This is a genomic window from Mycobacterium sp. E3247 (assembly GCF_001667785.1).
GTDB lineage: Bacteria > Actinomycetota > Actinomycetes > Mycobacteriales > Mycobacteriaceae > Mycobacterium.
In genome coordinates this window covers 1-57,671 of record NZ_LZJG01000266.1, presented here as the reverse complement: position 1 = coordinate 57,671, position 57,671 = coordinate 1, and the positions used below count along the sequence as shown (strand labels likewise).

Sequence of the window (57,671 nt, the reverse complement as noted above, 5' to 3'; positions counted from 1 at the left end):
TGCTGGACATGCACATCGCCACGCCCATACCGCAGGCCATGTCGAGGTTGGCGTCGGGCAGGACGATGTTCGCGGACTTGCCCCCGAGTTCCAGGACGGTGTGGCGGATACCGTTGGCGGCCCGCTCAGCGATGCGCTGGCCGACCGCGGCCGAGCCGGTGAAGTGGTACAGGTCGATACGCTGATCGGCCGTCATCGCATCCCCGACGAGGCTCTTGTCCGCGCCGCTGAGCGTGTTGATCACGCCGGCCGGGATGTCGGTGGTCTCTGCCGCGACCTTGGCGAGCAGCGCTGCGGTGAGTGGCGTGTCGGGCGCGCTCTTCAGGACGACCGTGTTACCCGTGGCCAATGCGTGGTGCATCTTCCAGATGCCGGTCATGAACGGTGCGTTCCACGGCGTGATGGCGCCGACGACTCCGTACGGCTCGTACCGCACCCGGTGGGCGCTGGGCATGCCCATCACCTCATAAGGCGGTAGATCCTCTTCCCACGGAAAGGACGTGCAGAGGTCGTTGAAGTAATCCATGCCGTCGATCCAGAAGTCGACGTGCGTGTAGATCACCGAGCTCACCACGCCGGCCTCGGCGGTCACGACGTCGCGGAGTTCCTGACTCTCCTTGCGCAGGCCGAGTTGCAGCTGCTCGAGGCAGCGCCGCCGGAACTCGTGGTTGGTCCCCCAGTCGGTTTCGTCGGCGGCTCGGCGCGCCGCGGTGATCGCGTCGTCCACGTCGTCTGCCGACGCGTCGGCAGCCGTACCGACGACGGACTCGTCGGCCGGGTTAAAGACGTCATAGCGCTCTCCCGAGCGGGCTTCCCTGAACTCTCCGTCGATGAAGAGTCGGCCCTCGTAGTCATCGGGCATCTGAGCAGTCCTTTCTATTCGGATCTACGCGGAGATCGCGTTCCACGCGGCGGAACGGATGGTCGCGCGCGTCAAGGTTCGCCGCGCTCAGGGTTACGCCTTCGGCAACTAAATCTTACGCTGTAACGTGATGTCAAGCACAGCCGTTGCAGGTCGTTTTGTCAGATAGATTGTTTAGATCAATAACGCTCCCGGCCCGGCCATGCGAGACTTCGCAGAGCCAACACGTAACCCGGAGACCAGGGAGTGCGAATATGCCAAAGACCGCAACCACGAACGCGATCCGGCATGATCTCGCCGTGGATGTGTCCGGCAGTTGCGAGATCGACCGTCGGCTGACGGTGGCGGCCACCGTGTACCTACCGCCGGCGGATTCGGTCGCCGATGGCGCCGCAGTCCTGTTCGCACTGCCGGGCGGCGGATACAGCCGCGGCTACTACGACATGCACTTTCCGGGACATCGCGGCTACTCCCAGGCCGAGCACCACGCGTCGCGTGGGCTGGTCCTGGTCGCGATCGACCACCTCGGGGTGGGGCAGAGCACCCCAGCGGTGTGTGGCGATCTGCGTGCCGAGGACATTGCCGCGGCGAACCACGCCGCGGTGAAGCGGATTGCGGAGCTACTCGAATCCGGGCACGCCGTCGCGGGATATCCGCCGTTTCGCATCGCGCGGCGCATCGGAGTCGGCCAGTCGATGGGTGGCGCAATCACGATCATCATGGCCGCTCGCCACCGCGCTTACGACGCCATAGCTGTGCTCGGCTTCAGCGCGGTACACACCGTCCTACCCTTCCCGGAGCAGTCGGTATCCGCCGAGGTCGCTGAACGGGTCGGCGACAGCCGACGCGATGCCGATCCTCACACGCAGTCCGTGGCCGACACGGCTGCGCGCATCCCGGACTTCCTCTATCCGTTCTTCTGGTCGGACATTCCCGCCGACATCTTGGAGGCCGACACCCGCCATGGCTATCCATTGCGGACCGAGGCGCCGCCGTTCGGGAGTGCCACGCTACCCAGTTGTGCTATCGCGATGCTGTCGCCGGGCTACGTCGCCGAGGATGCAGCGGTAATCGAGTGCCCTGTGTTCGTAGGCGCCGGCGAACGCGATGTCCTCCCGGCGCCGCACCAAGAGCCCGCCGCCTACGGCAACTCTTCTGATGTCACGATCTTCGTCACCCCCCGGATGGCCCACATGCACAACTTCGCGTCCACGCGGAAGATGCTGTGGGATCGGCTTGCCGCATGGAGTTTGGTCCTGGCATGACGGGACCGCCGGGCGGTTGACGCCGGGTTGACGTCTGCCGACATCCGTAGCTAAATTATTTAGATAATAAACTTGGCGCTTCGTTGCGCTTCGGGCGCGGTGAAGCGGTAATGATGGGAGCAACGTTGGGTGCGAATCAACAGCCGGTCGCGGAGGGCCTGTTCACATGGCCATCGGATGAGCCGCAGCTGATCGCCTCTGAACACGACGGCCGTTTGACATTCCCGGCCAAGCCCGGGGAGGCGCAGGTTCTGCTCAAGCGCCGTGGCACGTTATGGGGGTTCACCACCCAGCAGTTCCGGCCTCCGGCTCCCCCGTACGACGGCAACGACACGGCGGAGACATTTCAGCCTTATGCACTCGGGTACGTCGAACTGCCCGGACAGCTGCTCATCCAGGCTCGGTTCACCGAGTCCGACCCGGCGAAACTGTCCATCGGCCAGCCGATGGAACTGGTAGTCGTCCCATACACCACGCGGCCCGACGGGACCGAAGTACTGACTTACGCATTCGCTCCCGTGGAAGGGGAATGACCGTGACGGACGTGGCAATCGTCGGTGTGGGCTTACATCCGTTCGGCCGCTACGGCGACAAGCTCGCATTGGAGATGGGCGCGGAAGCGGCTAAGCTGGCCCTCGAAGATGCGGGCACCGACTGGACTCGTGTCCGAGCGGCGTACGCAGGAAGCTACGAGGTGTCCAACCCCGATGCCATCGTGAGTTGGCTTGGCCTGACGGGCATTCCCGTGCGTGGAGTGTTCAACGGGTGCGCGACCGGCGGGACGTCGCTGCAGATGGCGGAGCAGGCGATCCGGCACGGCGAGGCCGATGTCGCGATGGCGATCGGCTTCGACAAGCATCCGCGCGGAGCGTTCGCCGCCGATCCGTCGGTGGTGGGACTGCCCAGCTGGTATGGCCAGACGGGCCTGTTCCTCACCACGCACTTCTTCGGTACCAAGATCAACAAGTACATGCACGACCATGGGATCTCCGTTGAGTCGCTTGCGCGTATCGCGGCTAAGAACCTCTCCAACGGGGCGATCAATCCCCAGGCATGGCGGCGCAAGGCGATCTCCGTGGAGGAGATCCTGAATTCCCCGGTGGTGAATTACCCACTGACGCAGTACATGTATTGCAACCCCGACGAAGGTGCCGCGGCGCTGGTCCTGTGCCGTGCCGATATCGCACACGAGTTCACCCCTACCCCGGTGTACGTGCGTGCCGCGGAACTCCGTACCCGTCGCGAGGGTGCCTTCGAATTGCAGAGCCCGTCACTGCCGCTCGACTCAGTCCCGAGCCCCACGGTGGATGCGTCGCGCGCAGCATACGAGCGGGCCGGAATCGGCCCCGAGGACGTCGACGTTGCGCAGCTGCAGGACACCGACGCCGGATCGGAGCTGATTCACATGGCCGAGAACGGCTTTTGCGCCGACGGTGAGCAGGAGAAGTGGATCTCCGAGGGTGACACCGAGATCGGCGGTCGCCTGCCCGTCAACACGGATGGGGGGCTGATCGCCAACGGCGAGCCCATCGGCGCATCGGGCCTTCGCCAGGTCTACGAGATCGTGCTTCAACTCCAGGGCCGGGCCGGCCAGCGTCAGGTGCCCAACGATCCGCGGGTGGGCTACACCCACCTCTACGGCGCACCGGGCGCGTCGGCGGTGTCGATCCTGTCACGCTGATCACAACCACAGGTACATGCCGGACAAGACCAGCCACAGGACGACGCAATAGCCCTCGAACATCACACGCAGGATGAGCGGCGCTTCCCGCAGCTCCATAAAGTCGAGTCCGATGAACCGAACCTTGACTATGGCGAGGCCGAGAACCAAAATTGCAATGGCCGAGCCGGTCTCGTGTTTGGCACCGAGCATCCACGACAGAATCGTAACGAGGATGAGGGCCAGCCACACTGGCGTGGAACGGGCGCGCAGGAGTGAAAGCGGCATCGTCAGCTCACCAGGTAGAGAAGCGGGAACAGCACTATCCACAGCAGGTCGACGAGATGCCAGAAGCACGCGCCGCCTTCAACCATGGCCATTCTCTTTGTGCCGAAATCGGTCCGGCCCGCTTGCGCCAGCAAGAGCAGCAGAACGGTGATGCCGATCAAAACGTGGAACAGGTGCAATCCGGTCAGGATGAAGTAGTAAAGGTAAAAGTCGTTTTGGCCCGGTGTGTGCCCCTCGCTGACCTTCATGGTGTATTCGACCGCTTTGAGCCCGACGAACGCCAGTCCGCACATAGTCGCCCCGACCAACAGCAACCTGGCGGTGAATCTCTCCGATGAGCGGATCGCCCGGATCGCCGTCACGACGAACAGTGAGCTCGTCAACAGGACAAGCGTGTTGATCAGGCCGATGGTGGTGCTCAGGGTCTGGCGTGATTGGTCGAACGTTTCCGGCGCTCGGCTGCGTTCGTACATAAAGCTCGCGAAAGATACTCCGAACACGAGCATGTCGCCGAACAGGAAGACCCAAGTGCCTTCTTCACCCGGGATGCGACGATCACGCTTTCGGGCCGCAAGCGGCGCGACCCCGCCCGCCGTGGCGCCGGGGCCAATTGCCGTCTGGCTCACGCGGCGGGTTCCCGGGCCCGCTCTGCGGTGCGCGCCGTGCGTTCGGCGGCTTCGACATCCACTGCTTTGACGAGCATCACCGTCAAGACGACCATCCAGATAGAGAACACCGTCAACGGGATCCAGAACGCGAATATCCCGTTCCAAGCCAGCGGTCCGTTCTTGAACAGAAAGATGGCGCAGCTAGGTATCCCGAGCACCGCATACCAGATGTTGAAGTATCCGAACCAACGCGGAAAGCTTGGCACGTCGCGTTTGTCGATGAACACGGCGAAGGCAAGAATCACCACCTGGGTGATGAGCGGACCAACGAGTCCGACGAACATGAACCAGAAGATGTCATTGAGCGCCTGGGTAACGTCGGGATGGCGTCCGGGGCGGTATGCGGCGGCGACGGCAAAGATCGAACAAAGCGCGAACCCGAAAGGGAACGTCGCGCTGAGCAAGATCTGAGTGAGCGACATGACGCCCCAGTAGCCCTCGATGCGTCGAACCTGCCTTGACAGCAGCGCAAAGAAGGGCGCGAAGAGAAACGCCAGGAGGATCATCATTGTCAGGCCGATGCTGAGGCGAAGGTGGTGCTCGGAGTAGACCTTGGCGATTTGTTCGGCGCTCGCGCCGGGGTCCATTGGCGGTATCAGCCCGGCGATGCCCCAGAAAATTACGAAGAATGCTCCAAGCATGGCCAGTCCCAGCCAGGCGGCACCCTTCTCAACCTTGACATGCATCGTGATTCCTACCATGCGTGCGGGATGGGATGTTCCTCACGTTAACCGAGGCTTCGGAAACTAGTCAATCATTTAGAGATTTATGTACTGGACGTGCGGAGCCAACGGCTGCCGATCAAACCGAATGCGAAACTCACTAATCCCGTTAGCTATCCGCGGGGGCTCCGACCACATCAGGCGCGCGATTAGTGACGATCCCGCGCCCAGGTAGTGGATGTTCAGGCTCTTCTGCCAAATCGGCCGGACCGGTAACTGCGGCGTATCCACCGCTCAACGTCTAGTTGATTTAGCGATTTTAAGACCTGCATCCATTGACAGCCGCTTACCCCAACTGCGGAGCCGTGTTCATGCGGGCAGTCGGCCGCGGGGCAGCTGACCGCTTCCTCAATCCGGCTTCCCCTGCATCACGTAGCAGTGCCGCCTTACCCGCGCGCGCCGACTCTGGGGTCGTCCCCTTGGTTGTACTGCGCCAGCATCTCGACCAGCCGCCGCAGATGCTGCTGGGCTTCTTCGGCGTCTCCGCGGTCCAGTGCATTGACCAGAGCGACGTCCACCGCCCGCATTCGGGCGGCCGCGGGCGCGGGCATGCGCCGCGCGCCCGCATCGGTTGCGATCGCGAAAAGTGTTGCCAGACAGAGCTCAAGCATCGGGTTGCCCGTCATCCGGGCGATTTCGACGTGTACGTTTGGACGTCCTGCGGTCAGCGCTCCAGTCTGTTCATCCCACTGTCGGGTGCGTGTGATGACGTCCCGTAGTCCGTCGAGCGGCCGCCGGTCCATCTGCGCCACCGTCGTCAAGGCGAGTGACTCCAGTGCGATCCACGTGTCGTACAGGTGACTGAGCCGGGTGTGCCGATAGTTCAAAAACATTCGTGCCGATTCGACGACCCCCTCCGCGTCTGGCGCCACGACGACCAAGCCGCCACCCGGACCTTGGCGGCGCCGCGCCACCCCGTGGGTCTCCAAGATCCGCATCGCTTCACGCAACACATTGCGCCCGACGCCATAGTGCGCCAGCAGCTGTTCCTCGGAGCCGATCACTTCACCGACGGGCCAGCCGCGCGCGACGATGCCGTCTTCGATCGCCCTGGCCAGCCTCGCCGCTGTCAACCTCACTTAGCTGTTCTACCAGGGTGGCCGGACACAGTCCGAGTGACCGGCCGCACGCTTGACGACTGAAAAAAGGTACCTTATTGTCCTCTTTAGTGAGTGGTGCTCATCACAAACCAGGGTGCACCTGGTCCTGCGCCACAGTCTCTCTGCGACGAATTCAGCCGTCCGCCGACCATACGGAGTGAGGCATGGCCGTTCCCGAGAAGTTCACCGAAGCCTTCGAACCGCTGCATCAAGCGGCAGCGGCGGCCACTGGGCTCGATGATTTCGGCCCTCCGACCTACCACGAAGGCTTGCATCAGCTGCTGACCGCGCTCGATCAGGACGGACGTGTGGCAGGCCCCCGCCGAGAAGCTCTGTTCGGAATGCTCACCGGGGTCCTGGTCCGTCGCCTCTACACCCAGGAAGGTTGGCGCCGCAACCCCGGGTACCGAGACGTGCGGATCGAACGTCCGCTGGTGATCACTGGGATTCCACGCACCGGCACCACCGCGCTGCACAAGCTGCTGGCACTCGACCCGCAATTCCAAGGCGTCGAACGCTGGTTGGCCATTACTCCAATGCCTCGACCACCGCGCCAAAACTGGTCGCAGAAAGCCGAATTCAACGCTTGCGTTGCCGGGCTGGAGGAATTTTTGGCGGCCATGCCCGGCTTTGCCGACGCTCACGAGATGACCGCCGACAGCGTCGATGAGTGCCTCGAGGTGTTGCAGCAGGACTTTGTCAGCAACACCTTTCCCTCGCAGCTTGCGGTTCCTGCCTACCTGCACTGGTGGCGCGAAGAAAGCGAGACCACGTCCTACCAGCGCTACGCAGACGTCTTGCGACTGATCGGCCTCGACGATCAGGACCGCCGCTGGCTGCTTAAGAACCCCGGCCACATCTGGGGCATCGACGACCTGTTGGCGCTCTTCCCAGATGCGCTCGTGGTCCAGACCCACCGCGATCCGGCCAAAGCGATGCCCTCGGTGTGCCGAGTGCTGGAGATGCCGCAGTCGATGTACCTCGGCGAGAACGTCCGCCCCGAGGAGATCGGCCCCCCCGAGGTCGACAAGTGGCGGTCGGCGGTCGATCGCACCGAGCGGGCTCGGCGGCGTCACCCAGGCAACTTCCACGACGTGCGGCACGCTGACTTCCGGGCTGATCCAATCGCCACCATCGACAGCGTCTATTCCAAGCTCGGCCTGAGTTTGCCTGCAGATGTCGAGACCACTATGCGCACGTGGCTCTACGAGCAGCCGGAGGAACGTCGCCGGGGCGCCGACGCAGATCCCGCACGTTACGGACTGTCCGCTGCCGCGCTGCGTGAGCGGTTCGCCGACTACATCACCACCTACGCGCTGTAAGGAGAAACGATGAAGGCTCCCGTCTTCAATGGCGTTGGTAAACCGCTGACCATCGAAACGATGCCGGATCCGGTACCCGAGGCCGGCCGACTGGTCCTCGAGATCGGCCGGTGCGGAATCTGCGGAACGGACCTGCACATGACGTCGGGTGAGGGTGAGACGTTTCCCGAGGGCATGGTTCTCGGTCACGAGTTCGCCGGCGAAGTTGTCGCCAAAGGAGCCGACACCGACGGCTTCAACGAAGGCGATATCGTCGCGGCCCTGCCAGTGACAGGCTGCGGCAACTGCGCGAGCTGCAAGGCCGGTGACCCGGCGGTGTGTAGCGCCGGATTTATTGGATCGGCGGGCGGCTACGGTCAGTATGCGATTGCCAAGGCCACTGCCGCCATTAGGCTGCCCGCCTCGATGTCGCTGGAGGACGGTGCGCTGGTGGAGCCAATGGCCGTGGGCTTGCACGGCGCGACACTGGCGCAGCTGAGCCCGGGAGCCAAGGTGCTAGTGATCGGCGCGGGTCCGATCGGGATCGCTTCGACATACTGGGCCAAGCGCCTGGGCGCCGGCAAAATCGTGGTCGCCGCCCGGTCCAGGCGAGGCGAACCGTACGCCATCGAGATGGGCGCCGACACGTTCGCGCTGACCGACGAGAACCTCGACGCGGCTGTCACCGAAGGTCTCGGCGGCCCGCCCGACGTGATCTTCGAATGCGCAGGCGTGCCAGGAGTATTGGCCATGGCGATCAATATCGTGCGCCCCCGAGGCACTGTCATCGTGCTGGGCAACTGCATGGTGCCCGATACCATCTTCCCGGCGCAGGCCATGTTCAAGCAGGTGCGCATCCAGGGATCGAACATTTACTCCGTGGGCGAATTCCAGGTTGTCGCCGACTCGTTCGATGCGGGACACGTCGAACCACGGTCGATGATCAGTGACACCTGGAACTACGACGAGCTGCCCACCCGCTTCGAGGAGCTGCGCAGCGGCAGTGACCAGTGCAAGGTCATGGTGAATCCGTGGGCCTAGCCGACTGGGACGAGTATCTCGACCTCGCCAAGGACGCGGTGGAGGTGGAATCACAGCTGTGGGACAGTGGCGACGAGCAGCTGCGGGCGGCGCTATATCGCCAGTTCGCCATGAGCCTGTCCCAGGGGTACTTCTTATACTTCGTCGCCGATCCGAACTACCCGGATTTTGTGCCGTTCGAGAACTCGGCGTTCTTAGCCCAGCCCAATCCTGACGCTGTATACCACTATTCGGCGATTGACGGCGCTGGCGTTTACCGCATCACCGGCCGCCGCGGAACGGTACCTGTGATGGGCTTCGCCACCGGGGCGAACCTCTTCGGTATGTCCGAGCCACCCGGACCGGGCTATGACAACTACGACGCCGATGCCTTGGCCCTCGATGCCGATGGAAACTTCGAGGTGATCCTGAGCGCCGAGCGTCCGGAGGGTTACGGGGGCGACTGGCGGTACCTCAACCCGTCGACGCAATTGGTGATCGTGCGGCAATTCTCGTACGACTGGGTCAATGAGGTGGATGGTCGACTGGCCATTGAACGCCTCGACATCGACTACCTGCGACCGCCGATGAGCGCCGTCGAAGTCGATAATCGACTGCGTGCGTTGTTCGGCCAGTATGTGCGTGGGTTGTCCCGGGTATGCCTGGGCTATATGAGCGCGTTACGCGCACGCCAGGACGCAGAACACGTCCATCTGCAGTCATTCGACGGACTTGGCAACGGCGAAGACTGGCCGCAGGCGTATTGGGAATGCCTCTACGACCTGGAGCCCGGTGAGGCGCTGGTACTCGAGACGGACCTGCCCGACGAGCACACCTACTGGAATGTCCAGGTGATCGACGCTTTGTGGAACCAGGTCGATATCCTGCACCGGCACAGCAGCATCAACGGATTTCAGGCACAGCTCAGCTCCGACGGCAAGTTCCGCGCGGTGCTCTGCCCGCAGGACCCAGGCGTCCCGAACTGGCTGGACACCGGCGGTGGTTTGCGGGGCATGATGATCGGCCGGTGGTACCGGTGCAGTTCCCACCCGGTACCGACGGTCAAAAAGGTCGCGCTCTCGGAACTCTCGACCCACCTACCGGCAGACACCCCCAAAGTCACCCACGCAGCGCGTGCAGAAGCATTGCAGCTTCGTCGAACCGGAGCGCAACTGCGCCGCCGCTGGTGAAGATTACTCATCGACCGAGATATGAGGTAAAGGGCAATGACCGAATCGTCACCAGCAGCGACGTTCCCAACGTTCGCACCCTTTCGGAGATTCTTGCAAATAGCCTATGTGACAACGGATTTAGATGAAGCCATGCGCCGTTTCGGCGCTGACTACGGTGTCGCGAACTGGATGCCCATGCCCGGGATGGAAGTGGAAACCGCACCGGGACGCAGCTGTCACAACAACATCGCGCTTGCATACGTAGGCCCGATGCAACTGGAACTCATCGAACCGCTGAGCGGAGACGATGCCATCTACCGAGCAGCGCTACCCGATGACGGCTCCGGAGTCCGGTTTCACCATGTCGCCCAATTGTTCGGTGATGCCGACGAACTGGAGTCTGCTGAGGGCGATGCGCGACGGCTTGGCATTCCGATCGCCATGGCGGGCTCGTCTGCAGGCGGTTTGGTTCGCTACTTCTACACCGACCACCGAAACACATTGGGCCACTACATAGAACACATCTGGTACGCACCGGAGATGATGGCTTTCCTCGAGCAGATCCCACGTAACTGATTGGGCGATCCGGCGGTGGGGGTCCAGCACCGGTCGGATCACCGGCCTGGCGTTTGGGCTCCCGCCGCTGATCAAAGGTCGAACTCGACCACCGTGCCCAAGTCGACCCGTTTACCCGCGCGCCCACGGAACGTCGATCTCCACCTCGACAAATCGTGCCCGACGTTCGGCTGCGGTCGACACCACGAACTGCTTCCGTCGACGGTCTCGACGTTCCACTCGGCAGAATTAACCACCGCGCCAACCCGGGGCACCCCGATGGCCAGGGCGCCAGCCGGTTTCGAAGTCGTGGATCTCAGTGCCTACCTTGCACGACCCGATGCCGTACAGGTCGGATCGAGGTGGCGCCGCGGACGCCGTGGCCATTGTCGCTCTGCTCATCGCTGACCTCTCATGCCTTCACCGTGCGCGGGAACTTCGCGACACTCGACGATGTCTTCAGGATGGCGTCAACCGTCATGAGTTCGACGACGGACTTCACGCCCAGTTCTTCCTCCAGAATGACGGTCGCGCGGGACTGCAGCTCAGCGAGATCGGCGGTCTTCTCCGGTGTGTAGCCGATCCTGATCCGCAACTCGTCCATTTCGGGCGCGTACTTGATGATCTGGAACAGCGCGTCGCCGCACTCGGGCAGGGATTCCACGAGACCCCAGATGTCATTGACCACGAACGACTTCCCACCGATTCGAATCTCGTCGCCGGCCCGGCCGAGCACCCAGATTCGGGTGTGGGTGCGGCCGCTGTCCGCGGGCCGGCGCGTGACTCTCACCAGATCTTCGGAGCGGAATCGGACGTAGGGCGCCGCGTTGTTGTCCAGGTCGGTCGCAACGAGCTCACCGGCTTCACCGTCGCAGACCGGCCCGCCGGTCACCGGGTCGACGACCTCGGACAGGATAGTGTCCTCCTGCAGGAAGTAACCGTCGCATTCGATATCTTGCCAAGCGGCTCCGGTGTCGCCCGCACTCGTCCAGATGAACAGCTTGACGCCCCACTCCTCGTGCACTTTGCGTGCCAACGTCGCGCTCATCGGCTGGCCGGCGAACGCGGCACCTTTCAACGACGAGAGCATGTCTCGTATGTCGTACTTGGCCTCGAGCGCCTCGAACTCCATCAACGTGGACATGATCATCTGGAAGTAGTGGACTTGGTGGCGCTTGATGGCGTTGAGAATGCGCTCGCCCTCGCCGATCCAACCGTCGATATAGACCGGCGTGATTCCCAGCAAGTGGTAGTACTGGTCCCAGTACCCGCGGAAGGACCCAGCGGCAACCAATGCGCGGTCTCCGGGTCGCAATCCCATCTCCCACAGCGCCTTCGCCGAGGAGATGGGCATGGGCCAAGTCGCATCCCAGATTTCGGGAAGAAAATTCAGGCAGCGAGGTGGTGCCCGAGGTCGAGCCAATCGATGTCAGCTCAGTGGGGTCCACGCAAAGGACGTCTGCGAAGGGATCGCCTGTGCGCTCCCGGTAGCCTTGAGATCGGCCTTGCGGAACATCGGAATTTTGGCATAGAAGTCATCGAGCGAGGTGATGTCGTCCGGAGTGACGCCCGCCGTGGACCACAGGTCACGATAAAAGCCGGACCGCTCCCACAGGTAGGGGATCAGCTCGAGTACGCGACGGTCCTGCCAGTCGCTGATCTCGCCTCGGCTTGCGGTCTCGATCTCGGGCTCGTAGAAGTACCGGTCCGCGCTCTCGGTTCGAGATTCCGCGCTATCGGACGCGGTAGGGCTCACGAGTTGTCTGGCCACCGTTCTCCTCTTCGTCGTCGTCGACGTTGCGGATGCGCAGAAATCGGGCAAGGCTCATACCTGGCGGTCGGTGCGAACTGGGACACACGGTATTCTGGTAGATAATTTGCTTGATCGCAAGGTTGTTGGCGGTCTAAGCCGCTGGCTTGTCCAGGGGCTTAGACAGCTGCACGGAGGTGGATCGCATTGATAGGGTTCGGCAATCTCGGTCCAGGAACCAAGCTGCTCGAGGAGTGGCTGCGTGAATGCCCGACTGACCGGCGATTCTGGTTGGCCGACCTGCGGGCGGGACTTCGCATCCATCCGCCCAGGACGATCTATCAACCACTGGTGGATCTTTCTCGGGACGCATCAGTCCTGATTGCTGTGCACGAAGAAGCCGATGCGGGGCTGCGGGTGATCTTGATCAAGCGCGCCGACGACATCGGAACGCACCGTGGAGATATCGCGTTTCCCGGCGGCAGTGTGGATCCCGGGGAAGGGCGTCGGGCCGCGGCGCTTCGCGAAGCGGCAGAGGAGACCGGCATCGCACCCGACACGGTGATGATCGTGGCAGCGCTTAGCAACCATCCCACCATCGACGGGATGAACATCTGGCCCTACGTCGGGACGTTGAGTCGACTGCCCGATCCGGCGCATCGCTGCCGGGAGGTCCAGTATGTGTTGGTCAAGCCGGTGTCAGAGCTTATTGCCGAGGGAGCATGGTCGCGAAGGCCCTGGCGGGGCAGTCCGCAGTTCGTGATGGATTACTTCGAGGTTGACGGCACGCACGCGTGGGGCACCACCGGCATGTTGCTGCGCGAGCTGCTGGAGATCTGCGCGTCCGGACGGATGACACGACAGAAGGAGACGCGATGACGCAGGGCCAGTACGACGAGTTCGCACTGCTAGCCGAGAATGCGGCCGAAGCGGGCGTGTCCGGGCCTCTGCCAAATTGCATGCGCGTGAGCTGCACCCTGGCGGACAAGACGTCGCTTAGTGCCATCAAGTGGGGTGACGATCCGCAGATCGTGTTCCTGCACGGCGGCGGGCAGAATGCGCATACCTGGGACACGGTTGTCGTCGCGCTGGGGATATCCGCGTTGGCGATCGATCTGCCCGGTCACGGCCATTCCGATTGGCGCGCCGACCACGATTATTGGCCGGTGCGTAACGCCGAAGCCGCGGCGCACGCAATACGGATCCATGCCCCCAATTCCGCTGGCGTGGTGGGTATGTCGCTCGGCGGACTGACGACCATCAGACTGGCCGCGGCGCACCCGGAACTGGTTCGGCGTGCTGTCGTGATCGACGTGACCCCGTCGGTATTCGAGCGGCAAACATCGATGACCCGCGAGCAGCGCGGAACCACTGCGCTGATATCCGGGCCGCGAGTCTACGACACCGCTGAGGACATGATCGCCGCCACCGCGGCCAGCGCACCGCATCGGAGCGTGTCAAGCATCCGCCGCGGTGTTCTGCACAATGCCAAGGCCCTAGTTGACGGCAAGTGGACCTGGCGCTACGACGACCTCGATCCCGAAGGTACTGGATCACCAGACTTTTCCGCCCTATGGCGGGATGTGTCGGCGGCGATTCCGCCTATCGCGCTAGTCGTTGGCGGAAATTCTGTGTTCGTAGCCGATGCCGATCGTGATGAGTTCCGGCGCCGACGACCCGAAGCCGTCATTACCACCATTCCCGCAGCGGGACATTCGGTGCAGAGTGACCAACCCGTCGCGCTTGCCCGGTTTCTGCGGTCCTTCATCTTCGCCGACGAGCTTCTCGAATAGTCAGCCCAGGGTCGAGGCGGGTTGGGTTCATCGTCGGCTCGTGCGGCATGAAGGGCACGATCGACCTTGGTTTCGCATTTCTGTTGGGACGGTACCGATTTTCACGACGGCACGATTACCCGGCGCACCGCGGCACGGGCCAGATTCCGCTATTTACTACGGCTGCGCATCACGTCACGGTGTAAGGTCAGACTGGCAGCTCGCGCTCGGCCAGCCTGAAGGAGAGGGGCCGATGGACCAAGCCACGAAGTTCGATCAGCGACTGTCCCCCTTGACACAGCACGTCAAGGCGATGTCGAGTCCGCAAGCGTTGTACGGCGAGAAGGCTGGCAGAGTGCGCGCGGAACGGTCCAACGGGGTTTGGAACTTGTACCGGCACGATGACATCATCAAGATCAACCGTCACCCCTCGATCCTCGGCAATGGCGGCCAGGGTGGCAGCTTCGGCGAAGACAAAAAGTTGATCCCGCTCGAGATCGACGGCGAGGACCACAAGAAGTGGCGGCGGTTGCTCGACCCGATTTTCGGGCCCAAGCAGATGGCCCCTCTAGAGAAACAGATCCGGCAGCTCTCGGGCGAACTGATTGACAAGTTCGCCTCCCGCGGCGAAGCCGAATTGCACGATGAATACTGTGTGCCCCTTCCGTCGCTGACCTTTCTGCGACTGGTCGGGGCACCCGTCGAGCACCTCGACTTCTTCTGGAGTTCAAACAGGGTGTGATCCATCCCGAGGGCGATACCGTCGAAGAGATTGAAGCCAATGTCGCTGTGGCAGGCGGCAAGCTGATCGAGTACTTCCTCAAGTTCCTCGCCAAGCGCCGTAATGAGACCGATCGGAAGGATGACGTCATCGCGGTGCTGTTGCGGTCGGAGGTCGACGGCAAACCGATCGAGGAACCGACCTGCTGAACATCGTCTTCCTGCTGATGTTCGCCGGCCTGGACACCGTCACGGCGTCGATGTCTTGCATCTTCGCGTGGCTGGGACAGCATCCGGGGGAGCGAGACCGGTTGGCCCACGACCGCTCGCTGATCCCCGCTGCCGTGGAGGAGCTTCTGCGCTATGAGTCACCGGTGCCTTCGGGTCAGAGGTTCGCGACCGCGGACATCGATCTAGGCGACGGCCTGGTGATCGAGGCCGGCGATGCCATCCAGGCGTGGTGGGCGGCGGCCAACGTCGACCCCACCTACCACGACGATCCACTGACGGTGAACTTCGCACGCGGCCGGAACGCTCACATGGTCTTCGCCAGCGGGACGCATCGTTGCCTGGGCTCGCATCTCGCACGAATGGAACTGAGGATCACGGTCGACGAAATACTCAACCGCATAACGGATTTCGAAGTATCGGCCTCTGACGAATTGGCTTTCGACAACGTGTCGGTTCGCTGCGTTAAGCGTCTGCCTGTCACCTTTACGCCCAGCTAGCTTCGGCAGGGAGCCCTAGTCGACGTCAACCGACACTTGCCGCCCAGGCAATGCTCGAACGGCAGGTGGTGGTGTTCGCCCTGCCATAGCCGAGCCTGCGGGGGAGTTCTTCAACTGGAGTGTCGACGTCATTATTGAAGGCCTCCGCGCCAAGCTCGCAGCCAAGCCGGCTTCGCGACGTATCACGAAGGCCGTCACCGCGAGCCGTCGAGGGCTGACGCGGCACCTCGCCTAGTCACAGCGCGGTCGCTGCGCAAACGCGGCAACTGCGTCAGCAGATGGCCGAGCCGCCGAGCCGCTGCGCGGGTGGGTCATCGGGTGCCTCGCCACACGCGCCGGCATGTGAAGAGCGACTCGTCACGAGTCCGGTCCGCGACAAGGCGGCAGTGACGCGATAGTGATTCATTGCGGAAGCGCGCTGCTATGAAGCGGCAGGCTCATCGCCAGGTTTCCCGGGACCGCTCATATGCTACAGCCGTACTTGGGCGCGCGATTGAAGCCGTTGCCACCGACGCTATTTCGTAAGCGGAGCGCTACTCCAAGCCAGCCGACGGAGTCGGGCGGTGTGCAAATGAGGTCTGTTCGGCCTCGCCACTACTTGGGTTGGAACCGCTGGGCCCCGTCGAGTCGCAGAACTTCTCCGTTGACGTAATGGTTGGTCAACAGGAACAGTGCCGCGTCGGCGAACTCCGCCGGCGCCCCGAGGCGCTTGGGGAACGGAACAGACGCCGAGAACTTGGCCAGCGCCTCGTCGCCCACCGATTCCATCATCGGGGTGCGCATGGTCCCTGGCGCGATACTGTTGATGCGGATACCAACCGAGCTGAGATCACGCGCGATCGCAAGGGTCAGGCCGATGATCGCCGCCTTGGCCGCGGAGTACGGAGCCTGACCGATCTGACCCTCGTAGCCGGCGATCGACGCGGTCATCACCAGTGCTCCGCGTTCGGCGTCGGCACCCGGCTCGGCCCCGGGCGATGGCTGCAGCGACCAGGCGCACCACGTTGTAGGTGCCTGTCAGGTAGATGTCGATCATGCTCTTGAAGCTGTCCAGGCTGGCTGGGCTGCCGTTGCGGTTGACCGTCCGTTCGGGACGGCCGCCGAAACCGCCATGGGCGACAACACAATAACGCAACGTTCCCAACGACTTGGCCTGCTCGATCGCGCCACCAACGCTGTCGGAATCGGTGACGTCGGTGTGGACGAACACCGCGCGCGGACCAAGCTCGTCGGCCAGCGACTTGCCCCAGTCGTCGGCTACGTCGGCGACGATCACGCGGAGCCCTTCGGCGTGCAGGCGGCGAACGGTTGCTTCGCCCAGCCCGCCAGTGCCGCCAGTGACGATCCCGACATCATTGCTGCCGAAGCCTTGGTCGGCCATTGACAATCTCCTCCGGTTATCGAATTGTTCTATGGTGCAGATAGTTCCAGTCGAGCGCTAAGACGGATTCGGCCCACCCGCGGGTGGGTCCCAGCTCGCGCTCCCATTCGAACGACGTCGTCGGATCGTTCCAGAAGTCCATCCCGTCGATCATGAAGTCGGCGACGTCTCGTCGAATGCCCGCCGCGCGGCGGTGACCGCGTCGTGGACATCCACCGTAGCCGCGTCTGCGGCTAGGGCGCGGCCACCGTGTCGTCGGCGGGGTTAAGTATCTCATACCGCTTGCTGGACTTGGCGTCTCGGAACTCGCCGTCGATGAAGAGTCGGCCTTCGTGTTCAGTCGTTGGCATCGTTGCCGTCTCTCGCTTCTTGATGCGATTTCTGCCGGGATCGTCGCCGTCTTAGCGTGTGGGAAACGCACGTTTACACCGTAACGTGACCGATTTAATAGTACAATAATCTTACTGATTGTCGATTCTAACGGTCGGCAAGGATTAGGTCAGCCGCACGCCATCGCCATCGCCATCGCCATCGCCGGCGCGTTGAGGTTGCCCGACACCATCGTCGGCATCACCGAGCAGTCCATCACCCGCAGGTTGTGTACGCCACGAACCCGCAAGCGCGAGTCCACCACATCGGATTCGTTCGGTCCCATCGCACAGGTGCCCATGGCGTGGTATCCGCAGTAGCCTTGGTCGAGGGCCGCGTCGATGATCGCGTCGTCGCTGGCGACCTGGGTTCCTGGTCTGGTCTCGCTGACGACCTCGTCGGCGATCGGCGACTGTTCGAAGATGCGCCGCAGGGTCCGGAACAACTCCGCGGCGACCCGCTGATCATGTTCGGTTGCAAAGAAATTGGGGTCGATGTCGAGTTCGGCATTCGGGTCGGACGAGATGATGTTGACGAAGCCCTCGCTATCGGGTCGCAGGACGAAGCCGATGGCCTGGATTCCGGGTTCACGCTCGACGCCGACGTCCCGCCCGGCGTTAGCGGCTTGGCCGAGAACGGCGCCATCAGCAGTTGGGCGTCCGGCCGCAGTTGATCGGGTGATGCCTTGAAAAAGCCGAGCACGTCGTAGGCCGAGGTGGCCATCGGACCCTTGTGGGTGGCTAGGTAGCGGACACCGCTGGCGGCCTGCGCCATCGGGGTCGCGAGATGCCGGTTGTAGCCGACGTTGCGCTTGAGTCGGTATTGGAGTGCCACGCATCTGTGTTCACGCATGCGCTGTCCGACGTTGGGGCTGTCGACGACAGTTTCGATACCCAGGCTGCGCAGGTGCGAACGCGGGCCTATTCCGGACAGCTGGAGCAGCTTCGGTGTCGCGATGCTTCCCAGGGACAGAATTACCTCGCGATTGGCCCGAAACGTGACTGTGCCCGATGATGTCCGTGCCTGCACCCCAACGGCCTTGTCGCCTTCGAGAAGCACCCGGTCGACGGCCGTGTTGACCTGAATCTGAAGGTTGGGCCGGTGCCGGATCGGGCGAAGGAAAGCCCCTCGGTCAGGTTGGGTGTCTTGCCGCGGCGAGGGCGGGGCTCCGGCGGCCTCGGAAGCGGAGATTTGGCGAATCCGTCCTTCTAGTCGAATTATTCGCCGGATGCTGGATGAATGACTTGTCGCACAGGCCCTCCTTAAGTGCCGATGTCGACGCCGCCGCGGCCGAACATCTCGTCGAAGACCTCGTGGCCGGTCTGACCGGCTTCTCGCTGCAAAGCATCAAGAAACTCCACGGACTCGGGTTTCGTGTAGGAGGCCATGTGGGTGCGACGGCGTAGACATGTCGTCAGCCTCGATCGGCGGTACCCGCTCACCGGGGATTCTCCGGCAAACGAGTTGGCAAGTACCGGGCCTGCGGACCCAGCACCGACGATGATGTAGTCGAAATCACTCACTTCGTAGGACTGGCAATGGTTTTGATTCGCAGATACTCGCGGAACCCGGCGACGCCATGCTCGGAGCCCACGCCGCTGATGCCCCATCCACTAAACGGCGCATCGGGACTCAGGTAGAAGGAGTTGTTAATGTTCACCGTTCCGGCCCGTAGCCGATGAGCTACGCGCCAGGCACGCTCCTCGTCACGCGATTGCACGTATGCCGACAAGCCGTAACGCGTGTTGTTCGCGATGCGTACCGCCTCGTCGTCGTTGCCGTCGTAGCGGATCACGATCAGCACCGGTCCGAATACCTCGTTCTGAGCGATCTCGGCGTTCTCGTCGACGTCGGCGAGGAGAGTCGGCTCGTACCAGAAGCCTTTGCCGCCAAAGTCCGCTCGCTTGCCGCCGCACACCACCCGCGCTCCGGCGTCCCTGGCGCGGTTCACGAGCCCTTCAATACGTTCCAGTTGTTCGGCGCGGATGATCGGGCCGACGACGGTGGTCGGCTCGGTGGGGTCGCCGAACGGAAGCACGCCAATCGTCGCCTCCAGGCGCTGCAACACCTCGTCATAGATGTCGGCGTGCACGATCATGCGTGTCGGCAGTGCGCACCCCTGGCCGCTGTTGGCCATGCACATGGTCACACTCAGGCCGCATGCCATGTCGAGGTCCGCGTCAGGGAGCAGGATGTTTCCGGACTTGCCGCCGAGCTCCAGGACAACTTTGCGGATGCCGAGTGCCGCACGCTCCTGAATGCGCTGGCCAACGCCGGGAGATCCGGTGAAATGAAAGAGGTCGACCCGAGGATCACCGGTCATCGCGTCGCCGGCGATGGCCTTGTCTTCTGAGCTGATCGCGTTGAAGACGCCCGCGGGGGTATCGGTAGCCTCAGCCATGACCTGTGCCATCTTCGCCGCGGTGAGCGGGGTGTCCGGCGCGCTCTTGAGTACCACGGTGTTGCCCGTGGCCATGGCATGAGTCACCTTCCAGATCGCGGTCATGAACGGAGCATTCCAAGGCGTGATCGCGCCAACGACCCCATGGGGCTCATAGCAGACGCGTCGGTCGCTCGGCATGCCCAAGAACTCAAAGCTTCCGAGGTCTTCTTCCCACGGGAACGACGTTGTGAGATCGTTCCAGAAGTCCATCCCGTCGATCATCGCGTCGACGTGGCTGCCGATGAGCGCAGTTCCGAGGCCCGCCTCGGCGGTGACCAATTTCCGGAAACCATCGACATCGCTGCGCAACGCTGCCTGGAACTGCTCGAGGCAATGCCTGCGGAACTTGTGGTCTGTTCCCCAGCTTGTTTCGTCTGCAACCCTGCGCGCGGCCGTGACCGCATCGTAAACGTCCTCGGGGCCTGCATCAGCAGCTGAGCCAACGATAGATTCGTCAGCGGGGTTGATGACGTCATAACGCTTGCCGGACTTGGCTTCTCGAAACTCGCCATCAATGAACAGTCGGCCTTCGTATGAGGTCCCGGTCATCTGGTTCCCTTCCTTCCGCAATGCACCGCTCGGTGTCGAAGTGTTTCTTACCTTACACCGTAACGTGATGACCGTCACCGCACAATGCGTCGCCCATATTGCCTATGCACAGGCAAAGCCTGCTGTTGCCGCGCGCCGATCGCGGTACAGATCACATCACAAAGTAAGGGCGGCCTGGAACCGAGCGAGGGATGATAACGCAAACCATTCGTGCCGTTCGGAAGGAGACATTCGCGTCAGCTTCACGATAGGGGACGGCGAGCCGACGCACCCGATCTTCCGATTGGGCCCCGTGCTGTTAACGCGGTCAAACATCGGCTCCTTGCCAACCGTCTGCGACAGAGCAGTGCAATATTTGCCTCGCGCCAGTCCAGTATCGCGGGTGATCAGTGTGGCGGACGGAATCGCGCTTCACCCTCCGTTAGCATCAACCGGACGTCAGTTAGAGGAGGTGGAGTTCGCATTCCCGCAGCCAAGAGATCCTCAAAGTCGGTAGCTGGCTCCTCTCGATTGGGGAAGCCGCCGACGTTGACGGAAGAGCAGATCGTCGATGCCGCGCTTTCGGTCGTTCAGGCCGAGGGGCTAGAAGCGCTGTCAATGCGTAGGCTGTCGCGCGAACTGGGCCGTTCCGCGATGGCGCCGTATTGGTACGTTGCGGACAAGAACGAGTTGCTCGACCTGGTCGCCCGCAAGCTGCTGTCGAGAGTCCAGTTGCCTCCGGCGGACTCCGGGCCGTGGGATGAGCGCCTTCGCGCCGTGATCAAGAGCATTGATTACCACGTTCACCGCTATCCAGGAATCGCGTCGATCTTGCTCGACAGAATGAGCGTTACCGACCAACGGGTGCTGAATGGCATCTTGGAGATTCTGGTCAGCGCCGGTTTCAAGGGGGCCGAGAACTTTCAGTCTTACGCAATGATCCACACCTACCTATTCGGCAGATATCAGGTGTTGGGGCAGTTTGACGTTGCGAATTTTGGGGAGCAAGTCCCTGATCTTGACGACACGCTGGCTTCACTGCTTCCTTATTTGCCGAGCCTGCGGGGGAGTGACTTCTTCGACTGGGGTGTCGACGTCATTATTGAAGGCCTCCGCGCCAAGCTCGCAGCCAAGCCGGCTTCGCGACGTACCACAAATGCCGTCAACGCGAGCCGTCGAGGCTGACGCGGCACCTTGCCTAGTCACAGTGCGGTCGCTGCGCAAACGCGGCAAGTGCTGCAGCATTGGCTGGGCCACCGAGCAGTTCCCGGAACTCGGCATTCTCGTAGACACTGGCTTGTTTGATATGCGGCCGGTCGGGTGCGGCGATGGTCCGCTTTGGCGGCAACCAGGCTCGGAATCGGTTTGCTAGCAAGGATAGTTGCGTGCCGATTCGCCACCTAGCTTAGGTCGTCTGGCGCGCATACCTTCCAGACCAAACCCATCTGGCGCGCTTGGTCGGCGCCGATCCACTCGGAGGACATCAGTAGCCAAGCCGCGTTCTGCCGGCCTACCAGGCGAGGCATCAGATACGACGACGCGGCCTCTGGCGCAACGCCTAACTTGGTGAAGGGGCATTGCAGCCGCGCGGTCGACGACATGAAGACCAAGTCGGCGTAGCCCAGAATCGTCGTTCCGACACCGACACCTATGCCGTTGACCACGCAGATCAGCGGCTTGGGGAACTCGGTCAGGGCATCGATCATGCCTTCGAAACCTTGAACGCCGCTGCGAAAGGCGGGGTCGGTGAACCGTGCCTGCATTTCACCCAGGTCATTTCCCGCGCTGAACGCCCGACCGGCGCCTGTTACCAGTACCACTGCCACGGCATCGTCGTCCGCGGCGGCTCGTAGCGCCACCGTCATAGTGTCGTAGAGCGCTTCGGTGAATGCGTTGAGCGCTTGGGGCCGATTCAAAGTCAATGTGCGGACACGATTGTCGTCTGACACCAGCAGCGGCGCGATATCGTGAACGGTGGATTCGCAAACTTCGACTGAATCCGCCACGGTGCCACCCCTTCATCGCCGACTGTGAAGCCCGATAACTGCGATGCCATCGTACGGCGTAAAGTCGAGCGCCATGCCGGGCGCGACGCATACCCGAATTCGGCGAGCTGGCGCACCTTCTGGAACGTCAACGACTGTGTCAGCGTGCACCACGGTAACTGTCCTGAGATTGCATTGGCGTCCGCCCGGCGACACCCGAGTTGCTTCCGGTGACGAGTGCGCGGTGGCCCCGCAAGTTCAAGTCCATCGGGGCTCCTCGGCCTCTTCGCGCATGTCAGCCTGAGGTTCCGGTCATTTGTCGTCTTCCGTCTGAAGTGCACCGAGCTCCAATAAGCGATGCGCCTTACACTGTAAGGCAGAGCAGAGTGCCTTTGCGCAAAGGGTCGCGGGAGATCGACCGTGTTCGCATCATCGGACACGACCAGGAGCGGGGAATGACGACGGCGTACTCCGAAGGGCCTCAAGTAATCTGGTCGGCGCGCCGACGGCCGCGGGTTAATTGCGTAGGTGTGAGGCCGGGGAAGATCTTAGGGAATCTCTACGACTTCGATGCGAACGCCTGTGACAGATGCGCTGCCACCTTGCCTGGCTCCGTGTACGTCTGCGCTCGGACGACTGCAAGCCTCTAGGGAACGTTATGGATTGGCCCACTATTGATGTAGATCCGGACCTGGCTGCACGTTATCGGTCCGAAGGCTGGTGGGACGGCAAGACCCTGCCCACTCTCGTTGCGGAGAGCCTAGAGCGAGCCGCCGCGAGCACATTTCGATTGCACTCGCGCACGCGCCCATGGTCGGGCAAGCTCAACGATGTCGCCAGCCTAGGACGACTCATCTCCGGCGGGCTCAAGCGCCGAGGCATCCGACCCGGTGACGCAGTTGCCTTCCAGCTACCCAATAGTGTCGAGGCCGCCGCAGCGTTCTACGGGTTGGCGATGTTGGGAGCAGTCCTCGTACCGATCGCCGCCTCCGCCGGGTGCCGCGACCTTTCACTGGTGGTACGCGAATCTCGGGCGAAGGCGCTCTTTGTCACGAACTGGCGTGATGCACCGTTCGACTTCGAGACACTTGACGAGCTTTGCGGCCGGAGTCCTGCGCTGGAGAGCGTTGTAGCAGTGGGTGACTCGTCATGCCCCGCAGGCGTCGTGCCGTTCACAGCGCTGACATCGGGACCAGCCGAGGTAGGGATCGCCGCGGTCGATGCCGCGGCACCTGCGGTAATCGGCTGGACGTCGGGGTCAACCGATAAGCCGAAGGGCGTCATTCTGAGCCATCGGGCGCTGTGCGCCGAAGTCAGTTCGCATATCGGGCCGTTTACCGCGTTCCGCAAGCGACCGCTTGCCAGTACGTCCCCGATTGCGCACGTCACCGGGATGCTCTTGTCGGTTTTGGCGCCGGCATTCGCGGGGCATGACATCCACCTGCTCGACTACTGGGATGCCAGTGATGTCCTGAAAATCATGGAAGAGGAACGTGTCTCGGCTGGTAGCGGAGTACCGTTGTTCCTGTCGTCGCTTCTCGACCACCCGTCTTGTACGGACAGCCATCGGTCATTGATCGACCTGAGTTTCCTTGGCGGCGCCTCGGTGCCACCTGAACTCATATTGAGGGCATCAGAGCTCGGAATTGTGGCAGTCCGCGCTTACGGATGCACCGAGCACATCACGATCTCCATGTGCACGCCGAGGGATCCGCTTGCGCGGCGCATTCGCACCGACGGACGCCTTTGCGCGGGCGTTGAGGTTCGTATCGTGACCGATGCAGGCACAGGTCAGCCGCATGGACGGCCGGGCGAGGTGTTGAGCCGTGGGCCCGAACTCTTCAGTGGGTACACAAACCCCGCGCTCAACGCTGACGCCTTCCTGGATGGCTGGTTTCGTACCGGCGACATAGGCGTTCTCGACGACGACGGATATCTGCAGATCCTCGACCGCAAGAAGGACATTGTCATTCGTGCTGGAATGAACATCAGCGCCGCGGAAATCGAATCAGTGATGATCTCCATGCCGAACGTGGCTGAGGTCGCGATCGTTGCGGAGCCGCACCCTCGAACCGGAGAACGAGCGGTGGCTGTCATTCGGACCGCCCCGGGTCTAGCCGTGCCGACCGTTGAGCAACTGCGTGCTCATCTCGCTCAATTGGGAGTCGCGAAATACAAGTGGCCAGAGGACATTCGCGAAATCCGAGGTGACTTTCCGCGCACACCGGCCGGGAAGATTCGCAAGCCCGACCTTCGTGCCGACCTGAAGCGAGATCAACCCATATGGGTCACCGGCCGAGGTGGGCTCAGCGTTTAGCTTCGTGTCAATCCTCGGACACGGCGGGCGAGCGGCCGTAGGATGGCGAACCCTACGCGAACGCCGCGGCCAAGCGGCGCCATTGCTCGCGGGGGAACTCGCGTTGGTCGGCGGTCAGAACCTGGATGCAGACGTGGTCTGCTCCGGCTGAGCGATGGTCTTTCACCCGCTGCACAATCGCATCTTCGTCGCCCCACGCGATGGTAGCGTCGAACAACCGGTCGCTGATCTCCGACAAGTCGTTCTCGCTGAAGCCGGAGCGCACCAGGTTGTTGGCGTAATTGGGGAGCACGACATACGTACGCAGCCACTCCGCGCCGATGGCCCGCGCCTGCGCTCGGTCGTTGGCAAAGATGACCGTCTGCTCGGGGGCCAGCAAAGGCCCTTCTCCGAGCGTCTGTCGGGCCTGGCCGCTGTGCTCGGGGGTGGCGAGGTAGGGATGGGCGCCGCGGGCACGGGTGGCCGCCAGTTCGAGCATCTTGGGGCCGAGCGCCGCGAGCAACCGGTTCTCTATGGGCACGGGTCGTGGTGCGTCGTCGATGGCGTCGAGGAATGCCTTGGTTGCACTCAGCGGCTTGCTGTAGCGGACAGCCGCTTTGGCATCAACGATGGGCGCGTGGCTGCAGCCGATTCCGAGCAGGAGCCTTTCACCATAAGCCTCGGTTGCCGACGCATACCGAGCAGCCGTATCGGCGGCGTCATTCAGCCACAGATTCAGGATTCCCGTGGCGATTGTGACCTTCGTGGTTGAGGCCAACAACTGTTCGGCTGTGTCGAGGATCGGACCGCCACCGATATCGGGAATCCACAGGGCGGTGAAGCCTAGATCCTCCAACTCCGCGGCAGCTTCGGCAGCTTTGCCGGGATTGCCGTACCGCAGATGGGTACTCCATATGCCGACGCCCGATAGGTCCATCCGGCATCCTTTCCGATCGCGAAGTTCTGCTTCGATGAGGGTCCAAGTAGCGTGTCGCCCGGAGTGCCTCAGACTTCAGTTGATATTCGCCGAGCCCGAACTGCGGGCAGCTGCCGTGACGGATGTATGACGCAGTTCGATCTCCGTCGGAATGAGTGTGCCGGGGGTCGCATTGGTGGCCGCGTCGGGTGACCGAATCGAATCTCAGCTGCGATTGGAATCGATCCACGCGGTGTTCTTGTCCAGCCGTGGTTCAGGCGGCAGCCCGAGAATTCGCTCGCCGAGGATGTTGCGCATGATCTCCGAGGTTCCACCCTCGATTGAGTTGGCCAAAGACCGCAACCACACCTTGCGAACATCACCCCGACCCTGTGGCGTCGCGTACTCCGGGGCCACATAGTCGTATCCATCGATCTGCAGCCCGTCAGATCCGCAGAGGTCGACACAGCACTCGTAAATTGCCTGATTGAGCTCAGCCATTTGCAACTTGGCGATAGAACCCTCAGGCCCCGGACCCTGGTCGCGCGGTCGACTGGCGCGAATGTTGGTGAGTCGCGCCGCTTCGGCGCGGGACCACAGGAGCATCACCCTATCCAGCGCTTCCTCGCCGACATCCTCTCTGGCCAGAGCTGAGTCGTAGATGTCCAGAAGCTGCCTGATCGGGCCGGTGCCTCGTTCGACGATTCGCGCGCCGAGCGCCACTCGCTCATTGGCGAGAGTTGTCATGGCAACCCGCCACCCGTCGTTGACCCGACCAAGAACGTTCGCGACTGGAATGCGTACGTCGGTGAGGTAGACCTCGTTGAACTCGGCTTCTCCGGTGATCTGCCGTAGCGGTCGGACCTCGACGCCCGGCGACCGCATGTCGACCAGAAAATAGGTCAGACCCCTGTGCTTCGGTGCTGCAACGTCAGTGCGCGCCAACAAGATCGCCCAGGAGGCGACGTGACCCAACGATGTCCAGACCTTCTGGCCGTTGACGACGTACGCGTCACCGTTGAGCACTGCCCTTGTGGAGAGGGAAGCCAGGTCAGATCCGGCACCGGGCTCGGAAAAGAGCTGACACCAAATCTCTTCTCCGGAGAAGCAGGGACGCAGGTAGCGGGCTTTCTGTTCCGCTGTTCCGTGCTCTGCAATCGTGGGGAGGGCCATTCCCAATCCGATGGTATTGCGGCCCTCGTGGTCGTCGGCGCCGGCCGCTGCAAACGCGTTATCGACGACCTGCTGCATGGTCGGGTCGAGGCTACGACCTCCTAGTCCCTCCGGCAGGCTGACGAGGGCCAAACCGGCGTCGAATCGGGCCTCACGCATCTTCCGATCGCCCATGCGGTCATCCGGGTGGGGGACGGGATACTTGCCGAGGAAGTCGGCGACGGCCTGGGCGAGCGCTTCGGTGTCCGTGTGGTCCTGTGTTTGATCCTCCATGACCGGGGTCTGTCCATCGCCGGCTCCGATGGACCGCTCCGTCTGGTCAGGATGTCCAATACCGAGCAGCCCTGCGAGCCGCGCACGGTGATACGAGGGTGAGCCGAACAGCAGCTGGGTCGACTTGGCCCGCTTTACGTAAAGGTGGGCCGAGTGCTCCCATGTGAACCCGATGCCGCCATGAATCTGGAGCGTCTGTAGTGCAACCATGCGGCAGCACTCTGAGGCTACAGCTTTCGCGAGACTCGCTGACTGCGACACCAGATTACTGTCCGCAGGGCCGTAGTTTGCGGCCATCCACAGTCCGTGGTACACAACGGATCGCGCACTCTCAACGGCTACCAGCATGTCCGCGCACCGGTGTTTGATCGCCTGGAATGAGCCAATTGCACGGCCGAATTGTGTTCTGGTTTTGGCATATTCGACTGCCAACTCCAGCTGCCGCGCGGAGGCACCTAGTTGCTCCGCCGCAACGTAGAGCAGCGCCAAGTCGTATGTCCGGGTCATCGATCGAATTGCGTCGTCACCAGAGCAGACGAGGCGCACCGGCGTCGCGTTGAATTGCACGCTAGCCAATGGTCGTGTCTGATCGAGCGGCGTCAGTGACTCGATAGCGAGGCCAGGCGCTGTCGACTCGACGACGCCAACAACAGGACCATCAGCGGAAGCTCCCGCAACCAGTACGAAATCCGCGGCGGTTGCCTCGACGGCGACAGGGACACGACCGCTCACTGTCCATCCGGCATCCTTGTGCTGAATTCTCAACTGAGACTTGGTGGGCGACGGCCCCTCCCAAACCAAAGTGGCGGTGCGATCGCCACTCACGATCGCAGGTAGGAAATCCCTGCAGGCTTCGGAATTGCCGGACTCGACGATCGCCGTGGCCACCAGCCCAACGGTAGATAAGAAGGGTGCACAGAAGAGCTTCCGCCCCATCTCTTCAAATGCAATTCCCACCTCCACGGGACCCGCACCGCTTCCACCGTGTTCCTCAGGTATCGCGAGTCCTGTGAGACCTAATTCTGTCGAGAGGCGATGCCAGACCGGCGCGTCGTATCCCGGGCTGGTGCCCATCAGATTTCGAACGTCTTGTTCGGTAGAGAATTTGGCGAGGAAAGCATGAATGATCTCGCGAAGCGATTCTGCACTTTCATCGGGCATGTAGTTCATCGATTGCCTGCCGTTCGGTGTAGCTGACGGGGCTTTTCGTGCTGCAGTTTGGTTGGATACATCAACGATCAGACGCTGGAGACGTGAGATCAGAACACCGAGTAGCCGCCGTCGACCACGACAGCATCGCCGGTGTGGAAGATCAACGTCGGATCGGCGAGAAAGACTGCGGGCGCCGCGAAGTCGCCGGCGGTTCCCCAGCGTCCAGCGGGCGTGCGCGCAATCGTGGCGTTGACGAACCGCTCGTTTTGCTTGCCCATATCGAGCATGTCGGTATCAGACCATCCGGGAACCAAGGCATTGACTCGGATTCGGTCAGCCGCGAGATCGATCGCCGCCGAGCGGACCAAGCCCACGAGGCCAGCCTTCGCCGCCGCGTAACTCGGCGAACGGGGAGCCCCGAATGTCATGGACGTCGAACCGACGGCGACCAGAGCGCCACCGTTCCCGAATGCGACCATATGGCGAGCCCCTTCGCGGAGCGTGAGGAATACCCCGTCGAGGTTGATGGATTGCACACGGCGCCACTCAGCGAGGCTTGTGTCGATCAAACGAGCTCGGGCGAAGATGCCGGCGTTGGCGAACACACTGTCGAGTTGGCCAAATCGTTCAGCAACTGCTTGGAAGGCGTTGACGACATCATCTTCGAGTGCGACATCGCATTGCCATGACGCAGCAGAGACGCCAAAACTCTCGAGTTCCGCACACGCGCGTTCGTTGGCCTCTGGTCGTCGCGCGAGGATCGCTACGTCCGCGCCGGCCTGCGCCACACCCCGTGCCAGCGCCAATCCAATACCCGCATTGCCCCCGGTGATTGCTACGACCTTGCCGCGCAGTGGCGATGCGGTTTGTTCCGAATTGCGTTCTCCGACATCGAAGTGCTGACGATCGCTTGGCAAAGTGGGGGACATATGTAGGCCTCCGACGAGACGAAGAAGCAGAGACTTCAGGAATCTAACATATTAGTTTCTCAGGATCGGCGGCCAGCACTCCCTTGGCGTCGAGATGCGCAATCAACAGCTCGCCGCACTGTCGCCACATCGCGGTCTGCGCGTCGCCTGCGCGGTCCGCCGCATACGGGCCGCGGCCGAAAGCCACCTGCAACACCCTGGTCCTCGTCTCCTCGATCAACTCCACTGCGCCCTCGACCGATTCGACGAAATACATCGGCGGAATGAACCGGCTCATGCTGTGCAGCACAGCTCGAAGTCGACGATAGGGGCCAGCCTGGTCGAGGACGTACATGTAATCGTTCGCTGCCGTCACCAGGTCGTCGCGGCTGTTGGCATTTGCCATAGCTTCGTCAACGGCTCGAAGGCGATCTAGCGCGGGCTTGTAATTGGCCGCGACTATGAGGCGGAGCGCATAGCCGTGGAGGCGGCCGTGGAGCTCGGCATCTTCGCGCAAGAGGTCGGCATCCACTGGTTGCACATAGGTTCCGCTCTTAGCCTGTGCTACCACTAATCCGTCGTGTTCGAGCTCGAGGACTGCGTCGCGGACCGGTTGGCGACTCACCTCTAGGATCTCTGCGATTTGATCAATGGGGAGCTGGTCACCGGCGCGCAGTATGCCGTCGAAGATCAGTGTGCGGATGTAGTCGGAGGCCACCACGGCAGCCCGGACCTGCCGTCCGGGTCTCCGTACAACAGAAGGCGGTAGCGTCTCGATTAGGCGAGCGGGGCGCCGCCCCTTGGACCTTGATTCCTCACTGGACTTGGTCATCAGGAACCGTTGTCCTGCTGTCGCTCAAGGCTCTTGGTCGGCATCAATCTTCCTAACTGGCAGGAACTCGGTTCGACTCGCTCGTGGAGAACTGAAGCATTGGATTCTGTAATACTAGTCAGTTACTAGCATGTTAGTGTTCCTTCGCCCCGGAGATTTCGGGGCCAGGAGCGCGTCTAGGTTTGCGGCCCCAGGAACCAGTGGACGGGCGCTTCGGCGAACCCCCATCTCGGCGAGGAGTGACTCTGACCATGACTAAATCGTTCTCCGCTCTCACAGCTACACGTGAGGGCGGCCGGGTTCTGCGCAGGCTGGAGCGCCTGACGGCGGACGACTTGCCGGCTGATGGCGTCCTGATCGATGTCCAATATTCGAGCGTCAACTACAAGGATGGCCTAGCGACCATCCCGAATGGGCAGGTGGCGGCTATCTCTCCGCTCATTCCCGGGATCGACCTCGCCGGGGCAGTGGTCGAGTCATCGGACGATCGGTTTCGTGCGGGGGACCTCGTCTTGGCCCACGGGTACGGTATCGGCACCGCTCGTCACGGGGGATACGCAGGCCAAGCCAGGGTTCCAGCTGATTGGCTCGTCGCATTGCCGGAAGGTCTAAGCCCGCGAGATGCGATGGTGATCGGGACGGCCGGCTTTACCGCGGCGATATCGGTTGTGGCGCTGGAAGAACATGGCATCACGCCTGATTCTGGCCCCGTGGTCGTCACCGGTGCGAGCGGTGGTGTCGGAAGCTGCGCCGTCGCCATCCTTGCGGACCGTGGATACGCTGTAACCGCTACGACGGGAAAGGCCAGCTCCGAGGCTCTCCTACGTCAGTTGGGAGCGGTGGAAGTGCTGGGTCGAGACCGCTTCGGTCGCGACGCCGACAAACCACTGCGTCGCCCACGTTGGGCGGGCGCTGTGGATTGTGTCGGCGGCACCACCCTAGCCAATGTGCTATCGGAGATGGACCTGGGTGGTGTCGTTCTGGCGAGCGGTCTGACTGGTGGCTTCAACCTGCCCACCACGGTGTTTCCCTTCATCATGCGCGGTGTGACGCTGGCGGGCATGGACTCCGTTCAACTCGACATCGAACGGCGCCGCAATATCTGGGCCAGACTCGCAACGGACCTACGCCCCGCCCGCTTGGACGCGATCAGCGCGCCTGAAATAGCGCTAGAAGAGCTCGATGGCGCTCTGGACGCCATCCTTGCGGGGGATGTGAGCGGACGCGTCGTCGTGCGGTGTCAGGCCTAGGCCGATCGCAATCGTGCGGCGGGCTCCGAACATTGCAACCACGAGCTCACCAAATCTACTGTACGTAGTAAAGCTGATGTGACATACTAGAAATCAGCCAGCCCTCAGTGTGGTGCTTGGCGGCGGCCCAAGTTTGTCTTGACGAGAGGGAAAACGTCACATGAATGACAGCATCCTCGCCGACCCGGCGAGCCTTGGGTTCGCAATGGTTGACGCCGACAATCACTTTTACGAGCCACGAGATTGCTTCAGTACGTATGCCGATCCAGGTGCGAAGGACTTAATCTTCCACTCTGAGGATGTTGACGGCGAGGAGCAGTACTTCATCGCAGGGAGGCGATTCACCTACCTGGAGAAGCCATTCGAGGACATTCAGGTGAAGCCGGGGGCTCTCGCCGAGATGTTGCGGTCTCGGTACCGCGAAATTCCGCCGGACAATGATGAAAATGTCGGGCCGCGGCACCCTGATTTCGAAGGAAGCTCAGCATTCACTCCGATGCATCCCTCCTGGCAGAACCGCGATGCTCGCATCGCTGTTATGAACAACCAAGGGGTGCAGGCATCGGTCATGTTGCCGACCCTTGGCGTCACTGTCGAACACTTTGTGAAGGACAACCCCGCGGCCACTTACGCAAACCTGGATGCCTTGAATCGCTGGATTCGGGAGACGTGGGGTTTCGCCTATCAGGACCGGATCTACTGCCCGGCCATGGTGTCGCTGCTCGATGTCGACGAGGCCGTGCGTCAGGTCGACGAGGCGCTGGCTCACGGCGCACGCTTCGTGTCGATGAAGCCAGGTCCCGTTGCGGGACGTTCGCCGGCCCACCCAGACTTCGATCCTGTCTGGGCGCGCTTGGAGGGAGCCAAGGTTTCGGTGATCTTCCACGTGGGTGAGGCTGGTTACAATGAGTTGTTCTCCGCTGCGTGGGGTGAAGCGGCCAATCCCAGTGCTTACCGCGCATCCGCATTCCAGTGGTGCAACTTCATGGTCGAACGACCGATCATGGATACCGTCGCCGCACTGATCTTCCACAACCTGTTTGGCAGGTTCCCGGGGTTGCGCGTGATGAGCATCGAGAACGGCTCCGCATGGGTTCCGTACCTCCTTCACACGATGGACAAGAAGAAGGGGATGGGCCGCAATGGCCCGTGGCTTGGCGGACGTGTCGCCGGTCGGCCGAGTGACATCTTCAAGGAACACGTGCGGATCACGCCGTTCCCCGAAGACGACCTTGACGTGTTGATCGCTGAAATCGGTGCAGAGGCTGTGCTTTTGGGATCCGACTATCCGCATGCGGAAGGACTCGCCGAGCCCGCTGACTTCGTGCCTCTGCTCAAGAATCAGTCTGAGCAGACGATCAAGTTGGTTCTCAGGGAGAACGCCTTGAAGTTGATCGAGGGAACCTGGTGAACGGACTTGTGCTGTATGTCGGCGTGATCCCACGGAGTGATTCGTGATCAACGCGCAAGTTGCGGTGCAGGCGACCCGCTTTCTCCATGTAAACCTCAACACCGCTTTACCCGATGCGTCGGTGAACTGGTATACGTCGCAGCTCGGCTTGCGAGTTGGCATGAAGACGTTGTCGCGCATCGAGAACACGCGTGGAATGGGCTTCGACCACCCAACCGAGGTCAACGCACGTTTTGCATTCGACCACAGAGGCGGCAGGCGTGCGCTTGCCCTTGAGATCGTTGAGTGGCTTACCCCGCCGACCGTCGATTATGGTGCGGTCGATCACGAAGCGCTCGGCATCGCAGCGATTGGATTCCTGGTTCCGACCGCGCATCCATTGTTCCAATCATCGCCCCGCACAAGGCGTTTGCTGGGGAACGATGGTGAGCAACTGGTGGCAGCGACCGTTGTGGATCCGGACGGTGTCCACGTTGAGTTGGTCGCCGATCCAACAGTGGAAGCTCCTGAGTTCTCCTACGCGCGTATCAACACTCATGATATCGGAAGATCAGTGGCGTTCTACGAGACCATCGGCTTCACGCCAAGAGGCGGTCGCAGAAACGCGACGTGGCAAAGCGCGGCAGGACCCGGCCGGGCTGTCGAGATTCAAGCGTTGCGACTGCCTGGCGGCGCTGACTTCTCCCTTCAGCTGACGACATCGTCATCTGAGCGCGATGCCGGACGGACCGCCAATGCTCGCGGTCTTTTCCGTATTGCGCTCGCAGTTGACGATATTGAGGCGGCGGTGAAGGCAGCGCGCGCGAGCCACATCGAGGCGTCGGACCCGGCGTGGGTGCCACTGCCTGATACCCCGAGGGAAGGTATCGATGCATCCTTCTTCAGCGACCCTCAGGGAGTAATGGTCGAGTTCGTAGGTGTTACTGAAGCAGCCGTCGAAAGGCGGCCGTGACCTTGAAAAACCATAATTGTCCGGCTGTAGGTTCGAGACTGTCAGCGAGGTTCTGATGACGCAATTCAAAGACTATGATCCCCGGTTGTCGCCCATCACGATCCACGTCAAGTCCATGGCCTCGCCGCAAGAATACTTCGCAGCGAAGGCCGGCGACGTCCGCCACGAATACCTGGATGGCGTTCACGTGCTGTATCGCCACGAGGATATTGTCAAGATCAACCGCCATCCCGCCGTCCTCGGAATGGGCGCTGCCCCGAAGCGCATGTTCGCCACCGGCAGTCCGTTGATTCCGCTGGAAGTGGACGGCGAAGAGCACAGGAAGTGGCGTCGTGTACTCGATCCCATGTTCTCGCCCAAGAAAATGGCAGAGCTGGGCGAGTCAGTGCGCGCGCTGGCCGGCGAACTCCTCGATCAGTTCGCGGCAGACGGCTTTGCCGAGCTGCACGATGCCTTTTGTGTCCCACTGCCGTCACTGACGTTCCTTCGCCTCGTCGGCGCCCCGGTGTCGGACCTTGACTTTTTCATCTCGTTCAAGGACGGCGTCCTCCACCCGGAGGGGGAGACCCTTGAGGAAATGAATGTGAACATGCTTGAGGCGGGTACCAAGCTGCTTCAGTACTTCGTTACTTTCCTCGCGGAGCGTCGCCAGGATCTCGAAGGTAGAAACGACGTCATCTCCAACTTGATCCGGACGGAAGTCGATGGTGAACCCGTCACAGATGACCTTCTGTTGCGGATCCTCTTCTTGTTCATGTTTGCGGGCCTGGATACCGTCACAGCGTCACTGTCGTGCGTATTCGCCTGGCTTGGACAACATCCCGAGGAGCGGGATCGACTTGTCGCTGATCCTTCGCTGATTCCCGCAGCGACCGAGGAGATCTTGCGGTACGAGTCTCCGGTGCCCTCCGGGCTTCGGTATCCCTGTGAGGACATCGACCTCGGGGACGGGCTCATCGTGAAAGCCGGCGAGACGATTCATACGCTGTGGTCAGCGGCGAACGTCGATCCGACCTTCCACGAGGATCCTCTTCGTGTCGACTTCGATCGTGGCCGCACGAACCACATTGTGTTCGCGAGCGGTGCGCATAGGTGCCTTGGATCGCACTTGGCCCGACTGGAGATCCGGATCGCAGTCGAGGAACTCCTCGCTCGCGCACCCGATTTCACCACCGACCCCAAGGAACTCAGGTTCGACAACGTCTCGGTGCGTGTGGCCAATCACCTGCCGATCAAATTCACCCCCAAAACCGCGGGAGTCTGACCAGAGATGCCATCAGAGTTTGAAACTGAGCTCGTGGCAGAGGGTCTCTTCACTTGGCCCTCGGATGAGCCGCAACTTATTGGGTCGGAGCGCGACGGCGTCGTCTCGTTTCCGGCGCGGCCGGGCGACCCGACCGTCCTTCTGCATCGGCGTGGAAAGCTCTGGGGGTTTACGACCCAAGAGTTCCGGCCGCCGTCGCCACCCTACGACGGTAACGACACTGCTGACACATTCCAGCCATTTGCAATCGGCTACGTCGAGTTGGATGGACAGCTTTTTGTGCAGTCCCGATTCACGGTGTCTGACCCTTCGCAGCTGCGCATTGGCCAGGAAATGGAACTGCGAATCGTTCCGTACACCACCCGTTCGGACGGCACTGAGGTCCTGACATTCGCATTTGCCCCGGTGGAAGGGAACTCTAATGACTGACGTCGCGATTATTGGGGTCGGGCTGCACCCGTTCGGCCGGTACGGAGACAAACTCTGCTTACAAATGGGGGCAGAGGCGGCCCAGCAAGCCCTTGGTGATGCAGGTATTCCATGGTCGGGCGTCCAGCGCGCATACGTGGGTAGCTTCGAGGTAGCCAGCCCGGATGCAGTGGTCGGCTGGCTCGGGCTGACGGGTATCCCGGTTCGCGGGGTGTTCAACGGATGCGCCACCGGCGGTACGGCACTGCAGATGGCTGTCGAGGCAGTGCGTCACGGGCAGGCCGACATCGCCATGGCCATCGGCATGGACAAGCACCCGCGCGGCGCGTTCGCCGCCGATCCATCAATAGTCGGGCTGCCCAGCTGGTATGGACGTACCGGACTGTTCATGACGACGCAGTTCTTTGGCACCAAGATCAATCGCTACATGTACGAACACGGCATCTCCGTCGAGTCCCTGGCGCGTATCGCCGCCAAGAACTTCGCTAACGGTGCGATCAATCCAGATGCTTGGCGGCGTAAGCAGGTGTCGGCCGAAGAGATTCTGGCCTCCGAAGTCGTCAACTATCCGCTCACCCGGCTTATGTACTGCGGCCCCGATGAGGGGGCGGCCGCGGTGGTCGTGTGCCGCGGCGATCTCGCCAAGAAGTACACGGATACACCAGTTTTCGTGAGGTCGTCGGTACTTCGAACCCGGACTGACGGCGCGTTCGAAGTACAGAGCCCGTCGATGCCGCTGAAGTCCGACCACAGTCCGACTGTCTATGCCTCGCGGGCGGCCTTTGACGAAGCGGGAATTGGGCCCGACGATGTCGACGTCGCGCAGCTACAGGACACCGACGCCGGTTCGGAGCTGATCCATATGGCCGAGAACGGGTTCTGCGTTGACGGGGAGCAAGAGAAATGGATCAGCGAGGGTGTCACTGAGATCGGTGGGCGTCTGCCAGTCAATACCGATGGCGGATTGATGGCCAACGGTGAACCGGTCGGTGCATCGGGTCTCCGGCAGATCCGTGAGATCGTGCTACAGCTGCAGGGTCGCGCCGGGGAGCGCCAGGTTCCCAACAATCCCAGGGTCGGCTATACGCATCTCTATGGCGCGCCGGGCGCTTCAGCAGTATCGATACTTTCGCGATAACGCACAGCCTCCAAGCTTCACCCTCCAGCAACCAGCTACATCCAGATCGAAGGACTACCATGATCGAGAACACTATCGGCCAATTGCCTTACAGGTTAATTGATTACGATCAACATCTCTACGAGCCGCATGACTGCTTCACAAGGCACATGCCCAAGGCTAAGCTCGACACCTCGATCTACCCGGTCAAGACTCCGAGCGGTCAGCAGGTGTTGTTGGCCAATGATCGGGTTGTCACGGGTTTGGAACGTGAGCAAAGCGATATGGCGTACCTCCCGGGCTCGCTCGTCGAAATGCTCCGGCAGAGAGCATCAGGGAACGCCTCTGACGCGGAGCGGTTTTTTGAGCCGATTCAGCCGGAGTACCTGGATAGGGATGTGCGGTTGCGCCAGCTCATTGAGCAGCAGATCGAGAAGACGATTCTCTATCCCGGCTGGGCGTTGATGGCCGAGGCGTTCCTTGACGGCATCGATCCGCTGTACGACAACCTCACGTCCTACAACAAGTGGATCGCCGAGGATTGGGGCTTCCACTACAAGGACAGCGTGTACGCCACGGCGGTGTTGTCCCTGCGCGACCTGGATAGGGCCGTGGCCGAGCTAGACCGTGTGCTTAACCAGGGAGCGAAGTTCATTCTTCTGCCCGCTGGCCCAGCGTATGGCCGCAGTCCGGGAGACCCGTACTTCGATCCGTTTTGGTCCCGGATCAACGAGGCGAAAGCCGTTGTCTGCTACCACATCACCGAGTTTCACTATCAAGAGAATGTGGCCTCGCATTGGGGTTGGCAAGTTGGCCCGCCTTTCCAGTTCTCCGCGTGGCAGTGGCAGAACACGTATGGCGAGCGGCCGATAACCGATACGTTGTCTGCACTCATCTTTGACAACCTGTTCGGTCGCTTCCCCAACATTCGGGTGTTGGTCAGCGAGTACGGTGCCGCTTGGGTGCCACACTTTGTCCGGCATATGGATAAGAGTCGGGGGATGGCACGGCTGGGCAAATGGCTGGGCGGTCCGTTGACGGAGCGTCCGAGTGCGATCTTCAAGAAGCACGTTCGTGTTGTTCCGTACCCTGAAGACGATACGGTCGCCATCGCCAGTCAACTCGGTGGAACCGACGCGCTTGTGATGGGATCGGACTGGCCCCATGCCGAAGGCCTGCGTGAACCGGGCGAAATGTTCAACCTGGTAGAAGGATTGGGCGACGCCGCGCGTAAGCACTTCCTGCGCGACAACGGACTTGAGCTCCTGACTGGATGACGATCGCCTGCTCACGACAAGCGCGGCGGTGGTGGGCACGTTCCAAAAGGAGGTCGCCCAGGTGTCGTTGACAACGTGGACTGCTTTTGCCAACCACCTGGGCCGGGGATGACGGAGACCTGTGTGAGCAACGAGTTCGGTGGCGCTGTTGCGCTCGTCACGGCGTCAGCGGGTCCTGGTATTGGACAAGCCACTGCACGTCGCAAGTGCTCTCAACACGCTGACAGGTAGCCTCGCGCATGAGGGCGGGCCTCGCGGTATCCGCCCACCGTCGCGATGGGAATGGTTCGGGGCGCCAAATTGATTGACGACCATCCCGAATTGCTTTCGAGGCCGGAAGCTAACCGACCGATGGACACTTTCTGATGATGTCGCGAGGCGATCGCGTCCTTGGCTGGGCCGCAAGGGGGCAATATCACCGGCGAGGTGGCCAACGCGACCAGCGGTTCCTACATGCGCAGCCGAGCCCCACTCAACGGGAACCGGCGACAGTCCATCTCCGGAGCTCGATGGGGATCCTCGTGCGTGCGGCCAGTGTGCGCGCTGGTAACTCAGGAGAAATCTGAAGGCGGTTGGTTTCCCCAAGAATTCCACGAAGTCACCTTCTTGGGTGATCGGTTCTTTGCGCGGGCGAATGTGCCCTTGGTGTATGCGACTGGCAAGAGTGCGACTTGGGCGACATTGTCGGGTATGTCGAGTAGTGCTGCGACTTCGTTCTCGTACTTCAGATGCACAGTGGTGAACACGGATCCCAGGCCGCGGCTGCGCAACGCCAGCTGAAGTGACCAGATCGCCGGGATCACCGAGCCCAAGTACCCCGACCACTGCGAGATGGGAGCGCCGGGCTGCAAACGACCCTTCAGGCACGCGATGACCAACACGGGGACCTCAGCCAGATGGTCGGCCAGGTAATCGGCAGACGAGTACACGCGGCGTTGTTGGTCCTGTCTCTCGGTTGGCAGGCCGTCAACGAATGAGTCAATGCTTTCGTACTCGGAGCGCCAACCCTCGCGGTAGTATTTCGCGATCTCGCGCCGCTTTTCAGGGTCGTTCACGACTATGAACCGCCAGAGTTGGATGTTCGTTCCGGTCGGAGCTTGCAGGGCGATCTGAAGGCACTCATGGAGCACAGCCGGCTCGACGGCACGATGTAGATCGAGCCGTTTGCGTACCGCCCGTGTGGTGGTCGCGACCTCATCGAAATCCATCCGTGCCCCTATCGAATCGCCAGAACGACCGCCGCCTCATGCCCTCACAGCGAAGGCCGCAGCCGACGGGGAGAGTCATGCTTGGCATTGGTCTCCACTCCTGCGACTGGGCGGGGCGAGGGCCCGGGACGCGGCCTTAATGTATAAAACTATCTACCAGTATAGAACGTGTCCGCAATCACGTTACGATGTACTGTCGGTGCTACAGCGATAGCAGCGCACCTTGATTACTAACGCCGAACTCGAGGAGAATCGTGGCGAGTCCGACCGAGAGCCCGCTGGCACCGTTCAACGCGTCGTTCCCGGGCGACGACATGGGCCGCTACTTCTATGAGCCCGGGATCGAGACGGCAAGCCGCGAGGAGATCCATGCGTGGCAGGAGCGGCGCATCCTCGAACTTGTGCCGTATGTGTGGGAGCGGTCCGGTTTCTATCGCGAACATTGGGGCGGCGCTGGCGTGCAACCGAGCGACATCCGATCCCTAAACGACTTCTTCGCCAAGATCCCCACGTTCAGCAAAGCTGATCTCAGGGGGTATCGCGAACGCACGGGTGATCCCTTCGCCGGGATCCTATGCGTGGATCGAGCGGAGCTGTCCTCCATCACCTCGACTTCCGGCACCACGTCGTTGCCCGAATTCCTTCCCGAGATCTGGGATGCGGCACCGCCGCTGCCCATGACGTCCACCCGCGCGCTGTGGCAGCTCGGGCTGCGGCCAGGTGATCGCGTGCTGGTCGCGCCGGGGGCGTTTCGTGGGTTCTGGGACGATTACTACCGCCTGCTTGGCCTAGTGCCGGTGTACATCGACACCTGGATCGGTGAGGGCGAGCGGGTCCTGAACGCCGTCAACCGTCATCAGGTCGCATACCTTCAGTTGTTCATGCCGATCGTCATGGAGTTTGAGGCGCTCGAGGCGAAGTACGACATTCGCGACATGCTTTCATCACTCAAAGGCGCCTCGTTCGCAGGCCAGCCGCTGAGCGCCACTCTCGCTCGCAAGGTCCGCGACGAGTGGGGGGTGCACTTGGTGACGTGGACAAGCGCAGGTGACACAGGTGGCGCATGGGAGGGCAATGAACGCGATGGCTACTTCCTGCAGGAAGATACCGTGCTGGCCGAGATCGTTGATCCGGTGACAGGCGTACCGGTGGGCGAGCGCGAGACGGGTGAACTCATCGCGACAGACCTCGACAACGACGCCGCCCCCTATATCCGATTCCGCTCCGAAGATCTCGTACGCGTCAGCCGCGAGCCGGCCATCAGTGGCTGTACCCATACACGAATCTGGGTCATGGGCCGGGCTGGTGACCAGATCCGGATCGGTGGTAAGACTTTTGTCCTGTCAGATATTTGGGCGCCCATAGAGTCGTTACCCGAATGTGCAGACGCGATCTTCCAGATCGTCAAGTACGCCGATGAAATGGGTGCTCTGCGCATCCGGATCGGATATGCGCCCGAACGCACGGCCGACATCGACGAACTGCATAGCCGCGCGGTGCTCACGCTCAAGAACGCCCTCGATGTCGAGGTGGAAGCCGAGCTGATGGCCGTTGACGAGCTGATGAAGCACTCGACGAGTGTGGCGAAGTTCCTCAGGGTGGTCAAGGAATGAACGAAAGCGCGGGAGGCAAGTTATGAGCAGAGCGACCATGGCAGCGGCGTCGGTGACGGTTCCGCGTGCCAGCCTCTATGGCATCGGTTCGTGTCGGGTCGGCACCGAGTTCCGCGACTTCGAGATCGGATGGGATGAAGTCGATCGTGATATCGAGTGGATGACTGCACTCCTGCGCGAAGCCGGTCTAAAGAAGGGCGACCTGGCGCAGATTACCCTGCCGAATTGGGAAGGGCCTTGGTTCACTCCCCTCATTGCCGGGCTAAAACGCATCGGCGTGGTCGTCGCGCTGGCCGAGCAGTTCTCGTGGGATGCGCGTCGCGTCGCCCATTTCGTCGGGAGTCTGCGTCCGCGTGCTTATTTCGGTCTGTGCGCGGAGACGCTCCAGGGGTTGCGCGGGCTCGAGATCGACACCGCGGACCTGTTGAGCGATGTCGAGATTATCTGGGCGCGTCACGATGCGCTCGCTGAGACCCCAAACCTGGGCTTTTCGGCGCAGCCGCTAGTGCCGCTGGGCCCTGCCCTGGCTGTTGGTGTCCCTGGTGTGGGCGCGGTCGTGAACACCGGCGAGTGGGAAATACGCACCGCGGAGGGAGAATTCGTAGTGTCGACGGCTTCCGATCGCGCTATGCGATTCACCGATGTCGGCACGGGTATCAAAGGAACCGTCGGCAAGCAAACCGAACTTGGCACGACCGTCGAGTTTGAGTTCTGAGCGTGACTGCAATCGGGTAGGGTGCCGGACCCCGTGGCGCTGGCGGTGGCGCGCGATGAATGGATCACCTCAGAGAGGGCCGTCGCAAAGGCCAATCGCACCGTCAGCACGGAGCGGTGACCTGAGATTTGCAGTCTCGCGCAAGCCGATCTGCTCGCGTGGAGTACGCGTACACCTCCCAGGTTTCAGCTAGGCCGTCGATGAATCGCCCTACCGCGGCCGGTGATCAATGTCCGCAGGTCGGGCATCAGGCGTGGCAGCGCCCAGTCACCCATCGAATTGCATTGCGGGGCATGGCGCCGATCCGCATTCGCGCCTCCTGAGCGCGAATCCGCCTCGGACGGGTCCGAGTGATGAACGCAGGCTCGCGGCAAACACGACGGCTGTCCTTTCGGGTATCGCCGGCATGAAGTGGCGCGGTTGCCCGTCGCACGAAAGAAATAGATAGATGTTTGCTTCACCTCTTCAGAACTCAGCTGTATAGTGTCCACTGACTAGAAGTGCGGTGTAGCGCGCATGGAGGGCGGGCCCATGACTGACGTATCAGAAGCCCCAGTCAGGTTTTCGCGTTCGGCGCCCATCGCGGCGTCGCACCCCGGCGGTGTCACACCGACTTCGTCTCCAAACGGGCCTACTGCCAGTCTGCTTTGCTGCTCGCGGCGCAGGAGCGCCTGTGGCCGAACGTCTTGCGGCTCGCCTGCCGCCAGGAGACGTCAAACCCGCGGCGGACGTGGTCACGGGGAATTCAACGGATCAACACGCGAACACCATTCAGGAGCAATCGATGTCTAAAGTGCACCGCGCAGTGAAGCAGTACTTGGGAACGGGCGTTGACGTCGGGGAGGCCCGGTCATGACGAGTCCAACATCGCAGCAGCTGGCGGACATCTACCGCATGGCGTCATTAATCAAGATGACCGATGAGAAGATCCGCGGACTGTTGATGTCCGGCGAACTGGCGCTTTCGTATTACTCGCCGCGTGGTCAGGAGATCGTCGCCGCAGCGACGGCGCAGTCGCTACGACCAGAGGACTACGTTGTCACCATCTACAGGGGAATCCACGATCAGATCGCCAAGGGTGTTCCGCTTCGGCCGCTCATCGCCGAGTTCTTCGGCAAGGTCGACGGTGCCTGTAAGGGCAAGGGCGGCCCCATGCACGTTACCTATCCTCAGTCGGGTGTCATGCTCACGACCGGCGTCGTGGGCAGCGGTCTGCCAATCGCCAACGGTTTGGCGTTGGCGGCACAGCTGCGTGGGGAGTCCCGCGTTGTAGTCAGCAACTTCGGCGACGGCGCAAGCAACATCGGAGCCTTCCACGAGGCACTGAATCTCGCCGCACTGTGGAAACTGCCCGTCATCTTCCTCTGTCAGAACAATGAATACGCAGAGCACACGCGCTTCGCCAACGGCACCAGCTGCGCCAACGTGGCTGACCGGGCGGACGCTTACGGGATACCCGGCGTGATCGTGGACGGCAACGACCCGGACACGATGTTCGCCGTCGCGGCAGAGGCCACCGCGCGCGCCCGCGCCGGTGGTGGCCCGACTCTGTTGGAGGCCAAGACATTCCGCTTCATGGGTCACTTCTTCGGTGACGACGGAGGCTACATCCCGCAGGATGAGTATGCGCTGCGACTCGCCGCCGATCCGGTTCCGGCGTTGCGAGCAAGACTCGTCGATCGAGGTTGCGCCACCGAGGAAGTGCTCGACGCGATCGATGCGGAGAACGGCCGCCTCATCGATGATGCGATTGAATTCGCCCGCGGCAGCGAATACCCCTGTGAAGCCGAACTCGGCCGCGACGTCTACGCGCAGGAGATTCTGGTATGAGCAGCGCCGAAATCACCTTCGCCCAGGCGTCCAACATGGCCATGGACGAGGCGCTTGCGGCAGACGATTCGGTGTTTATCCTTGGCGAGGATGTCGCCGACCGGGAGGGCGGCGGTGTCGCCAAGGTGACCGCGGGGTTGTCGACCAAGTACGGCGATCAGCGGGTCCGTAGCACGCCGATCAGCGAGCAGGCTATAGCCGGTGCCGCCGTCGGTGCGGCGATCGCGGGCATGCGACCAGTGGCCGAGATCATGCTGGCCAACTTCCTGTCGGTGGCGATGGACCAGATCGTCAACCACGCCGCCAAGATCAGGTTCATGTCGGGCGGACAGACGGGCGTACCACTGACTATCAGGACGATGAGCGGCGCCGGAATGGGTTCGGGCGGACAGCATTCCGATATGCCCGAGGCGTGGTTCGCTCATGTCCCGGGTCTCAAGGTCGTCACAGGGTCGACACCGGCGGAAGTCAAGGGCTTGCTGCTCTCCTGCATCTTCGACGATGACCCTTGCATCTTTCTCGAGTGCATGCCGACGTATTGGGACAAGGGGACTGCTCCGGAACCCGGTTTTCGCATTCCACTGGGCACCGCAAGGATCGCGCGCGCGGGGGCCGATGTCTCGGTCATCACCTACGGTCGCCCGGTCGCACAGGCGCTGGCGCTTGCCGACAGGCTGGCTGCGGAGAGAATCGGCGTCGAAGTCATTGACTTGCGCACTGTTTCGCCGTTCGACTCCGAAACAGTGTTGCGTTCGGTCGCCAAGACCGGTCGGGCGGTGATCGTACATGAAGCGGTCGAGCAGTTCAGCGTGGGCGCAGGCATCTCGGCAGTCATCTCCGAGGAGTTGCACGGCGATCTGCGTGCGCCAGTGGCCCGTGTGGGATCACGCAACTGTCCGGTGCCCTTCAGTCGGCCCCTGGAGCAGGCATTCCTGTACAGCGACGACCGTATCGAGGCCGCAGTACGAAAGGTGCTGTAAGACATGCCATTTGTCTATAAGATCAAGATTCCTAAATTGGGTATGGCGGTCGAGGCGGCGACTCTGTCAGCGTGGCTTGTCGAGGACGGACAGACGATCGCCGCCGGAGAACCGCTGTACGTCGCGGCCACTGACAAGGTCGACCAGGAGATCACCTCTCCGGTGTCGGGTGTCGTCAAGCTGATCGGAGTGGTTGAGGAAAACTATCCGGCAGGGACGTTGATAGCGGAGATCACGGCCCAATGACCATCGGCGACCAGCAGTGGGATGTCATCACCGACTGCGTCATAGTCGGCAGCGGCGGGGGGTCGATGTGTGCGGCTTTGGCCGTGGCCGACGCCGGATGCCAGGCACTTGTCGTGGAGAAAGCCGCCGTCGTCGGAGGGTCGACCGCAATGTCGGGTGGGGTTCTGTGGTTACCTGACAATCCCGTGTCGCGCCGCGTCGGCGTCGAGGACTGCCGCGAGGACGCCCGACGCTACTTTGCCTCGGTCGTAGGTGACGAGGGTCCTGCCACTTCGTCGCAACGGCGGGAGTCGTTTCTGGACGGGATTGAGCCGATGATCGCGTTTCTGAAGCGAAAGGGAATTCCATTCCGGCACTGCGAGGGGTACCCGGACTACTACGACGAGCGGCCAGGCGGAAAGCAACGGGGCCGGTCCATTGAGACCGATCTCTTCGACACCGGGCTATTAGGACCTTGGGAATCGAAACTGCGAGTGCCAGAGAGAATTCCACCGATCCCGATGTTCACCGGCGAGGTCGCGGCGGCGACTCTCGGCGGACGCACCGTCGGATCGGTGCGGACCATCGCGAACGTCGCCGGGCGCGCGCTCCGCGCGTTGGCCACAAAGCGCACCATGCGCGGCTCGGGTGCGGCATTGCAGGGCTGGATGCTGCTGGCCGCGTTGCGCCACGACATCCCGGTATGGACAAACACCCCGATGGTCGATCTGATCGTCGATGACGGCGCGGTGCTGGGGGTTCTTGTCGAACGCGACGGCAGGCGGCTGCGAATCCGGGCACGTGCGGGTGTGCTGCTCAACTCCGGAGGCTTCTCGCACAATGCGGCGATGCGGTCCCAGTACGGTAAGCAACCCGCGTCGACGAAATGGACCGCGGCCAACCCGGGCGATACCGGTGAGGTGCTAGAGGCTGCGATCCGTCATGGTGCCGCAACCGATCTCATGGACGAAGCGTGGTGGATGCCGGTGACGTTGCCACCGCCCGCCGACGATCCGCTGTTCCTGATGTACGAACGGTCGAAACCGCACGGCGTCCTGGTCGACGGCACAGGTCAGCGATACGTGAACGAGGCCTGCTCCTACATGGAGGTCGGTCGGGCGATGTTCGAGCGACACCGCTCGGGGCAGGCGGTGCCCAGCTGGTGGATCATGGACAGCCGGCATCGCCGCCGTTACATGTGGGGCTTCAACCCGATCCGCGGACACACGCCACGCAAGTGGCTGGCGAGTGGCTACATGCTCGCGGCCGACAATATCGCTGGGCTCGCGACACGGTGCGGATTACCCGCCGAGGCGCTGGAACATACGCTGGAACGTTTCAACGCGTCCGCGACTACGGGAAAGGATCCCGATTTCGGCAAGGGGGAACGGGCTTACGACCGCTACTACGGCGATCCGCGCACAAAACCGAACCCGTGCGTGGGTCCGGTGGACAAGCCGCCGTTCTACGCCGTCCGTGTCTATCCCGGCGACGTGGGGACGTGCGGAGGGATGCTGACCGACGAGCACGCCCGTGTGCTTCGGCGGGACGGAGACCCGATCGTGGGGTTGTACGCGACTGGTAATTGCACCGCACCGGTGGTCGGACGCAGCTATCCGGGTGCGGGAGCCAGCATCGGTGTCTCGTTCGTCTTCGGCTGGCTGGCAGCCGAGCACATGCTGGCGGCTCGTACGTCCGCGCTGTCGGGGCAGGACGCGGTGAACGTGGACACAGCGAGGTGACCAGAATTCGGGACAACTGAGGTTTTGTATGCAACGCCAGTTGTCGGCGCCGCCGGCCGCGAGTTCGTGGTTCTCCAGCTGCAGGAAGATCGGCAGCATCTCCGCCCAGCCCCACCCGGGCCTACCGAGGGCGGCGATGGCGTGGAGGACAACCGCGTTGCCGCGGTTGTCCTCCATTTCGATAATCGAACTGGACCCACCCAGCAACAGGCCGCGCGTCCACTGCTCAACGAGCCGAGAAGAGCCGACCGGCCGTACCGGGAAGTGCCACGCCAGTGTGGATGGTCGACGAGCTTACCGAGCCCCTTCGGTATGCGCGCACCAAAGGTTGCCATCCGCTTCGATCAGCAGACGCGATTGGGGGTCGACGTTGAGCCGATTGGCCAGTACACAACCCGCCAACACGCGCCCACGACGATGTAGTTGAAGTCGCTCACCGGTCACTCCTTCGCAACGTGCCGCTGCCGTCCGCGCTCCAAGTTGGGCAACGATTAGCCCAACCAATTCAACGGACTTCGCCGCCGAGCTCGGGTGTGCCGCCATGAACTGGAATCCGTTGTCCAAAACGAGGGCTGAGGCGGGCCGCCGTGACATTTGGCGATCCTACCAACGCATTAGCGCGATGAATCAGATGTTCATCAGGCCGTCATCCGGCTGTGTACGTCGCATCGACAGTGATGGCCACCCTCCCGTCGGGACCGAGTAGTTCGGCGCGTGCGACGGCGAGGCGTCGGCCGCGGTGCAGCACGATGACGCGGCAGTCGATCTCGCCACTCGACACCGGAATGCCCCGGAGAAACACCGCGCGAAGGTCGGCTAAGCAGAGGTCGGTTGATCCACCGGTGCCAAGCGCGAGGTCGATCGCCCGTCCGCCCATCATCGCACCTATCCCGCCGTGGATGATTTTATATGCGTTCGCCAGGTCCGTCGACGCACCGAAGCTCACGTCGGCACCATCTGCAGTTGTGCGCCTCACCCGCGTCTGAAGCAGCGCGTCGACGTCTTCGAATTCAGGAACCGGTGATGAGCTGATGTGAGTGGTAATCGATTGGTCCTGGGCGGAGACCAACATCGCCCCCAACGTCGCATATCCGAGCACGTTGTCGTTCTCGTCTGTAATGGTCGACTCCGCGAGACCGAATGTTCCTCGGATGCGGCGCAACCCGGCGCTGCACCTCAACATAGTCAGATGACCCGGAACCGGTCCCGTCAGTTCGAGGTGCAAGTGCGTGGTGAGCATTGCAGGGTGGTCACTGTCGATCACCGCCACGCCCAGACCCCAGTCGGCGAGTATCGCCAAAGCCCCGGGGATCAGCGCTCCCCGCGAATCACGCATCGCGCTGGAAACTGCCATGTGCCCGACCACCCGACCGTCGATCGCGACCGGATCATCGAGCCCGGCGACGGCGCGCACCGGGATGTGGGGCATAACGATTCGCCGGCTCAGCATAGCTGGCGGGGTTGGTTTCCTGTCCGACGAAAACCGCGCCATTACCGGGGGTCCCACATGTCTTAGTCCTCTGCGAACGTGGTGCCGGAGACGGTCTCCCGCACCAGACCCTGGTGCACAGGCATCGACGGATAGATGAGATGGGAGAACCGCGTCAGCGCCTCATCGCGTGCCCTCACGGCGCGACCCCACCCACCGTCGGCGATGACGAACCCCGTCACGACGCGACCCTCAGACCTGCGCCATGAGTGTCGGGTCTGGCCGCCGCCATGGAGGAGAAGTATCAGCCCCTTCGTTGTGTGGCTGGATGCTGACCAGTGATCGCCGCGGATAATGCCTGCGGTGCCACGGAATTGGATTGGCGTTGGCTTCATGGTGGTACTCCGTTTTCACAGGTGCGGAAGGTGGTCCGGTCAGATCAAAATCCCATCGCGCGTCCCATGAGGTCCTTCATGATCTCCGTGGTGCCGGCGTAGAGTCGCTGGACACGCGAATCGCGCCACAGGCGTGCGATTTCGTATTCGTTGATATATCCGTAGCCGCCATGCAATTGGAGGCAGCGGTCGATAATTTCCCACTGCACTTCGGACGTCCACCACTTCAATCCGGCCGCGTCCTCATCGGTGAGGGTTCCGTCGTTGGCCGACAGCACGCACTGATCGAGATAGCACTGAGCGCTGTCGAGTTTGGTACCGTGTTTACCAGCTGCGCGCCAGGCCTCCCGACTGGCCTTACCCTCGCGCTCCCACTTGTCGGCGTTGGGCGCGCATTCGATGTCGAAGTAAGCTCGTGCGGTCTGGCGGAACTGGTCGTGAATCGGGGCGAAGATATTGCGGCGCATAGATTTTATTCTCCTACTTGGCTGAGGTTGCAGGGCTGATGGTGTCGTCGTGACCCGTGTGCTAGTTGGGCTACCGGGCCGACATCACGCCTTGGGCCTTCACGGGAGTGAATCGACACGTGCCGTCAACGCGATGGGATCACCACTGCACCGCGGCCGGGTGTGCTGTAGAACTGAGACAGTCCGACCTTCGGTTGTTCGCACATGGCGGTGTCAGGCTGCGCCGCGCAATTTTTGCACAAGCTCATGGAACTGCCGCAGGCCTGATGCGCCTACCGGCTCACTATTGGCAAGCAAGCCGCCCATCTCCAGCGCCGACCGATCGGGGTAGTGGCCGAATCGATACAGGCCAACGCCAACGATAGCCATCTCCGCTGTGGTGCCCATCGAGGTCCTTCCCGTGGTAATGCTCCATTGCCGCCGCGCCAGCGATCACATTTGGAATGAATAATATAGCTGATTCACCGATCTCGACGAACTTACTCGCTGGTGCTCAAGCGGGCGCCAAGGCGTACGTTTGCAGAACATGGCTGTCGGCTCGCCTGTCGATTCCGCTTCGGGTGATTGGCAACTCCGTGGGGCGGATCCCGTTGCGCCCCATCGTGGCTCCTGAATGGTACACCGTATCTATACACCGTATAGTTGTGCGTTAGGATGCATTTGTTAACTCTCTTCGGACGACATCGGGCAACCAGCTATGAATGCTGTTTCACTATCCACGTTTTATGACGGAGGCTGCATGGAAGGGTTGATGTGACGGAATTTGCCCAGGGCTCGTCTGCGAGTCGCGACGCCGGTAGCCTCGTGGTCGAAGCGCCAGCCGACGGACCGCACGTGCCGCAACATTCCAGGTCCATCGACGTCGGCGTTTACTTCGACCTTCGTAATCCGGCGCGGTGGCGCAAGGACCCCGCGTATCTGTACCGATTCACAATCGAGGCGTGCGAGGAAGCCGAGCGATTGGGCGCCGCATCGGCCTGGTTCACCGAACACCACCTCTTCGACGACGACTACATGTCCAATCCGCTCACGTTTGCCGCCGCCGTCGCGGCCAGGACAACGCGGATCCGCCTCGGTATCGGGATCGTGATCACCCCACTGCACCATCCCGTGGAGATCGCCGAGCAGTCCGCCTGCGTGGATCTAAGATCTGGCGGGCGTCTCGATCTGGGTCTCGGAGCAGGCTACCGCGTACCTGAATTCGACCTCTTCGACACGAATCTGAAGAACCGCTTCGCGCGCACCGACGACACAGCACGCAGGTTGCGTGAGCTATGGGCGCCCGGCGGGGTGACACCGGCACCGGTACAACCTCAGCTCCCTATCTGGATGGGATACCAGGGCCCGCAGGGCGCCCGGCGCGCCGGCTTGCTGGGAGAGCGGCTCCTATCGGCCGACGGCGCGTTGTGGGAGGAGTACCGCGCCGGCCTCATCGAAGGCGGCCACCCCGTCAGCGCTGGTGTGATGGGCGGTGCTATCCAAGGCTGGGTCAGCGACGATCCGGAGCGAGATTGGCCCATGGTGTCCGAGCATCTCAGTCACCAGTTCGACACCTACCGCCGCCACAGTGTCGAAGGGACGGGACGGGACGTACCCAAGCCGGTCGACCTGAACCGCATTATGAATAAGGAAGGCCCAGCAGGGCCGTTGGGCTCATTTCTTTATAGCACACCGGAATTCGTCGCCGAGCGTGTTCGCGCGTCGATCGGCGATGCCCCCGTGAAGACGGTGTTCTTGTGGGCGTCAATCGGCGGAATGGACGAGAAGCCGGTGATACGCAACATCGAAACCATCTGCAACCGGGTGGCGCCGCTGCTGGCGGCCGCTGACTCGTCGACGTCCTGAATCTGGGCACACGTGCGCCGAAGCTTCTCTGGCACACGCCACCAAGCTGCTCAGACGTTACAGCGTAAGGTTGTCAAGCCGACATTTTGTGCGGTGGACCGAAGAGGAGTTCTATCGATGGTGATCAGTGACGACGAATTGGTCGAGCGTTTCCCCGGCGAGCCCGTCACGCATGACAATGCGGAGCACTACCGCGGGCGCTTGCGCCGAGAGCTCCTGATTAATCGCTGCCAAGACTGCGGGCGGTGGCATGCGCCGCCCAAGCCGGTGTGCCCGGATTGCTGGTCGTCTGACCTGCGGTCGACTCCCGTTGTCGGGGGCGGAGAGATCTTCATGGCGATATTCCTTCACCAGGGCTCACCCGCGCCGGGTGTGGACTATTCGACGCCCTACCCGGTCGTGACGATCGAGTTGGACGAGCAACGCGGTCTACGGTTCACCTCCACGGTCGTCGGTGCGCCCAACGACGCGATCCGAATCGGTGCGCGCGTGAACCTAGCGTGGATCGACCGTCATGGGTCGCCGATGCCTGTCTTCGAGTTGAGCGACACCGGATCATGAGCGGAAAGCCCATTAACTCGATGAAGGATCACGTCGCGATTGCGGGCGCGGCTACGACCGGTTTTGTGGCCGCGAATTCGGGTCGCAGCCAGACGTCACTGGCGGCACAAGCCGCCATCGAGGTCATTCGGGCTTGTGGCCTGACCAAGGACGAGATCGATGGCCTATGTGGCAGTTGGCCATCGGCTAATGAACTGCAATCGGTGCTGGGCCTGCCGCGGCTCACGTGGTCGGGAAATCCGATGATTCCCCTTGTCGACCATGTCGCCACCGCCGCCGCCGCCGTCTATTCCGGCCTGTGCGAAACCGTACTGGTTTATCACGCGGCTTATCGCGCGATGTGGAACAGCGGCGGGGCATGGAAGGATCCGTTTCGGCGCATCGCGACTTCGGGACTCGGCGATCCGAAACCGGGTCCCGAGACGATGGCGGGTGCCGTCGGATACACCGGCTGGGCTTCTCGGTACATTTACGAATACGATGTGCCGCGTGAGGATTTCGGGCTTGTCGCCCTCAACGCTCGTGCTAACGCGGCGCGCAATCCCGCTGCGGCGATGCGTGATCCGCTCACGATGGATGAGTACCTCGGGGCGAGGCTGATTCGCGAGCCGTTGTGTCTCTACGATATGGATCCTGCCGTCGACGGTGGTGACGCTTTCATTGTCACCACCACCGAACGTGCCCGTGATCTGGCATTGCCGGCGGTGCTAATTAATGCTGCCGTACTCGGGCAGGTCGCGCCCAACGAGGAGGACCAGACCCTGAGCCTGAGGCACAATGGCCAGCACGTCGTGGTGAACACCCTGAAAGCGAAAAGTGACTTCTGGATTGACGACATCGACGTCTACTTTCCCTACGACGGCTTCACCCCGATCACTTTGAACTGGATGGAGAATGTCGGCTGGTGTAAACCGGGAGAGGCGGGCAATTTCCTACGTCAGCACTGGGACGCGGCCGAGGGCCGAGTGCTGATCAATGGCAAGATTCCCGTCAACCCCCACGGCGGATCGCTCTCGGAGGGGGCGACTCAAGCATCAGGGCACATTCGTGAGGCAGTTCATCAGCTGCAGGGGTTGGCAGGGGAGCGCCAAGTGCCGAATGCGCGGCGGGCGTTGATCACTGCAGGCGGGTTCTTCTTCAACGCACAGGGGCTTGCGCTGCACACCGACTGACTTCGTCGACGGTCAACACAGGCTAACTGTGGATCGGCCGCGCGTATCGCCAGACTAGGACCGACCGGGGTTTCCCCGCCAATCGAAGAATCCCCGGTATGTCTAGATTGGGTGGCGTGGACCTTCGAACGCTGGTGCGGGATGGTGTCCGCTCTCCGGGTGCCCCGCTCGGGGCTGGCGGGTTGGTGATTGCGGCATGAGCCTCGAGCGGCATCGCAATGCAAAGCGCGTCCGGCGAACGGGCGACGAAGTACGGGCGCGGTTGCTCCAGGCAGGCCTAGAGGTTTTCGCTGAACGCGGCTACGCCGGGGCGTCGACCAAGGAGATATCGCGTCGGGCAAAAGTCGCAGAGGTTTTGTTGTTTCGCCACTTCGGAAATAAGGACGGGCTTTTCGAGGAGGCTGTGCTTGCCCCGTTCCAGCAGTTCGTTGATGCATACCTCTCCAAGTGGGAGGAGCACCGCCAAGTGGCTGAGCAGCCGTTAGAGGACAGGGTGCGTGAATATGTGGACTTACTTTACAGATTCTTCGAGCAGAATCGCCAACTCTTCGATGCGCTATTGGCGGCCAGAGCTCATCGCCCTGCGGTCGCTTCGCGCCTCGATGAGTTGTTCGCGCGATTGCAGAAACGGACGTTCGAAGCGACGATAGTGTTCGGCTTACCCATGAGGAACCCCGCGCTCACCACCCGGCTGAGCTTCGGACTGGTTATGTCAGCTGCATTGCACGCCGACATGCTGTTCCCATCACCGTCACATGCGGATCAAACGCGTGAGCAGGTGGTCGACCAGTTATGCGGCTACATGCTGGAAGGGGCGCAATCCGAGACAGAGACCGGGTGACATGGTGTTCGACGGTCTCCGGCATCAGATCCTTGCCTCCGCTGTGATGGGTAGGTCTAGAGGTTGGGAGTCGGACGAGCAGGTGAATGGTTGACGAACTGCGAGGTCGACCTGATAGTCGGATATGGCTGGCGCCTCGGTGCCACTGACGCCACATGGAGGCGAATTGGCTAGCACGCCATCGACGCGCCCGGTCCGCCACCGCCGATCGGGCGCCGAAGTGCGTGAACTGTTGGCCACGGCCGCGCGTGAAGCCTTTGCCGAAAAGGGTTACGCGGGGACATCGACGAAGGACATAGCGATTCGAGCCGGGGTGGCCGAGGTCCTAATATTCCGCTATTTCGGCACCAAAGCGGGACTCTTCGACGGGGCGGTTCTCGATACCTTCGAACAGTTCATTGACCAGTACGCCGTCCGCTGGTCAGAACGCGGTGCCCGCGGCGAGTCGGTCGAGGATATTGCTCGCGAGTACATCGCGATGCTCTACGCCTTCTTCGAAGAAAATCGCGCACTGCTAGTCGCCTTACTGTCAGCGAAGGCGCACCATCCGAGCACGGCCTTACGGCTCAATGAGTTGTTCGCGCGTCTGGAAAACATAGTTCGGGAGGCCACGCGCGAATATGGCATTCCAAGCCGGGATGCCGCAACGACGGTGAGACTTACTTTTGGCATGGTGTTGTCGACCGTCATTCATGCGGATGTTCTCTTCGCGGGCGGCCCAAGACTCAGCGAGCGACGGCTCGTGGATGAACTCACCGCCTACACCCTGCAGGGAATCTCAGATTCATCCTAGCGTTCATCACCAGATGCCAGTTCCGCAACGGAACTACGCGTGCCTCCGAAGCTGTCAGGCGGAGGGCAAGGATCGCCTGATCTTGAACGACCGCCCGGAGCGTCGGGTTGCGCTCAGACGAGTGTGGTCGAACTGGGGGATTACCACATAGATTCCTCACCGACGGTTTGCTCTTCGCCCGGTGGGATATGTCGGTATCCCGAGATACTCGTGAAGAACACGGTGGAAGTTCGAGATAGGTTTTTCCTGCACTGGATTCGTCCGGGCGCCCACAAAACCTCGTGACTTCATTCCCCGTTGGACCTCACCGAGATTCTGGAAGTCCTGAGGCAGAATTCCGCCCCAATCATCGTGCTCGCGCCAATCTCTGAAGAACTGTCGCTCCAGTGGCGGCTCACCACCCGGGCGATAGCGAGCCAGTGACCAGACATCGAACACACACGAATCAGGGTCATCGCCGTTGGGACGCGCCCGATACCATAGGGCCCCGTCCATATAGGGCAACACGATGAGATTCGGGAATATATGCCAGTCCATTCCAGCGCGAACAATGTTCTCGAAGGTTAAGCCGTCCGGCCACCCGGCGCCGCTTTCCAGCGCTGCCTCGCGCTGAAAGGTCATCAGCTTCATCATGACGGTCATCGGTTCCTCGTCGGCGGGAACATCGGTCAACAACCGCTTGGCGGCCTCGTAATCGCGGGTGGTGTAGATGGCTCGAAGGTCTCGCTCCATGAGCTCGAGAAATCCGAAGAGCCCGTGGCGCAGATCCTTCGGCACTTCGCCACCCAACCGGCGCGACGGGAAACCCAGCGGTCTATTGTCCGGGGGGTAGGTGAACATCCCGTGCTTGCCGAACGCTTCGCCGACCGTCCAGTCATCGGCGAAGCGCAACAGCTGAGGATGCGTCGCTGAGACGTGATAGCCCTCGTTGAACGCCTCTAGCACCGTTTTCCAATTGCACGGTAGAACAACCGTTTTGTACCAGCGATACCGCAATTTTTCGAACTCGAAACCGTCAAAGATTTCCGGTACCGGTGACAGGTAATCCCGCAACGGCTCGGGGGACCTTTCCATCGTGACGAACACAAACCCGCCCCATGTCTCGACGTGGACTGTCTTCAGTCGAATGTCTTGATCCTGAAGGCTATCCCCGTAGTCGGCACGGTCGAGGACCTCACGCGGGCTGCCGTCCAGGTTCCACCGCCAGCCATGAAACCGGCAGTAGAAGTGTTTGGCATTCCCGCATCCCTCGGTGAGGCGACGGCCTCGGTGCTGGCATACGTTGTAGTAGGCCCGAACCGTCCCCTCATCGATTCGGATGACGACGATCGACTCGTCGCCGATCTCGTAGCTCACGTAGTCGCCCGCGTTCGGAATCTCCTCCTCGCGGCAGGCAACCTGCCACACCTGCGGCCACAACCGTTGCTTCTCCAGGTCGACGAAGTTCTTCTCGTAATAGGGTTCCTTCGGCACGAAGTCGTCGCGCACCCGGCCGTTGTCGGAATTGCTGCCCGTAACGAGGTAGTCGCCGTTGGCGGCCTGTTGCGTTAGATCGGTCACTGCGCGCCTGCCCTCACCGTAACGTCGCCATTAGTTAGTGATCGCTATATACTCACTCGAATGAGGTCGCCTGTCAACGATTGCCAAGAATCCTTTGACCTATCGAATCTTCGCTACGGTGGGCCTTGCCATGAGCGGTTGGGAATCCACGCAGAAGCAGCTGACAAATGACTGAGGCCACGACGGCAGGCGCCGCCAAAGGGCCTGCCCTCGGCGCGCTCCCACAGCCTGGCCAGTCGTACGTGCGTGCCACCGACTCGGTCGCCCTGTCCGAGGAAACCATTGATCAGGCACTCGCTCGCCTAGCCCGCGACTGCGGCCAGGATCCGGCATTGCGCTGGCTCGACGAGACAGGTCCCCATACCATGTCATGGGCCGAGGTGCATTCGCGTGCCTGCGCGGCCGCCGCTACCTTCCTTGAACTGAATCCACGGCGTGCGCGGACCGCTATCGTCGCGCCGAATTCGGTCGACTGGATCGTCGCGATGTTCGGATGCGCGATCGCGCGAATGACCGTCGTCCCAATCAGCCCGTCATCAGCTGACGCTGAAGTTGCCCACATGCTTTCGCTCTCGCGGGCGGGACTCGTCTTGGCTTCGAAGCGCTTCGGCGATCGCGAGGTGCTACAAAGGATCGGGCGCGTCGCCGAGACGATTTCAGTCCGCCCGGTGGTGCACGACATCGCTGACTACGACGCGGCGTCGTGGAAGTCCACATCGTACGTCGGCGGGCGTACCGGGGCGGATGAGTTTCTTGTGCAGTTCACATCGGGCACCACCGGGCTACCCAAGGCCGCTGTCCTGTCACATCAAGCGGTGCTGAATACGGCGCGGCTGTTTGTCGATGCAGTTGGGCTCCAGCCCGGTGACATTTTCCTGAATCCACTGCCCTTGCATCATGTCGGCGGCAGCGTGACTGGTCTGCTGTTGGCCTCGGCTGTCGCTGGCACGTACGTAATCATCGAGCGCTTCGATAGCGTCAGTGCCTTGCGCGCGATCCGTGAATTCGCGCCGGCGGCGATAGGATCAGTGCCCACCATGCTGGCCGACATACTCGCCCTGCCGGATGTCTCGCCATCTGACTTCGCGTCCGTGCGCATCGTGATGACTGGTGCAACAGCGGTCGACTCCGGGCTTATCGAGGAGATGGAGCGTCGTCTAAATGTGAAGTTCGTGGTGAGTTATGGCCAAAGTGAGGCCCCTGGCATGGTGACGAGCGCGCCCTCGGACCCGATTGAACTGCGACTTCGGACGCTTGGACACTGTGTGCCGGGCCGCGATTACTACATCTGCGACCCCAACGGTTCACTTCTGGCAACAGGGATGGTTGGCGAATTGTGTGTCCGCGGCCCGCTCACGATGTCTGGTTACCTGAGGGACGACGGTGCCCTTGAGCCTGCGACCGATGACGCCGGTTGGATGCACACCGGTGATCTCTGTTCGATGGATGACCACGGCATCGTGACGTTTCGCGGGAGGATTCGAGATGTGATCATCCGTGGAGGCGAAAATGTCTACCCCGCCGAGGTCGAACATGTCATCACGGCCCACCCATCGGTTGCCGAAGCGGCAGTCTTCGGAGTGCCCGACACCCGACTGGGGGAGCGAGTCGTTGCTGTGGTGCTGCCCGCCGCCGGCGCGACTGTTGACGTAGACGACCTCAGCACGTTCGTCGCGAAGCGGCTGAGCCGCTACAAACGGCCCGTCGAGTGGATGATCGCTGCGACGCTGCCGCGGACGAGCACAGGCAAAGTTCTCAAACATCAATTACAGCAGTGGTACGAGGCAGGCAGTATCACAAATTATTGCCGCGGCCGCGACTCGTTGTGAAATATGGCTAACACCAGCGACTTTCGGCATTCCTCCGCGACGGCTATCTGCAGATCGTCGATCGAGAGAAGGACATCAGCGCCGACCTTCGCGTGGACTTGAATTACCGGCAGTCCGCGAGGATCGAAAGACGGTCAATTCGTCGCTGCGAAGTTCTCAACGAATGGATTGACCGCCGGTGTTCATCCGCTGCAGCCGCTGGTTGGTGCGTTGCAGCCATGCGTCGTAATCGGTGGCTTTGCGCAGGAATGACTCCCCGACGCGGGGGTGGGGTAGTGCTAAGAACTTTCCGGCCTGGGCGGCGTCAAGCGTCAGCCTGGCGCAGTCCTCAGGCTCGACCACGTCGCCAAGGGCAATGAGATCTTGTGTCGCCCCGATGCTTTCGTCGTCCTCGTTGCGGCCGAGCATTCCGGTGTTGACGGCGTTCGGGCACAGGCAGGTGACCTGGATGCCTCGGTGGGCATAGTTCAGGGCCAGCCATTCGGCGAACCCGAGGGCTCCGTGTTTACTCAGGGTATAGCCCATGAAGGATGGTCCGGTGATCAATGCCGCAGACGAGATGGTTTGAATGAGCCAGCCTTCGCCACGTTCCAACATGCCGGGAAGCACTTCCTGCGCAGCCCAGACGTGGGCGAGCAGGTTTACGTCGACGATTCGACGGATTTCCTCGGGCGACTCGGTCAGCCCGTCTCCGGTGTCGCTGAATCCTGCATTCGAGCAAAACACGGCGACCGGCCCGAAGATGTCTTCGGCACGGGCGACAAGGGCGGTGATGGAGTCAGGGGAGCCGACGTCGCTGCGCACGGCGATGCCTCCGACGCGGGTGGCGATCTTCTGCGCGCGTTCGCCGTTGAGGTCGGCGACGACGACCCTTGCGCCCCGCGCGGCGAGTTCTTCTGCTAGCGCTCGCCCGATTCCGTGACCGCC

Annotated in this window: 53 protein-coding genes and 5 pseudogenes (1 of these 58 running past the window's edge); 33 read left to right on the top strand and 25 right to left on the bottom strand. The window is 62.0% G+C overall.

Annotation, left to right across the window (positions count from 1 at the left end; genetic code table 11):
• Positions 1-862, bottom strand: the 5' portion of a protein-coding gene (locus A9X04_RS15070) for an aldehyde dehydrogenase family protein (RefSeq protein ID WP_067921678.1). Its footprint begins 608 nt before the window's first position; only the first 862 of its 1,470 coding nucleotides appear in the window; its start codon is at positions 860-862; its stop codon lies off the left edge, out of view.
• 341 nt (positions 863-1,203) lie between these two features.
• Here A9X04_RS15070 and A9X04_RS15065 point away from each other — a divergent pair, with 341 nt between their 5' ends.
• The 3 genes from A9X04_RS15065 (at position 1,204) to A9X04_RS15055 (ending at position 3,808) form a co-directional block, all read left to right on the top strand.
• A complete protein-coding gene (locus A9X04_RS15065) occupies positions 1,204-2,127 on the top strand; it encodes an alpha/beta hydrolase (protein WP_231985733.1) in 924 nt (307 codons plus the stop codon).
• Positions 2,128-2,210: 83 nt separating this feature from the next.
• Positions 2,211-2,660 (top strand): Zn-ribbon domain-containing OB-fold protein, encoded by a 450-nt coding sequence (locus A9X04_RS15060; RefSeq protein WP_369828962.1) that lies wholly within the window; start codon positions 2,211-2,213, stop codon positions 2,658-2,660.
• Positions 2,657-3,808, top strand: a complete 1,152-nt coding sequence (locus A9X04_RS15055; protein WP_067921670.1) for a thiolase family protein — start codon at positions 2,657-2,659, stop codon at positions 3,806-3,808. Before A9X04_RS15060 ends, A9X04_RS15055 begins: the two co-directional genes overlap by 4 nt.
• Here the strand turns inward: A9X04_RS15055 and A9X04_RS15050 are convergent, their stop codons facing one another.
• The 4 genes from A9X04_RS15050 to A9X04_RS15030 form a co-directional block, all read right to left on the bottom strand.
• Entirely contained in the window at positions 3,809-4,075 is a 267-nt protein-coding gene (locus A9X04_RS15050; protein ID WP_174814303.1) for a cytochrome C oxidase subunit IV family protein, read from the bottom strand.
• Between the two features lie 2 nt (positions 4,076-4,077).
• Positions 4,078-4,581, bottom strand: a complete 504-nt coding sequence (locus A9X04_RS15045; protein WP_082962517.1) for a cytochrome c oxidase subunit 3 — start codon at positions 4,579-4,581, stop codon at positions 4,078-4,080.
• A gap of 116 nt (positions 4,582-4,697) precedes the next feature.
• Complete coding sequence (locus tag A9X04_RS15040; protein ID WP_156764362.1) at positions 4,698-5,429, bottom strand: hypothetical protein; 732 nt, start codon at positions 5,427-5,429, stop codon at positions 4,698-4,700.
• Between the two features lie 422 nt (positions 5,430-5,851).
• Positions 5,852-6,544: a FadR/GntR family transcriptional regulator gene (locus A9X04_RS15030; protein ID WP_067921661.1), complete on the bottom strand. Its 693-nt coding sequence runs from the start codon at positions 6,542-6,544 to the stop codon at positions 5,852-5,854.
• Between the two features lie 185 nt (positions 6,545-6,729).
• Here A9X04_RS15030 and A9X04_RS15025 point away from each other — a divergent pair, with 185 nt between their 5' ends.
• The 4 genes from A9X04_RS15025 to A9X04_RS15010 are packed head-to-tail and all read left to right on the top strand — an operon-like array spanning position 6,730 to position 10,634.
• The gene (locus tag A9X04_RS15025; protein ID WP_067921656.1) at positions 6,730-7,887 is read left to right on the top strand and encodes a sulfotransferase; all 1,158 of its coding nucleotides are present in this window, start codon (positions 6,730-6,732) and stop codon (positions 7,885-7,887) included.
• A 9-nt stretch (positions 7,888-7,896) separates the two neighbouring features.
• The gene (locus A9X04_RS15020; protein WP_067921654.1) at positions 7,897-8,907 is read left to right on the top strand and encodes an alcohol dehydrogenase catalytic domain-containing protein; all 1,011 of its coding nucleotides are present in this window, start codon (positions 7,897-7,899) and stop codon (positions 8,905-8,907) included.
• A 44-nt stretch (positions 8,908-8,951) separates the two neighbouring features.
• Positions 8,952-10,076: a DUF1214 domain-containing protein gene (locus A9X04_RS15015; protein WP_197509175.1), complete on the top strand. Its 1,125-nt coding sequence runs from the start codon at positions 8,952-8,954 to the stop codon at positions 10,074-10,076.
• Between the two features lie 36 nt (positions 10,077-10,112).
• A complete protein-coding gene (locus A9X04_RS15010) occupies positions 10,113-10,634 on the top strand; it encodes a VOC family protein (protein ID WP_067921650.1) in 522 nt (173 codons plus the stop codon).
• A 391-nt stretch (positions 10,635-11,025) separates the two neighbouring features.
• On the opposite strand, the gene A9X04_RS15005 is transcribed toward A9X04_RS15010, so the two are convergent.
• The gene (locus tag A9X04_RS15005; protein ID WP_231984258.1) at positions 11,026-11,967 is read right to left on the bottom strand and encodes a phenylacetate--CoA ligase family protein; all 942 of its coding nucleotides are present in this window, start codon (positions 11,965-11,967) and stop codon (positions 11,026-11,028) included.
• 75 nt (positions 11,968-12,042) lie between these two features.
• Entirely contained in the window at positions 12,043-12,384 is a 342-nt protein-coding gene (locus A9X04_RS31540) for a hypothetical protein (RefSeq protein ID WP_231984257.1), read from the bottom strand.
• Between the two features lie 186 nt (positions 12,385-12,570).
• On the opposite strand from A9X04_RS31540, the gene A9X04_RS15000 reads away from it, so the two are divergent.
• From A9X04_RS15000 to A9X04_RS31525, 5 genes are all read left to right on the top strand, one after another.
• Positions 12,571-13,242 (top strand): CoA pyrophosphatase, encoded by a 672-nt coding sequence (locus A9X04_RS15000; protein ID WP_197509174.1) that lies wholly within the window; start codon positions 12,571-12,573, stop codon positions 13,240-13,242.
• A complete protein-coding gene (locus A9X04_RS14995) occupies positions 13,239-14,156 on the top strand; it encodes an alpha/beta fold hydrolase (RefSeq protein WP_067921645.1) in 918 nt (305 codons plus the stop codon). Before A9X04_RS15000 ends, A9X04_RS14995 begins: the two co-directional genes overlap by 4 nt.
• 232 nt (positions 14,157-14,388) lie before the next feature.
• Positions 14,389-14,877, top strand: coding sequence for a cytochrome P450 (locus tag A9X04_RS31535; protein WP_231984256.1), 489 nt, complete (start codon positions 14,389-14,391; stop codon positions 14,875-14,877).
• Positions 14,874-15,065: a cytochrome P450 gene (locus A9X04_RS31530; protein WP_231984255.1), complete on the top strand. Its 192-nt coding sequence runs from the start codon at positions 14,874-14,876 to the stop codon at positions 15,063-15,065. The genes A9X04_RS31535 and A9X04_RS31530 overlap by 4 nt, the downstream gene beginning before the upstream one ends.
• Positions 15,066-15,082: 17 nt before the next feature.
• Positions 15,083-15,583, top strand: a complete 501-nt coding sequence (locus A9X04_RS31525) for a cytochrome P450 (protein WP_231984254.1) — start codon at positions 15,083-15,085, stop codon at positions 15,581-15,583.
• A gap of 594 nt (positions 15,584-16,177) precedes the next feature.
• Here the strand turns inward: A9X04_RS31525 and A9X04_RS14985 are convergent.
• The 5 genes and pseudogenes from A9X04_RS14985 to A9X04_RS14975 all read right to left on the bottom strand — a co-directional run bounded on the left by A9X04_RS14985 (position 16,178) and on the right by A9X04_RS14975 (position 20,325).
• A pseudogene (locus tag A9X04_RS14985) lies at positions 16,178-16,964 on the bottom strand (SDR family oxidoreductase).
• Between the two features lie 499 nt (positions 16,965-17,463).
• Positions 17,464-18,171, bottom strand: coding sequence for a GMC oxidoreductase (locus tag A9X04_RS31520; protein ID WP_231985732.1), 708 nt, complete (start codon positions 18,169-18,171; stop codon positions 17,464-17,466).
• Positions 18,172-18,230: 59 nt separating this feature from the next.
• Positions 18,231-18,443 (bottom strand): annotated as a pseudogene (locus tag A9X04_RS32330) (GMC family oxidoreductase N-terminal domain-containing protein); the annotation flags it as partial.
• A gap of 152 nt (positions 18,444-18,595) precedes the next feature.
• Positions 18,596-18,856 (bottom strand): hypothetical protein, encoded by a 261-nt coding sequence (locus tag A9X04_RS30445; RefSeq protein ID WP_156764361.1) that lies wholly within the window; start codon positions 18,854-18,856, stop codon positions 18,596-18,598.
• Positions 18,853-20,325, bottom strand: a complete 1,473-nt coding sequence (locus tag A9X04_RS14975) for an aldehyde dehydrogenase family protein (RefSeq protein ID WP_067921642.1) — start codon at positions 20,323-20,325, stop codon at positions 18,853-18,855. Before A9X04_RS14975 ends, A9X04_RS30445 begins: the two co-directional genes overlap by 4 nt.
• A gap of 528 nt (positions 20,326-20,853) precedes the next feature.
• Here A9X04_RS14975 and A9X04_RS14970 point away from each other — a divergent pair.
• Positions 20,854-21,489: a TetR/AcrR family transcriptional regulator C-terminal domain-containing protein gene (locus A9X04_RS14970; RefSeq protein ID WP_231984251.1), complete on the top strand. Its 636-nt coding sequence runs from the start codon at positions 20,854-20,856 to the stop codon at positions 21,487-21,489.
• A 13-nt stretch (positions 21,490-21,502) separates the two neighbouring features.
• On the opposite strand, the pseudogene A9X04_RS14965 reads toward A9X04_RS14970, so the two are convergent.
• Positions 21,503-22,259, bottom strand: a pseudogene (locus A9X04_RS14965) (enoyl-CoA hydratase/isomerase family protein).
• Between the two features lie 688 nt (positions 22,260-22,947).
• Between A9X04_RS14965 and A9X04_RS14960 the strand changes: the two are divergent.
• Complete coding sequence (locus tag A9X04_RS14960) at positions 22,948-24,606, top strand: AMP-binding protein (RefSeq protein ID WP_067921640.1); 1,659 nt, start codon at positions 22,948-22,950, stop codon at positions 24,604-24,606.
• 52 nt (positions 24,607-24,658) lie between these two features.
• Here A9X04_RS14960 and A9X04_RS14955 read toward each other — a convergent pair whose 3' ends face one another.
• From A9X04_RS14955 to A9X04_RS14940, 4 genes are all read right to left on the bottom strand, one after another.
• A complete protein-coding gene (locus tag A9X04_RS14955; RefSeq protein ID WP_067921638.1) occupies positions 24,659-25,522 on the bottom strand; it encodes an LLM class F420-dependent oxidoreductase in 864 nt (287 codons plus the stop codon).
• A 204-nt stretch (positions 25,523-25,726) separates the two neighbouring features.
• A complete protein-coding gene (locus A9X04_RS14950) occupies positions 25,727-28,117 on the bottom strand; it encodes an acyl-CoA dehydrogenase (RefSeq protein ID WP_067921636.1) in 2,391 nt (796 codons plus the stop codon).
• 89 nt (positions 28,118-28,206) lie between these two features.
• Positions 28,207-29,028, bottom strand: a complete 822-nt coding sequence (locus A9X04_RS14945; RefSeq protein ID WP_082962319.1) for an SDR family NAD(P)-dependent oxidoreductase — start codon at positions 29,026-29,028, stop codon at positions 28,207-28,209.
• Between the two features lie 43 nt (positions 29,029-29,071).
• On the bottom strand, positions 29,072-29,725 hold the full coding sequence (locus tag A9X04_RS14940; protein WP_068051587.1) for a GntR family transcriptional regulator: 654 nt from the start codon (positions 29,723-29,725) through the stop codon (positions 29,072-29,074).
• 365 nt (positions 29,726-30,090) lie between these two features.
• On the opposite strand from A9X04_RS14940, the gene A9X04_RS14935 reads away from it, so the two are divergent.
• From A9X04_RS14935 to A9X04_RS14910, 7 genes are all read left to right on the top strand, one after another.
• Positions 30,091-31,089, top strand: a complete 999-nt coding sequence (locus A9X04_RS14935; protein WP_067921707.1) for an acryloyl-CoA reductase — start codon at positions 30,091-30,093, stop codon at positions 31,087-31,089.
• Between the two features lie 160 nt (positions 31,090-31,249).
• The gene (locus A9X04_RS14930) at positions 31,250-32,500 is read left to right on the top strand and encodes an amidohydrolase family protein (protein WP_067921631.1); all 1,251 of its coding nucleotides are present in this window, start codon (positions 31,250-31,252) and stop codon (positions 32,498-32,500) included.
• Positions 32,501-32,543: 43 nt separating this feature from the next.
• Positions 32,544-33,452: a VOC family protein gene (locus A9X04_RS30440; protein WP_156764360.1), complete on the top strand. Its 909-nt coding sequence runs from the start codon at positions 32,544-32,546 to the stop codon at positions 33,450-33,452.
• A 55-nt stretch (positions 33,453-33,507) separates the two neighbouring features.
• On the top strand, positions 33,508-34,716 hold the full coding sequence (locus A9X04_RS14925) for a cytochrome P450 (RefSeq protein ID WP_067921700.1): 1,209 nt from the start codon (positions 33,508-33,510) through the stop codon (positions 34,714-34,716).
• Between the two features lie 33 nt (positions 34,717-34,749).
• Complete coding sequence (locus A9X04_RS14920) at positions 34,750-35,145, top strand: Zn-ribbon domain-containing OB-fold protein (RefSeq protein WP_369828961.1); 396 nt, start codon at positions 34,750-34,752, stop codon at positions 35,143-35,145.
• A complete protein-coding gene (locus A9X04_RS14915; RefSeq protein ID WP_067921623.1) occupies positions 35,138-36,283 on the top strand; it encodes a thiolase family protein in 1,146 nt (381 codons plus the stop codon). The genes A9X04_RS14920 and A9X04_RS14915 overlap by 8 nt, the downstream gene beginning before the upstream one ends.
• A gap of 59 nt (positions 36,284-36,342) precedes the next feature.
• Complete coding sequence (locus tag A9X04_RS14910) at positions 36,343-37,539, top strand: amidohydrolase family protein (protein ID WP_067921620.1); 1,197 nt, start codon at positions 36,343-36,345, stop codon at positions 37,537-37,539.
• 551 nt (positions 37,540-38,090) lie between these two features.
• Here the strand turns inward: A9X04_RS14910 and A9X04_RS14905 are convergent.
• Positions 38,091-38,747 carry a nitroreductase family protein gene (locus A9X04_RS14905; RefSeq protein ID WP_067921617.1) on the bottom strand — a complete coding sequence of 219 codons (657 nt, stop codon included), beginning with the start codon at positions 38,745-38,747 and terminating at the stop codon, positions 38,091-38,093.
• A gap of 254 nt (positions 38,748-39,001) precedes the next feature.
• Between A9X04_RS14905 and A9X04_RS14900 the strand changes: the two genes are divergently transcribed.
• The 6 genes from A9X04_RS14900 to A9X04_RS14875 all read left to right on the top strand — a co-directional run bounded on the left by A9X04_RS14900 (position 39,002) and on the right by A9X04_RS14875 (position 45,852).
• Positions 39,002-40,360: a phenylacetate--CoA ligase family protein gene (locus A9X04_RS14900; RefSeq protein WP_231984151.1), complete on the top strand. Its 1,359-nt coding sequence runs from the start codon at positions 39,002-39,004 to the stop codon at positions 40,358-40,360.
• Between the two features lie 22 nt (positions 40,361-40,382).
• Positions 40,383-41,075 carry a hypothetical protein gene (locus A9X04_RS14895; RefSeq protein ID WP_067921614.1) on the top strand — a complete coding sequence of 231 codons (693 nt, stop codon included), beginning with the start codon at positions 40,383-40,385 and terminating at the stop codon, positions 41,073-41,075.
• Positions 41,076-41,927: 852 nt separating this feature from the next.
• Positions 41,928-42,905: a thiamine pyrophosphate-dependent dehydrogenase E1 component subunit alpha gene (locus tag A9X04_RS14890; protein WP_067921611.1), complete on the top strand. Its 978-nt coding sequence runs from the start codon at positions 41,928-41,930 to the stop codon at positions 42,903-42,905.
• On the top strand, positions 42,902-43,885 hold the full coding sequence (locus A9X04_RS14885; protein ID WP_067921608.1) for an alpha-ketoacid dehydrogenase subunit beta: 984 nt from the start codon (positions 42,902-42,904) through the stop codon (positions 43,883-43,885). The genes A9X04_RS14890 and A9X04_RS14885 overlap by 4 nt, the downstream gene beginning before the upstream one ends.
• Before the next feature lie 3 nt (positions 43,886-43,888).
• Positions 43,889-44,131, top strand: coding sequence for a lipoyl domain-containing protein (locus tag A9X04_RS14880; RefSeq protein WP_067921605.1), 243 nt, complete (start codon positions 43,889-43,891; stop codon positions 44,129-44,131).
• A complete protein-coding gene (locus A9X04_RS14875) occupies positions 44,128-45,852 on the top strand; it encodes an FAD-binding protein (protein WP_067921603.1) in 1,725 nt (574 codons plus the stop codon). The genes A9X04_RS14880 and A9X04_RS14875 overlap by 4 nt, the downstream gene beginning before the upstream one ends.
• A 646-nt stretch (positions 45,853-46,498) precedes the next feature.
• Here A9X04_RS14875 and A9X04_RS14870 read toward each other — a convergent pair.
• From A9X04_RS14870 to A9X04_RS32325, 5 genes and pseudogenes are all read right to left on the bottom strand, one after another.
• Positions 46,499-47,281: a hypothetical protein gene (locus tag A9X04_RS14870; RefSeq protein ID WP_156764358.1), complete on the bottom strand. Its 783-nt coding sequence runs from the start codon at positions 47,279-47,281 to the stop codon at positions 46,499-46,501.
• Positions 47,282-47,364: 83 nt separating this feature from the next.
• A complete protein-coding gene (locus tag A9X04_RS30435; RefSeq protein ID WP_156764357.1) occupies positions 47,365-47,523 on the bottom strand; it encodes a hypothetical protein in 159 nt (52 codons plus the stop codon).
• 197 nt (positions 47,524-47,720) lie between these two features.
• Positions 47,721-47,993, bottom strand: a pseudogene (locus tag A9X04_RS31510) (acyl-CoA dehydrogenase family protein); the annotation flags it as partial.
• 12 nt (positions 47,994-48,005) lie between these two features.
• Positions 48,006-48,143, bottom strand: a pseudogene (locus A9X04_RS31505) (acyl-CoA dehydrogenase family protein); the annotation flags it as partial.
• A gap of 213 nt (positions 48,144-48,356) precedes the next feature.
• On the bottom strand, positions 48,357-48,530 hold the full coding sequence (locus A9X04_RS32325; RefSeq protein ID WP_156764356.1) for a hypothetical protein: 174 nt from the start codon (positions 48,528-48,530) through the stop codon (positions 48,357-48,359).
• A 366-nt stretch (positions 48,531-48,896) separates the two neighbouring features.
• Between A9X04_RS32325 and A9X04_RS14860 the strand changes: the two genes are divergently transcribed.
• The 5 genes from A9X04_RS14860 to A9X04_RS14840 all read left to right on the top strand — a co-directional run bounded on the left by A9X04_RS14860 (position 48,897) and on the right by A9X04_RS14840 (position 53,355).
• Entirely contained in the window at positions 48,897-49,988 is a 1,092-nt protein-coding gene (locus A9X04_RS14860; protein ID WP_231984152.1) for an LLM class flavin-dependent oxidoreductase, read from the top strand.
• A gap of 117 nt (positions 49,989-50,105) precedes the next feature.
• Positions 50,106-50,549: a Zn-ribbon domain-containing OB-fold protein gene (locus tag A9X04_RS14855; RefSeq protein WP_067921590.1), complete on the top strand. Its 444-nt coding sequence runs from the start codon at positions 50,106-50,108 to the stop codon at positions 50,547-50,549.
• A complete protein-coding gene (locus A9X04_RS14850) occupies positions 50,546-51,721 on the top strand; it encodes a thiolase family protein (protein ID WP_067921587.1) in 1,176 nt (391 codons plus the stop codon). Before A9X04_RS14855 ends, A9X04_RS14850 begins: the two co-directional genes overlap by 4 nt.
• 196 nt (positions 51,722-51,917) lie before the next feature.
• The gene (locus A9X04_RS14845) at positions 51,918-52,562 is read left to right on the top strand and encodes a TetR/AcrR family transcriptional regulator (protein ID WP_067921584.1); all 645 of its coding nucleotides are present in this window, start codon (positions 51,918-51,920) and stop codon (positions 52,560-52,562) included.
• Between the two features lie 220 nt (positions 52,563-52,782).
• Positions 52,783-53,355, top strand: a complete 573-nt coding sequence (locus A9X04_RS14840) for a TetR/AcrR family transcriptional regulator (RefSeq protein ID WP_067921578.1) — start codon at positions 52,783-52,785, stop codon at positions 53,353-53,355.
• Between the two features lie 156 nt (positions 53,356-53,511).
• Here the strand turns inward: A9X04_RS14840 and A9X04_RS14835 are convergent, their stop codons facing one another.
• On the bottom strand, positions 53,512-54,915 hold the full coding sequence (locus A9X04_RS14835) for an SRPBCC family protein (protein WP_082962323.1): 1,404 nt from the start codon (positions 54,913-54,915) through the stop codon (positions 53,512-53,514).
• A gap of 167 nt (positions 54,916-55,082) precedes the next feature.
• Between A9X04_RS14835 and A9X04_RS14830 the strand changes: the two genes are divergently transcribed.
• Positions 55,083-56,744, top strand: a complete 1,662-nt coding sequence (locus A9X04_RS14830; protein ID WP_082962324.1) for a class I adenylate-forming enzyme family protein — start codon at positions 55,083-55,085, stop codon at positions 56,742-56,744.
• A gap of 156 nt (positions 56,745-56,900) precedes the next feature.
• Here the strand turns inward: A9X04_RS14830 and A9X04_RS14825 are convergent.
• Positions 56,901-57,671: SDR family oxidoreductase (locus A9X04_RS14825; RefSeq protein ID WP_067921576.1), on the bottom strand; the 771-nt coding region annotated here is incomplete at its 5' end.

Excerpts from the sequence above, each read along its gene's own strand:
- A9X04_RS14995 (WP_067921645.1), top strand. The coding sequence starts at position 13,239 with ATGACGCAGGGCCAGTACGACGAGTTCGCACTGCTAGCCGAGAATGCG.
- A9X04_RS14935 (WP_067921707.1), top strand. The coding sequence starts at position 30,091 with ATGACTAAATCGTTCTCCGCTCTCACAGCTACACGTGAGGGCGGCCGG.
- A9X04_RS15025 (WP_067921656.1), top strand. The coding sequence starts at position 6,730 with ATGGCCGTTCCCGAGAAGTTCACCGAAGCCTTCGAACCGCTGCATCAA.
- A9X04_RS15055 (WP_067921670.1), top strand. The coding sequence starts at position 2,657 with ATGACCGTGACGGACGTGGCAATCGTCGGTGTGGGCTTACATCCGTTC.
- A9X04_RS14845 (WP_067921584.1), top strand. The coding sequence starts at position 51,918 with ATGAGCCTCGAGCGGCATCGCAATGCAAAGCGCGTCCGGCGAACGGGC.
- A9X04_RS15005 (WP_231984258.1), bottom strand. The coding sequence starts at position 11,967 with ATGCCCATCTCCTCGGCGAAGGCGCTGTGGGAGATGGGATTGCGACCC.
- A9X04_RS31525 (WP_231984254.1), top strand. The coding sequence starts at position 15,083 with ATGTTCGCCGGCCTGGACACCGTCACGGCGTCGATGTCTTGCATCTTC.
- A9X04_RS14955 (WP_067921638.1), bottom strand. The coding sequence starts at position 25,522 with ATGGACCTATCGGGCGTCGGCATATGGAGTACCCATCTGCGGTACGGC.
- A9X04_RS14880 (WP_067921605.1), top strand. The coding sequence starts at position 43,889 with ATGCCATTTGTCTATAAGATCAAGATTCCTAAATTGGGTATGGCGGTC.
- A9X04_RS14855 (WP_067921590.1), top strand. The coding sequence starts at position 50,106 with ATGGTGATCAGTGACGACGAATTGGTCGAGCGTTTCCCCGGCGAGCCC.
- A9X04_RS31520 (WP_231985732.1), bottom strand. The coding sequence starts at position 18,171 with ATGCGTGGCACTCCAATACCGACTCAAGCGCAACGTCGGCTACAACCG.
- A9X04_RS15045 (WP_082962517.1), bottom strand. The coding sequence starts at position 4,581 with ATGCTCGTGTTCGGAGTATCTTTCGCGAGCTTTATGTACGAACGCAGC.
- A9X04_RS14895 (WP_067921614.1), top strand. The coding sequence starts at position 40,383 with ATGAGCAGAGCGACCATGGCAGCGGCGTCGGTGACGGTTCCGCGTGCC.
- A9X04_RS14910 (WP_067921620.1), top strand. The coding sequence starts at position 36,343 with ATGATCGAGAACACTATCGGCCAATTGCCTTACAGGTTAATTGATTAC.
- A9X04_RS14975 (WP_067921642.1), bottom strand. The coding sequence starts at position 20,325 with ATGACCGGGACCTCATACGAAGGCCGACTGTTCATTGATGGCGAGTTT.
- A9X04_RS14950 (WP_067921636.1), bottom strand. The coding sequence starts at position 28,117 with ATGAACTACATGCCCGATGAAAGTGCAGAATCGCTTCGCGAGATCATT.
- A9X04_RS14850 (WP_067921587.1), top strand. The coding sequence starts at position 50,546 with ATGAGCGGAAAGCCCATTAACTCGATGAAGGATCACGTCGCGATTGCG.
- A9X04_RS14875 (WP_067921603.1), top strand. The coding sequence starts at position 44,128 with ATGACCATCGGCGACCAGCAGTGGGATGTCATCACCGACTGCGTCATA.
- A9X04_RS14915 (WP_067921623.1), top strand. The coding sequence starts at position 35,138 with ATGACTGACGTCGCGATTATTGGGGTCGGGCTGCACCCGTTCGGCCGG.
- A9X04_RS15010 (WP_067921650.1), top strand. The coding sequence starts at position 10,113 with ATGACCGAATCGTCACCAGCAGCGACGTTCCCAACGTTCGCACCCTTT.
- A9X04_RS14885 (WP_067921608.1), top strand. The coding sequence starts at position 42,902 with ATGAGCAGCGCCGAAATCACCTTCGCCCAGGCGTCCAACATGGCCATG.
- A9X04_RS14870 (WP_156764358.1), bottom strand. The coding sequence starts at position 47,281 with ATGCCCCACATCCCGGTGCGCGCCGTCGCCGGGCTCGATGATCCGGTC.
- A9X04_RS14930 (WP_067921631.1), top strand. The coding sequence starts at position 31,250 with ATGAATGACAGCATCCTCGCCGACCCGGCGAGCCTTGGGTTCGCAATG.
- A9X04_RS15040 (WP_156764362.1), bottom strand. The coding sequence starts at position 5,429 with ATGCATGTCAAGGTTGAGAAGGGTGCCGCCTGGCTGGGACTGGCCATG.
- A9X04_RS14890 (WP_067921611.1), top strand. The coding sequence starts at position 41,928 with ATGACGAGTCCAACATCGCAGCAGCTGGCGGACATCTACCGCATGGCG.
- A9X04_RS15050 (WP_174814303.1), bottom strand. The coding sequence starts at position 4,075 with ATGCCGCTTTCACTCCTGCGCGCCCGTTCCACGCCAGTGTGGCTGGCC.
- A9X04_RS31535 (WP_231984256.1), top strand. The coding sequence starts at position 14,389 with ATGGACCAAGCCACGAAGTTCGATCAGCGACTGTCCCCCTTGACACAG.
- A9X04_RS14830 (WP_082962324.1), top strand. The coding sequence starts at position 55,083 with ATGACTGAGGCCACGACGGCAGGCGCCGCCAAAGGGCCTGCCCTCGGC.
- A9X04_RS14905 (WP_067921617.1), bottom strand. The coding sequence starts at position 38,747 with ATGGATTTCGATGAGGTCGCGACCACCACACGGGCGGTACGCAAACGG.
- A9X04_RS14945 (WP_082962319.1), bottom strand. The coding sequence starts at position 29,028 with ATGTCCCCCACTTTGCCAAGCGATCGTCAGCACTTCGATGTCGGAGAA.
- A9X04_RS14960 (WP_067921640.1), top strand. The coding sequence starts at position 22,948 with ATGGATTGGCCCACTATTGATGTAGATCCGGACCTGGCTGCACGTTAT.
- A9X04_RS32325 (WP_156764356.1), bottom strand. The coding sequence starts at position 48,530 with ATGGGCACCACAGCGGAGATGGCTATCGTTGGCGTTGGCCTGTATCGA.
- A9X04_RS14925 (WP_067921700.1), top strand. The coding sequence starts at position 33,508 with ATGACGCAATTCAAAGACTATGATCCCCGGTTGTCGCCCATCACGATC.
- A9X04_RS15020 (WP_067921654.1), top strand. The coding sequence starts at position 7,897 with ATGAAGGCTCCCGTCTTCAATGGCGTTGGTAAACCGCTGACCATCGAA.